The sequence below is a fragment of the Streptomyces sp. NPDC002793 genome (assembly GCF_040295485.1).
Classification (GTDB): Bacteria; Actinomycetota; Actinomycetes; order Streptomycetales; family Streptomycetaceae; genus Streptomyces.
This window is the reverse complement of sequence record NZ_JBEOVL010000044.1, coordinates 1-57,659: the sequence shown is the minus strand read 5'-3', so window position 1 is coordinate 57,659 and position 57,659 is coordinate 1. Positions and strand designations below refer to the sequence as shown.

Sequence of the window (57,659 nt, the reverse complement as noted above, 5' to 3'; positions counted from 1 at the left end):
GCACCCCGCTACGACGTCGGCAAGACCGTCAAACGCGCCGAGACCCTCAAGGCCATCGGCAAGCCTGGAAGATCTTGGTAGATAAAGAACAAGCTAGAGGGGTGGTGACGGGTCAGGCGGCCGGGCTGTCGAGATCGAGCTCGATCAGGGTGAGTGCCTCGGCGACCTCCTCGGACAGGTCGTCCGTGGGTCCGTAGACCAGGCACAGGTCTGCGTGGAGCGGCGCGAGGACCAACTGCGCCTCCGGTGCGTGTCCCTGGGCCAGCAACAGCATGCCGATGTCCCGGCGCAACTCCACCGCCTCGTCGCTCACGTCTCCGTCCACCGCCCGGACGACGTCCAGAACACCGCGCAGCGCGGCCAGCGCGTCGGTGACCTGGCCCAGTTCGCCGCGACAGCGGGCGGCCTGGGCGCGGCAGGCACGGGCCTGCCTGCTGCTCGGGCCGCCGGTACGCGCGTACGCGTCAGCCAAGGCGTCGAACTCGGGCAGCGCCGCCCGGTAGTCCCCACCGAGCAGCCGGATCGCGGCGCGCTGCGTGCGGAGCTCCAGGACCTTCCTGTTCTCGGCGCCGAGAGCACGCGCGGCCGGCTCGATGATCTCGCCCAGCACCTCGGCGGCCTGGGTGAACCGCTCTTCGTCCAGCAGCGCGTCGGAGTGCGCGTACGCGTCCGCGATCTCCTCGCGCAGCTGTTCCGGCACGACCACGGGAGCCGCAGGCACGGCGTTCGGATCGACCGTCGTCGGGATGGGCCGGGCCGCACCGGCGCGGGCGCGCGGTGCGTAAGGCTGACGGAAGATCCCGGTCGGATCCGGCGCCCCACGCGGCCCCGCCTCACCGGGCACGGGCCTCTCGCCGGGTGAAGGCAGGAAGGGCCGAAGGCGCTCGTACACCTCCTGTACGTCGACGGGCCGCGCCTCGGGCGACTTGAGCAGCAGGTGCAGGACGAGCTCCTCCAGGGCCTCGGGCACGTCCGGTCGTAGCAGGCGCAGCGGGGTCGGCGCGGCGTTCACGTGCTGGTACATCACCAGATACTCGCTGTCGGCGGTGAACAGGTGCCGTCCACTGAGCAGTTCGTGCAACACGCAGCCGAGCGCGTACAGATCGGTCTGGGGACTGGTCCGCCCGCCGCGCACCTGCTCCGGTGCCATGTACTGGTACGTGCCGATGGGGCTGCCGGTCGCGGTCAGCTTGGTGACGTCCGTGCGCAGGATCGCCGCGATCCCGAAGTCGAGGACCTTCACCGTGCCGTCCTGGGCGACCAGGATGTTCCCCGGTTTGAGGTCGCGGTGGATCACGGGCACGTCGTGCGCGTACGACAGCACGGTGGCGACCTGCGCCGCGACGGCGACGGCCCAGCTGACGGGTAAAGGGTGATCAGGGTGGATGTACGCGGACAGCGGGACGCCGTCGACCAGCTCCATGACGAGGAACAGCCGCTCGTACGCCTCGTCCAGCACCGCGTCGAACACCTGCGGAACACCGGGGTGTTGGATGCGCGCGGTGATGCGGGCCTCGCGCTTGAACCGCTTGGCGAACTCCTCCGCCAGCTGCGGTGAGCCGGCCACGGCCTGCCGCCGCACCACCTTCACGGCGACGGGCCGGTCCAGTACGGCGTCGTATCCACGCCACACGTCGCCCATGCCACCGCTGTTGAGCTCCTCGATCAGCTCGTACCGCCCGGCGATCGGCTGTTCCGGCACCTTGCCCCCGTGTGTGCGTGCGCTGATGGCCGGCGCGTGGTGGTACGCGGACCCGACATGGTGGGGCCAAGTTTCGCCGGGCGGCGATCTCCAGTCCAGCGGGGTTGCGGGGGCGAGGGATGGAGGCTCACTTTTCGGTCATGGGAGGGGGAGTGTCCGGTGGTGGGGAAGCCTGCGCCGTTGCGGCACGGGTGATTCGGACTTGGAAACCTGATTTACGAAGCTTGCTTGCCATCAATTCCACGTCGACCAGTGTGCCTCGTAGCCCTGACGAACGCAGAGTGTCAGCCATCTGCTTTGCTTCGGTCAGGGTGATGTCGTGAACCTCCCGCAAGGTCTTGAGCAATGCTGCTCCACGGGAATCGTCACCTGAAAGATGAATCTCTGTTTCCCCGTTGGCAGAAATGATTGCTGCGTGTACAAAATTAGGGGATGTGCCTGGGCCGCCCGTGTGCCACAAATTTCCGCATACTGGGCATGAGCATTCCATGTCCCATCGGCGCTTCCCATCTCTTAGGAACTCGGAAACATCGCATTGTGCCTTTGCGTTGCAATTCTCGCAATTTTCTTGAATGGTTGCCGATTCGTATGTCAAATCCAGCCCCTCATTCTCATGTATCGATCGACGGTTCCATAGAATTTTTCTGATGTCCCAGATCCATCCCTGGGGTGGTGGCTGCCAAACTCTCCTCGATTCCACCACCTATGATGTAGCTCCTCGTGAACCAGTGAAGTTCGCAACTCGTTTCTGGATGCAAAAGGACTAGGGCCAATCTGGGTGCCGTTGCCGTGGCTCGCCACAGCATGCCCGACGAAAGGGCTATATTGAGGAGTATAGGTGAATCTGAGACTTTCGAAGTCCTCCGCCACTATGGCGGCCAACGCTCTGTTGCGGCTCTGTGCAGTTTTTCCGGTTACGTGACTGAGGTCATTCGTCCAACGGGCGCCACGCTCCTGCCCTTCAACTCTTGGATCCGGGGGGCGCCCACTGGTGCAGGGTGCCAGGCCTAGTGGATCGGACCATGTGTGCGGGTTCTGGACGTAAGCGGTTGAGTTGGGGGCTGCGAGTATTCCTAGCGGATCCGGCGACAGATATTGGGCGTTTTCCGGATCGTAGTATCGGTGAACGTTGTAGTGGAGGCCTGTTTCTGGGTCGTGATACTGGCCGGGGAATCGAATGGCGGTGTACGTACTCGCATCAGTGTTCCAGCTTGTGGAGCCCCAAATGGTACTGCGAGTGTGCCAAGCGATGTCCCCCCGTTCATCTATAAGTTGCGTAGGGCTACCGATCAGATCGGTGACGATGCTGAAGAAGCGCTGGTTTATTTCGATCTTGGGGAGGTTGGCGGTTGTGATGCGCTCGATCTGAGTGATGGGGTGCAGGCCCAGATAATCCCACGTAAGAGTCACTGGGTTAGGCACTTGGTTTGAACGTGTTTCCTGTTCGCACAAGTCCGTGCCGTCCCACGTGAAAATTGTCCGTTCCAGGACGGATGTGTGGTCCACATCAAGCCGTTGCTTGGCGATTCTGCGGCCCAGTGGGTCGTATTTGTATCGCCAGCGTGTGCCATCGGGCAAGGTAACGGCTGTGATTTGGTCATCCGCATCCCAGTCGTAGCGCCAAGTGGCCCTTTTCCTCGAGAGGCGCCTCTTCAGGCGAAGGATGATGCGGCCGAGTGCGTCCCGATCGTATCGGATGTTTCCCGCACGAATAAGGGTGGTGCCTGCGTATGAGCGGGGTCCTGTTGCTTCTTGGCTGGTGTGCGAGGTTGGCCAGGAGGCCACGATCTGGTTGCCGGACTGGTCGTACGCGTAGCGCTCGGTCCAGCCCGCTGCCTGGACTGTGGTGATGCGGCCGACAGGGTCGAGGTCGAAGCTCTTGGTGCCGGAGAGTTGGTCGATGAGAGCGGTGAGGTGTCCATCAGCGCGGTAGCTGTAGTCGCGCCGTTGGATGCTGCGGCCTTCTCCGGTCACGTGTTGGGTAGTGAGGCGCCCCATGGTGTCGAACTGTGAGGTCAGGCTGACGCTGTCGCCGATATGCCGGGCAATCTCCTGACCCACCGCGTCATGCTCGAAGGTGAGGACCCGGCCCGAGGTGGTGAGTGAGGTGCGCCGTCCCGCGGCATCGTATGTCCAGGTGCTGACCGCGCCGCTGGGTGTGGTGCGGCCGGTGCGGCGTCCGAGCTGGTCGTACTCGTACGTCATCGTCCGACCGTTGACGCTCTCGGACCGGAGGCGTCCGTAGCGGTCCCGGAGGTAGGTGATCGTGGCGTCCGCGTTGACGGCCTCGGCGAGTTGGTCGGAGAGGTCGTAGGCGAAGGTGGTGACGTCCCCTGCGGCGTTCTTGGAGACGATCCGGTCGAGCTCATCCCGCTCGAAGCGGATGGTCTGGCCGAGGGCGTCGGTGCGGGCGGACAAACGGCCTGCCGCATCGCGCTCGTAGTCGAGGGTGCGGTTGTCGAAGTCCGTTTCGGAGATGAGGTGTCCGGCCGCGTCGTAGACGTAGTCCCAGGTCAGCCCCTGAGGATTGCGGACCTGGATGAGGCGGAGTTCGTGGTCGTGGGTGAACTCGTAGCGCACGCCGTCCGGTCCCGTGCGGGCGGTCAGGAGGTCGAAGTGCGTGTACTCGAAGCGGGAGACAGCTCCCATGGCGTCGGTGTGGGTGAGGCAGTTGCCCTCACCGTCGTACGTCCAGGACTGCGTGGCGCCGTCCGCGTCGAGGCGACGGGACAGGTTGCCCTCCACTGTCCATTCGAGGCGGGTGACCGCGCCGAGTGGATCGACGAGGGTGACAGGGCGGCCGAAGCCGTCCCTCGTGACCTGGGTGATCGCGCCCAGTGGATCAGTGATCTCAAGAGGTAGCCCCGCTGCGTTGCTGCGGATGCGGGTCGTGTTGCCGAGTCCGTCCGTTACGGACGTCGCGTGGCCGGACTCGTTGTAGCTGGTACGTGTCACGGCGCCGGACGGGTCGGTGACAGCGAGACGGTTGCCGTGCTCGTCCCACTCCTGGTGGACCACGGTCCGGTCCGGGTTGGTGACGCGTACCGGCAGCCGAAGGCCGTTGTACTGTGCGGAAGTGCCCCGGCCATCGGGGCGCACTGCTGCGGTCAGCTGACCTGACGTGTCGTACTCGAATTGGCTGGTGCGGCCGAGAGGGTCCGTGCGGGACAGCAGACGGTTGTATCGGTCGCGTTCGAAGCGGGTCGTCGCACCTAACGGGTCGATCTCGGCAACTACCTGGTAGCTGTCATTGACGACGTAGCGGTGGACGGCTCCGCTGCCGCTGGTGACGGTGGTCACACGCATCCCGGTCTCGGGATCGGTCTCGTCGTAGTCCAGGCGCACTGCCATGTGACCTGCGGCGCCGCCCTCGGCAATGCACCGGTCCTGGTCGTCGTAGGCGTACTCATACCGGCTGTTGTTGGTGTCGGTCCACGCTGTGACCCGACCACGGTCGTCGTAGGCGAACTGCAGCGGGAGCTTTGAGGAGTTGCTGACATCAGTGAGGTGGCCATCGTTGTAGCCGTAACGGAGGATCTCCTGGTCCGAACCGTCCGGGGCGGCCCCGGCAAGGTGGAGGGCGGTGATCCGGCCCTCGCTCGTGGTTAGCTTCAGGTGATAGCCGGCTCCGTGGACGATCCCGGTCGGGACTCCGGCCTCGTCGTACTCGAACTGGATCCAGTTGCCGTTACGGTCATCGATCTGCACCAGCAGCGCGATGTCCCCGGAGAGCGGGCTGAAATGCCGTACTCGACCGCTGTCCGGATCAGTGACCGTGTAATGGCCTGTGGTGTCCACGTCGAGGGGCCAGCGGGGGCCGTGGCCCGCCATGACGGGCACACCCGGCGCGGGGTGAGGGTAGGACAGCAGCAGGCCGTCCTCGCATACGAAGACGATGCCCTGGGAGTCGATCTCCAGCCGCTGGTCGGCCGTGGAGGACCACGAGGGGCCGAACCACCGCCCCGCACGGTAGTTGGAGGCGACCCGGCGGCGGAAGACCAGCGGGAGTGTTCCCGGCAGAGCGATGTCCGTCTGCGGCAGGTACATCGTTCCGGTGGCCAGATCGACAGGGTCGGTAGGGTCCTTCTCCACGCCGTTGTCAGGCTTCGACGTTTTCGCCGGATCATCGACACCCTTGCGGGCAGCGCCTTCCACGCCGTCCGTCAGCCCGTGGCGGGCCAGGCCCTTGACGAAGCCCCCGCCCTTCGTTCCGAGCACCTCGGGAAGCATCCGCCCGAAAAACTCCGTCGGGTCTCCCTTGGCCGCGTCCCAGGCGTTCTTCAGTGCGCGGTCGGGGTTGGCGGCGGTGGAGACGAGGCCGGCGAGCGTCATGTTGACGCCCTTGTAGTACTCGGCCGGGTGCGTCAGGTTGTACGGGTCCGTCGGGTTGACCGAGCGGACGAAGTTCACCAGTCCCGCGGTGCCCTTGATGACACCGCCACCGAAGTGCGCCAGCTCGATGCCCTGGCCGACGCCGTAGTCGATGAACTCCTGCTTGGCCCGGTCCAGACCGGTCGGTTCCTTCGGGGCGTGCGCCATCGCCGCGGCGACCGCACCCTTGGCGGCTTCGCCCGCTTCGTTACGTGCCTGCCGGGCGCGCTGGAGGATCTCTTGTGCGTGCCGGCGCTTGGCCGCGCCCGGATCGGAGAACTTTCCCGGATGCGGAAGAGCGTGATCGGTGTTGCGGACCGCGTTGTACGCCTCCGCCTTCTTCTTGAAAGCGGCCGCTGCGGTCTCGTAGTCCTGCTTGCCCTCCTTGTAGAGGGCTATCGCCTCACCCGCCCTGGCCTGGGCGCTGGTGACCACCCCGGCGAACGTCTCCAGCGCCTTGGCCGCGTCCTCGAACGCGTCCGCCGCACGCAGCCAGTCGGTGGGCAGAGTCTGGAACTTGGCCCGGAAGGCGTCGGCGGCCTCCCCCTTCCAGTGACCTGAGTCCAGCTTCTTCATCCCGCCACCGACGAGATCGAACGCCTTCTGGAAGTCCCGGAGGCTCTTCACCGCCGCACTGATCTTCTCCGGCCGGCCGTGGATCAGCTCGTTCGCTTCCTCGGTCTGACCGAGTTGCTGCTCCCCGACGTTCGCGCCCAGCGAGGAGGCGGTCTCATCGCCCCAGTCCTCGACCGCGTCCGCCCACTGGTCCGCGCCGACCTTCTCCAGGCCCGAGCCGAGCACATCGGTGCCCTTGTCGATCCCGGTGCCGACGATCTCCTTGCCCTTGTCGACCACATCGCCGGCACCGTCGTAGAGGGCGTCGCCCCACTTCCCCCAGTCCACCATCAGCGACTCTCCCCCCACCGCGGTTGCTCAGCCTGTTCGATCGTCTCCTGCGACGGGTCGAGCTGTTCCTTCAGCCGTTCGTCCGCCGCCGCTCGCACCTCAGGGTCGAGCAGGCCGTTGCGTTCCATCGAGTCGAGGGCGGCGTCCTCCACGTCGTAGGCGGTGTTCTTCCAGTTCTGGTTCACCTCGTCCTGGGCCTGGATCATCGACTCATAGCTGTAGTCCGGGTTGTCGTACGCGGACTGTGTGCTGATCTCGTCCCAGCTCTTCGTCTTGACCTCGTCCTCGGACAGGTGCGGATTCCCGTTCAGGGAGTTCACGCCGATCTTGATCGAGTCCTTGACGTACTGCTCCTGCTCCGCGTACGAACCCGCCGACAGGCCCACTCCGAGGGCGAAGCCGTTCCCCTTCTGTGTCAGGGCCCGTACTCCCCACTCCCAGCGATTGCAGAACGTCTCGAACTCCGATGTCAGCCCGCCGTGCCCCAACTCCAGACCCGACAGAGCGAGATCGGAGAAACCCCGGCCCGTCGACGCCTGGCCGATGAACCCGAGTTCCTTCAGCTCCGCGTGCGCCAGGTCGATCCCCTTCGCGATCTCCGCCAACGCTTCCGGCGGAACCTGTAGATCAACGTTCTCCCCGCTCACCGCGTCCCCCCGACATCCACTGCGACCGCGTCCGGCACGATGCCCGCCACCGGCGGGAACAACATCCCGCCGTCCGTACTGCCCGCGTCCAGGGCCACTCCTGCCGGGCCTGGCAGGAGTGGCACCATCACGTCAAGCAACCGCGCACCCAGAACGCGCTGATACGTCCACTCCTGCCCGGCGTCCCCACGAGCCAGCGCGAACCGGGCCAGCGCCTCCTCGTCTGAGAACGCACAGATCCAGCGCACACCGTTCTGCTCCGCCGACCACAGATCTCCGGCCTCGTCCAGCGGCACCAACACCGCCGTACGCCGGAATTCGCCCAGCAACACGGCGAACTCCCGCCGGGCCGCCCGCAGTCGTTCCTGCTCAGCCTCGATCGACGGCGTCACAGCGGGCGTGGACTCCGGCGGCGGACCCGGCAGGTCCACCAGGTCCGCCAGCCGTGACCGCCTCTGCTGCTGCTCCGGTATCCCATCCCCACCCGTGGTCATGCGTAGGATCATCACACGCACGAATTTTCGAGTGCAACTGACAATGTCTACTGGCCGGAAACCTGCCCGGTCGAGCACGGCAGGACCTCCAGGACCGCCCACACCGTCTTGCCCGGACCGTCCGCGCAGGGGTACCAGCCCCAGCGTTCGGCGAGCGCGGCGACCAGGAGCAGGCCGCGGCCGCCGTCGTGGTCGGTCGGCGCCACCTCGGCAGGGCAGGGGAGGCGGTCGCCCCGGGTGTCGGTGACCTCGATGCGGATGGCGGTGCCTTCGGCGCAGACGCGGAGACGGAAGTCCCGGCCGGATACGTGACCGTGGCGCACGGCGTTGCTGCTGAGCTCCGCGACGGTCAGCGACAGCGCGTCGTGCGCGTCACTCCCGTACGGGATGCCCCAGGCGTCGAGGCGTTCGCCGGCCAGGCGCCGGGCGAGGCGGGCGCCGCGCGGGGTGGAACTGAAACGCATCGTGAAGTCGTGCCAGGCGAAACGGGCACGAGCGGTGTGGGCCGGGCGGGCGGGGCGCACGGGGAGGGGAGGCTGATTGCTGGTCATGCCTCAACGCTGACGCGTCGTGGCTGACCGTGACCAGAGGTGACGCGCTGTCGCGGCGTGGATGTACGCGGCGTGCGCAGGGCCTGTACGCAGGAGGGGCAGGCCGGTGGCGACCCATTCGGGTGCCTCCGCCCCGCCCCTGCTGTCGGTTCGGGTTCTCAGCCCTTCGGCTGGGTGAAGCGAAGGTGGTTGCCGAAGGGGTCGCGCAGGCCGCAGTCGATGCCGTACGGGCGTTCCGTCGGCTCGTCCGTGAACTCCACGCCTTGCGCCAGCAGCGTCTCGTACGTCTTGCGGCAGTCGTCCGTGGTGAGGATGAGCGCGCTGCCCAGTGCGCCCTTCGTCAGCAGGTCGCGGACCTGTTCGGCCGTCTCCTCGGACATCGCAGGGGGACCCGGCTTCTCCAGCAGGACCTGGCGGTCGGGCTGTCCGGGGATGTTGACGGTGAGCCAGCGCATGAAGCCCATGTCGACGTCGGCGTTGACCTCCAGGCCCAGCTTTCCGACGTAGAAGTCGAGGGCCTCGCCCTGGTCGAGGACGTAGATCTGTGAGTGTGTGATCGCGTTGAACATGTGCATCACACTAGGCAGCAGGACCGACGAAAACTTATCCAGAACTGCTCGGTCGTCGAGGGGTTGCGGAGGTGGCTCAGGCACTGGGCCTCGTCCACGCCTTCGTGAAACACGTCGGTACGTCCACGGCAGTCGTCTCCTTGCGGTACGTCCGCGGTGACCGGCCGACGATGCCGCTGAACGTGCGGCTGAAGGTTCCGGTGCTGCCGAAGCCGACTTCGTAGCAGATGTCCGTGACGCTCCTGCCGGTCTCCCGCAGCAGGTACATCGCCCGCTCGACCCGGCGCCGCTGCAGATAGCGGTGCGGTGTCTCGCCGAAGGTGGCGCGGAACGTACGCGCGAAGTGTGCCGGGGAGACGTGGGCGATCCGGGCCAGGGCCGGCACGTCCAGCGGCTGTGCGTACGCACGGTCCATCGCGTCCCGTGCCCGGAGCATGCGGCGGTTGGTCTCTTCCACGGTGCGGCTCACGGCACCATCCCACCACAGGGCGTTCCGTTGCCGGGCGGCTCTGTCACACCCCCTCAGTACGCTCAGGGCATGAGCGTCTCCCTTTACTACAGTGCGAGCCGGGCCACGCCGCTGACGGATGCCGAGATGGCCGCTGTCGAGCGCATCGTTGCCGCCCACAGGGCATCCTTCCCGTACGAGGACCAGGAAAGCCTCTGCCTGTACGACAGCGATGGCGGAAGTCCGGACGAGGTCGTTGCCGGGTCCACCAAGATGCCGTTCGACCCTGGCAAGGTGCTACCGGTGCTCGACCATGTGCTGGGCTCGGTCAGCGAGTTTCGCCGTGCGCTGCCTGGAGCGGAGTGGCGCGTGCACATGGACGACCTCGACGTCCCGTGGGACGAGACCGAGGGATACGCCTTCCCCGGCATGCGCGACCCGGACCTTGCGGCCGAGCTGGGCAGCCTCTGAGGCTGGGCAGATGCTTGGACGGCTCAGCTCCAGAGCCCCGGAAGCTAGGCCTTGTTCTCTTGGGTGGACCTTCGGTGCCAGCTCAGTTCCGTCACGGCATCCGCCGCTTCCCTGCGCACCTCGGGATGGCGGTGGTAGAGGAAGCGCTCGACGATCGGCAGTGCCGCTCGATCGTGCGTGCAGCCGAGAATGGCCAGGACATAGGCGAGGAGCAAGGGTTCGAAGCCATCCGCCCCAGCAGCGAGCGGCTCAACCACGCGGTAGGGGAGTTCGTAGTACGTGGAGGCGGTGCCGACCGCGTGCAGCGCGGACTCTCTCACCGGGTAGCCCTCATCGGAGAGCGCGAATGTGACGAGGCGTTCGACCGCCCGCTCAGCGTCGTTCTGCGTCAGACGGCTCGTTTCCAGGACATCGTTGACAGCATCGAGGCAGTGGTCCCGGCGCCCGGCATCAGAGCTTGCCAGCTCCTCCCAAGCTGATTCGACCATTGCTGTCAGGCTCCGATAACCGTCCGCGGCCAGAGCATAGGAGACGGTCACAGCCCAGAGGTTCGGGGGGCGTCCGCGGTTGCGCGCCGGTCAGGGCATTCGTGTCAGGTCGCGGAGCCGGCCCACCAGCGCGTGTACATCGCGTCCGGCAGGCGGCGCGGTAGGCGCCGCCGGGGTGGTGTCCGACGCGGCGGCGGTGCGGCAGGGGCGGCAGAGGCCGTCCGGGAGTGCTTCGGGCGCGCCGGGGCGGCCGCATTCGGTGCACTCCGCCAGGAGGCGTCGCCCAGGGGCGGCAGCCGTGGCAGGTGCCGGGCTGCCGGCCACGTGCGGTGGCAGCTTGTCGGTGAGGCGGCGGCGTACGAGGCCGACGGGGGAACCCACCTGCGCGGGGAGCCCCGCCGTGAGGGCATGGGTCAGGTAGGCGGCATCCACGCCGCGTGTGAACCAGGCGGCGGCCAGCGGCTCCAGGGCGCGGCAGTCGGCTGCGGAGAGCGCCAGGCGGGTGTCCGTGCGGCCGAGTTGGGCCAACGCGAGGTACGCGGGGGAGGTAGGGGAGGCGGAGACCGGGGGCGTGGCCTGCGTGCGCTGCTCGGGCACGACGGGTGGCGCGGGCGCGGGTGCGGGCGTGAGGGCCGGCGAGGCCGGGGCCTCGGGACCGGCCTCGGCAGGCGGGGGAGCGGGCGTCGCCTCCGGCGTGGGGCGGCTGCCCTCGGTGGTCAGGAACGCATCCCACCACTCGTTGTCCCGGGCGGTACGCGACCAGTAGGTGCGCGAGACCCATCGGACCTGGCTCCCCTCGCCGGCCAGGCAGCGTACGCGCCGCAGATGCCCGGCCACTCCGAGCGCCTTCAGCGCGCTGGAGACGGCCATCTGGCCGTACAGCGGCAGGTGCTTGGCGAGCGACTTGATGTCCATCGCCGCGCCGTCGGGCAGCCGGTCGACGTAACCGGCAATGTGACGCTCGCGCTCCGGCAACAGTGCGAAGTCGGCCGCATGGGGCGCGCGTTGGCCTGAGGCGGTTCGCTTGCCGTAGCCGGGGCGGGCTTTCGGGTACGGGCGGGAGGATGCGGGTGCGCGAAGGGCGGAGCTAAGGTGCTGGGTAGCCACGGGATCGGTCCGTTCGATCTTGGGTGAGACCCCGGCCTGGTGTTTGCTGCACCGCGTCGGGGTCGATTCGTTGGGGGCACCGTAAGCGGGCGTGACGGAGCGCCGCAAGCTGATCACGTTTAGTCATATCAGCTGGCCGTGACGGGGGAGGGAGGGTGGGGAGGTTTTCCCAAACCCCTTCTTTTACCTACCGGGTGAACAACATCGCTCGAACCCCGGCGCTCGCATCCCGGACCCCGAATCCCGAAGCTCAAGCGTCGGGCCCGGCCCCTCGACGCCGTCCCCCTGAGGAGTGAACGACCCGACCCCGGCGCTCGAAGCTCGGCGCCTGAGTCCCGAGCGTCGAGCCTGCCGGTGTCGGGGCCGGCCACTCCTTCGATGGAACGCGGCGGGAAAGTTGCGCGCGCGAACGACGGGCTCGTTACGGTGCCCGAGTGGGACGAGCCAAGGCGGGCGCTGCCCTCCGGTCGGGCCTCGTCGGCACGGCGGCGCCTCGAAGTGCCGCTCTTCGCTGGTTGGTTGTACGCGACAGGTTGAGGCGTGTTGCGCACGTGGGACAGGCGGTGGCGATGACGCAGGACGAGATGAGCGCGGACGCAGGTACGGGGGAGGGCGCGCAACCCTCGCCGGGGACGCAACCGGAGGGCAAGCCGGAGAACGGGGTTGCGGTCGCGTTCGGGAAGCAGCTGAAGCTGCTGCGGTTGCGGGCGGGGCTGGACCGGGTGGAGTTCGGCAAGCGGGTGGGATACGCGGCGCAGTCGGTGGCTTCGTTCGAGCAGGGGCGGCGGATCCCGCAGCCTGAGTTCGTTGACAAGGCGGACGAGGTGACTGGGGCCGGCGGGCTGTTGGTGGCGCTGAAGGATGAGCTGGCGCGGTCGCAGTACCCGGCGTTCTTCCGGGATGCTGCGCGGTTGGAGACGAAGGCGGTGGCCCTCTGTGTGTATGGCCTGTATGCGGTGCCGGGCCTGTTGCAAACGGCAGAGTATGCACGGGCAGGATTCCAGCAGGAACGTCCGCTGCTTGACGACGATTTCATTGAGCAAGGGGTCTCTGCTCGGCTGGCCCGGCAGGAGATCTACGACCGACGTCCGGCGCCGCTGTTGAGCTTCATCGTGGATGAGGCCGTACTCCGCAGGCCGATCGGTGGCCGGTCAACGCTGTACGGCCAGTTGGAGCGCATGCTGCACCTTGGTGGGAAGCGCAATGTCGAAGTGCAGGTGATGCCTCTGGATCGAGAGGATCACGCAGCACTCGGAGGACCGTTCACGTTGATCGACACCGCACAGGGCCAGCGCATCGCCTATGCCGAAGTGCAGGGAGACAGCCGTCTCTACACAGGCCGTGCAGCGGTCCGCGAGCTTGAAGCCCGCTATGGCATCATCCGGTCACAGGCTCTCACTCCTCGTGAGTCCTCGGAGTTCATCGAGAAGCTTCTGGGAGAGACATGACCATTCAACGCAGCGGGCTGGCGACCCTGGATTTGGTGTGGTTCAAGAGCAGCTACAGCACCGGTAACGGTGGCGAGTGCCTGGAAGTGGCTTGGCGGAAGAGTAGCTACAGCAGCGGCGAAGGCCGTGAGTGTGTCGAGTTCGCTACCGCAGCCACCCGCGTGCACATCCGGGACTCGAAGCAGGTCAACGGCCCCGTGCTGACCGTGGAACCCGGCGCGTGGGCCGGGTTCGTCGGGCTTGTCGCTGGCTGAGCAATGTGCCCGGGAGGGCCCGTCGCGCACCGATACGGTGCGCGACGGGCAGGGTGACCGTGACGATCTTGCCCGTGTCCTGGTACGGCTGCGACCGGGCGGCTCGACCTCAGCGGCGGCGTGAAGGACTCCGGCGGCCGGGTCGCCGACGCGATGCTCTACGCGGGCGCCGAGGCGGGGCTGCGCATCCGGGGGCTGTGACAGCCCCCGCGTGGCCTCGGGCCCTCAAGCCCCAGCCCCCAGCGCTCGGGCCGCTGTCACCGCCACTGGCTACGCCGGTGCGGGCCAGGTCCTGCGTAATCCCCTGGCTACGGGCGTGCCCCCGTATCGCCCCTTGCCGAGCCGCACACCTCATACGAGACGGTCACCAGCAGGTTGTCCAACCGGATGCTCGTCGCGACCGGCGGGCAGGCCTCCTGGCAGTTGACGTGCGGGTGGGCTCGAACAGTTCCACGATGATCACGGCGAAGGGGTCTCCGGCAGATGCCGTGCCGGCGTGCCAGGAGCAGTACGGCGAATGCCCGAAATCATGGCAGGCGCCACCTAACAGCCCGCTTCTACGCCACTGTTCACGAACAAGTCGATGTTGATCGAGTAGCCGGCCCCGGCGGTGAGGTCGGGGCGGCTTCCATGGCCGTTCTCCGCGAGGCCCTCGGCCGTGAGGAAGTCGATCCGCAGGGTCATGTCTTCTTTGACGAAGCACAAGTTGTCGGACAAGGCTTCGGGGTCGGGAACCCAGCCGTTCCGTGCCGCTGCCGTCCGGTAGTGCGCGGCGACGTCGTTTCGCGTGCCAGGAAGAGGCGTATGTCCGGTTGGCGTAGACCGAGACGTCGCCGCTGTCCGCCCAGCAGCCGGCATCGACCTTCTCGAAGCCCCGGGCGACGGTGGCCTCGGCGGGGCGCGACTCAAGGATGTCGAGCGCAGCCGTCTCCTTCACCCGGTCGTCGGTCCCCTCGCAGCCCCTGGCGAGTTCCTGCAGCGCACAGCCGGTAAGCGTCCCGACCGCGAGCACGGCCGGCAGGAGCAGGGCGGTCGGACGGAAGATGACTGTCCGCAGACGCATAGTGGTCTCCAGGAGGAGGGCTGGGCGGAGGAGGGCCGCCGGGCAACAGACCCCTCCGTGCTTTTTGCGGCGGCGCCCTCCAGTCTGTCGGACGACAGCCACAGCTAACGATGGTCCTGGGGTGTGCAGTTGGCTACTCGGCCGGGGTCATCCACAGCTCCACGTCGGTGAGGATCAGCCGACCCGGCCGCTGAGCCGCGCTGTCCGGGACGACGGCCCGTACCAAGGGCCGGTCGCCCTTCTCCACGGTCACCTTCGTGCCGTCGAACTTGGGCGACTCGTCGCTGACGACCGACCGCAGCTCGGCTTCCAGGCTCTGGGCCGCCGCATCGTCCTTGACCACGAAGCAGAGGATTTCGGTGTTCTTGGCGGCGGAGGTTGCCTGCTGGCCGAGGGCTGCCAGGCGTACCGGGTCGGAGGGGTCTAGCGGGTTGAAGTCCGCGCGATAGACGTCGCCCAGACAATCGGCCGCGCGCCGGTAGTCCTTGTCGTCGGCCAGGGAGGAGCCGTCCTCGGGGGCGACGGCCGCCATGGGGTCGGAGTCCCGGGTGGAATAGGAGATCTCGCTCTCCGAGACGTGGAGCGTGGCGCCCGGGCCCCCGTGACGCGCCCAGACCTCCTGGCCGTCCTTCTCGCTGCGCGTGTAGCCACCGGACTTGAGCGACTTGATGATCGCCGGTGCGTCGAACGAACCCACCCAGTGCCCGGCCTCGTTGGTGTCGATCGCGGTGTCGATCTGGGACTGCCTGAATTGCTGCCCCAGGGGCTGGTACGGATTCAGCAGGGGACTGGCGGGCTGCGATACGGAGGTGAACCGCTTCGAGTCGTTCTTGCTCAGTTCCCGGACGCGGGCGGCATCGACGAAGGTCACCTGCTTCTTCCCGCTGTCGGCGGAGAGGTTTCCGAGCCATGTGAGCAGTTCGGAGCCGCCGTCACTGTCGTCGGACCCGGACGAGCAACCGGTGGCCGCGGCAAGAAGGACAGTGGCGAGAGCGGCGGCGCCGACGGCTGACCCGCGTGCTGGTATGCGCATGACCAGGGAGCGTATACCGATGCCCGGCGAACGACACGCGTGCGAGCGAAGCCCGCCCGAGGGCCGGGGCAGCTTCTGGCGGATGCTTCGCCGAGCAGAGTGTTGCAGCCGGTGAGCAGCACGTGCTCCCACTGGGGTTCGCGTTCCTCCGGCGTCTGCGAAGCCCCGCACCCGGTTCGCCGCGTCGAGGCGCTGCCGGACGCCTCGCCACGACCGAGGGAGGGGGCGACTTCTGCTCTCTTGTCGTGCTGATGTTGGATAACTGATGTTTGCCGGAATCATCAGGAGTCCGGCGCCGACCACTGAGGAGAGTGCTGGTCATGAGTGCTGAGGACCGGTATGTGCGGGTGTCCGGGCCACGGGAACTGCAGGCGATGGCCGAGAGCGCGGAAGAGCGGCCCGCACCGGACGGCGTGGTCGTGGACATCACCTACTGCGGCGTCTGCGGCACGGATGTCCACGGGTACACCGACGGGCACATGCTGCCGCCGGCCGTCTTCGGTCACGAGTGGACGGGCGTGATCAGCGCCGTCGGTGACGAGGTGACCGGGCTGAGCGTCGGGCAGCGCGTGGTGGGCGGGGTCGGACCCGCCTGCGGCCGGTGCCGCCAGTGCGCGGCCGGTCACGCGCGCCAGTGCGAGCTGGTGTTCGCCGAGGCGAACGGCGTGGACGAGGCGGCTCCGGCTCACGGGGGCTTCGGGACGCGGGTGCGGGTGTCGGCGCGCAGGGTCATCCCCGTGCCGGACGGTGTCACCGACGTCGAGGCGGCTCTGGTGGAGCCCGCGACCGTCACCTTCCACGCGGTGCGCCGGACGGCGATGGAGCTCGGTTCCGTCGCCGTCGTCCAGGGCGCCGGGCCGATCGGCCTGCTGGCCGCCCAGCACGCGCGCAACGCGGGCGCCGGACGGGTCGTCGTGTCCGAGCCGTCGGCCGCCCGTCGATCCACGGCCGAGAAGCTCGGCTTCCGCGACGTGGTGGCTCCGGAGCAACTCGCCACAATGTTGATGGAGATCACCGACGGGCTGGGCGCCGACGTGCTCTTCGAATGCACCGGTGTCCCGTCACTGCTGCAGCCCTCGGCCGAGCTGGTCAGGCGCGGAGGCACGCTCAGCCTCCTCGGCTACCCCATGGCCGAGTCGACCGTCAGCTACGCGGACTGGCAGACCCGGGAACTCACCGTCATCGGATCGCTGGCCTACAACCACGAGGACTTCGTGGGGACGCTGCGCGCCATCGCGGGGAAGCGGCTCGACGTCGCCACACTGCACACGGGCACCATCGGGCTGTCCGACCTCGGTTCCATGCTGGACGAGCTCGACTCGGGCAGCAGCAGCCACACCAAGGTGCTGGTCGACCCCCGGAAGTGACCCGCGCGTACGCCCGGTTCACGCGCAGGGGTGGTGAGCTCTCCCCGCTTCCCGAGATTCGCAATGATCAAGTATCTTGATCATTGAAATAGTTTCTGCGGTGCCTATGGGGAGTCCTGAGTGTTCTCGTTGATGTTCGCCGTGCTCGCGGCCTCACAGCTGTGCCTGGCGGTGGCCGCGGGGCGCCTCTGGCGTGCGACACCGGGTCTACCGGGCGCCGTCCCCACTCTCGTGTGCTCCGCGCTGCTCTGGGACAACGGTGTGATCGCCGTGGGGAGTATGACGGGAGCGGGGCCCCTGCTGGAGGCGGTGAGCGTCCCCCGCTTCGTGGCGCACGCCCTGCTGACACCTCTGCTGGTGCTCTGGTCGCTCTCGGTGGCGGATCACGCGGGGCTGCGACAGGCGCGGCGGACGTGGGTGCGGGGGGCCGCCGTCGGCCTGACGGTCCTTCTGGTCGCGGCGGGCGTGCTCCACGACGTCCTCGGCCTGTCCCTGCGTGCGGAGCGGTGGGCGGACACCCTGCGCTACGTGAACGACGCCACGTCACCGGTGGGGCCCCTGCCCGCGATCATCACCGGGCTGGTGGTTCTCGCCGTCGGCATCGTGCTGTGGCGGTGCATCGGATTCCCCTGGCTCGCGCTCACCTCGGCCGTGATGGTGGTGGTCTCCGGAGCGGCCACACAGATACCCGTGCTCGGCAACGCCGGGGAAGTGGTCCTCGGCGTCGGGTTGTTGCTGACCGTCCGCAGGCTGGTGCCCGGGCGCGCGGAGCGGCGTGCCGAGACCGGACCGGCTGCCGCGCGCCCGTAGCCGCGGACCCTGGGGGCACCGCTGAGCGGCAGTCGACAGCGTCAAGCGGTGCGGGTGTGGTCCTCGACCCCGGTGTGGTCCAGGATCGCGGCGGTGAGCGGGGCGAGGACCTCCCGGGGTAGCGCGTGCCCCATTCCCGGGATCTCGACCGTGCGCGCCCCGCGGATCACCTGCGCGAGATGCTGTGGGTGCGGGGGAGGGAAGACCGGTTCGGCCGGAGCCGAGATCACGAGGGTGGGTACGTCGGTCGTCGCCAGTTCCTCGGTGCGCAGCATGCCAGAACTGTCGGCGCGGCCGTGAGCGGTGCTGGAGTGGTGGTGGCCGGTGTGTTCGATGATCCTCCGCTCCAGCTCGCGGGCGCTCTCCGGGTCGAAGGGGAGCTGGTCGCCGGCCAGTGCCCGCCAGTGGGCGACGCGGTCGTCCAGCTCGCCCTCCGGGCCGCGCTCCTCGGCGGGCCGGGCCCAGATCTCCAGCACATGGGGAGCGATGCCGGGCAGTTCCTCGGGCGGGACGCGTGTGCCGTCCGGTTGGACGTACGGGGTGGTGCTGAGCGCGGACGTCCCGATCAGGGTCGCGCTGAGCAGGCGGTCCGGATGATCGGCGACGAGCAGCTGGGTGAGCATGCCGCCGAGGGACATGCCCACGACGTGGGCGCGATCGACGCCCAGGCCGTCCAGGACCGAGATCGCGTCCTCGGCGAGGTTGGTGACGGCGTAGGGATGCCGATCGAACGCCCAGGTGGACCGGCCGGTGTCGCGGTGGTCGTAGCGGATGACCCGGTGGTGCGAGGTGAGGGTGTCCACCAGCTCGTCCGGCCAGCCGAGGCCGGAGGTCTGCGCTCCCATGACAAGGAGGAGAGGAGGTGCGTCGATGGAGCCCCGGTCTTCCGCCCAGAGGCGCACGCCGGGTGCCGCGTCGATGAAGTGGTCCATGGTGCTCCTCCGGTGAGAGACAGGCAACGAGTAAGCCGAGACGTATCGTCTCGTGTTAAGCGTAGCGCGTCTGCGTGGCCGGAGCAGGTGAACTCGTCGCCGGAGCCCCGCCCTCGCGGCGTTCGAGCCGGACAGCGGCCGCATCCGCTCGGCCATGGGCGACCAGAAGCCCGGTCTCCTGGTGCGCCCCGTCAGTCGAGTCGGTCGAGTCAGTCGATGGGACTGCTGGGGTGGGCCACGGCGCCGCCGGACGGTGTCCAGCTCACATGGCCGTGCTGGAAGCGGTGGGAACGGTTGTCCCCCGTGCCGGTCTCGTCGGTGGTCGGATAGCCCAGTGAGCCGCGCTCCCAGCCCAAGGACGACCACAGGTCCCTGATCGCGCCGTGCACTTCATGGGCGCCGGTCTGCGGCGTCCAGTAGATGGATCCACCTTCGAAGTGGTTGAAGCGGCCTACGCCGTCGGGGCACACCGTCTCGTCGGTGAGCGGGTAGCCCAGGAAGCCTCCCGATCCGCCCGCCTGCGCGTAGCGCACACGGATGTCTCCGTGCACCTCGTGGGCACCGGTCGCCTGGGACCAGTAGATCGACCCGTTCGCATAGTCGCGGGACGACCCCCGGCCGTCGGGATTCGGCCCCTCACCGCTCCCTGCGCCGGCGTCAGCAGGCGGTCCGATCCACTGAATCTGCGCCCATTTCTCGTCGATGGCTGTCATGACACCTCGACCTCCACTGGTTGTCCGTTGTCGTGCTTGCTTCACCACTGAGGTTTCGCGACGCTCCCGTAGGACCAGGCGGGGCCCTTCGACATCTCGAAATGAAGGTGCGGACCGGTGGAATTTCCGGTGTTCCCGACCTTGCCGATCTGCTGACCGGCCGTCACGGTCTGCCCCTCCTCGACCTGCAGCGCGGACAGGTGGCAGTAGGTGTAGACGTGACCGTTGTCTCCGCGCAGGCCGATCCACGAGCCATAGGCACCGCCCTTGGAGTTGGACCAGGCGATGGTGCCGGAACGTACCGCTACGACGGGGGCGCCCGAGGGGGCGGCGAAGTCGTGGCCCGTGTGCCGGCTCACGCCGTCGGGCTTCCACGCATACGGACCACGGGAGTAGAAGGGGAAGGAGACGCCGTGGCCGGGAACGGGTGAGGGGACCTTCCTGCCACCGGCACCAGCCTGTGCCGTCCTGGGCGGTGCGCCGCTGCAATCCACGGGGAATCCGCTCAGCCGGCCCAGTTCGGTGAGCGACGCGCAACCGGGGGTACCGTCCGCGTCCGCTCCCTTGAATCCCTGGGCGGTCTGCTCCGCGGCATAGGCCGTTCTGGTCTGGTCGCCGAAGAGGCCCGTGGCTCCGTCCGGAATGCTCCTGCCCCGCGCGATCAGCGCCTCCTGCACGGTGCGTACGTCGTCGTTGGAAAGGCCGTACTGAACCTTGGTCAACATCACCATGACCGGTACCCCGCATCCCTCGGCAGCACCCGCAAGTGATCTGTGCGGTGAACGATGGTGCGCATTGATCGCGCCATTCCATTTTATGCCCCGGACAGGGTTCGCGGCCAGCGCAGTTGAGGTCTTCGAGGGACAACCGGGCCGGTGGGGCGCGTGGTTAGCACTGCTCAGAAAACCTGGCTGCATGGTCTGTTAGTCGCCGGGGGAGCGGAATCTCCCGAGGACTGGGCACCGTTTGCGGCAATTCTCCGAGGTGCCAGGATGGACTGAGGGGGGCAGGGTGCGGCATGCACCGTGACCTGTCATCCTCCATATCCTCGCAGCGGATGAGGAGTCGAGTGATGGTACTGCTCAGGAACACCCAATTCGGCAAATCCAACGAGGACGTCCGTGCGGTCCAGCAGGCACTTATCCTCCGGGGCCGCGACATCGTGGACGGCGCCACCGGGTACTTCGGTGAACAGACCAAAGCGGCCTATGCCGCGGAACAGCGGGCCCAGGGATACACCGGGGCCGACGCGGACGGTGTTCCGGGCTGTGCCTCGCTCACCGAGCTGGGCAAGGTGGCCGGGTTCGAGGTGGACTGCGGCGTCGTGGCCGCCACCGGTCGGATCGCGTTGGACCAGGTCACTTTCGACGACCCGGACGACAACTCCGGGCAGGCGGCCATGGACACGTACGCCGCGGAGGCCTGTGCCCTGACGGGCATGGACCCCCGCTTCGGTGTGCCCGCCCTGCGCACCATCAGCAAGCGGGAGTCCGCAAGCAACGACCCGCGTCGGCGGGTGAACACGGTGGACTCCAATGCCCGGGGACGGATCGTGTCCGACGGACACCCGCTCAACTGCTCCCGTGGCGCCACCCAGTGCATCCCCACTACGTTCGCGGCCTACCACCAGACGGGGACGGCGCAGACGCCCTACGACGTCGTCGCTTGCATGTGCGCCACCATCAACTACGTACGAGACCGGTACGGCGTGAGCCGTGACGGCTCCGATTTCGCCTTCCGGGTGCAGCAGGCCGACCCCGGAAGGCCGCCGCGCGGCTACTGAGCCGTGCGGCGGCCGGCGCCCCGGTGGAACAGCTACTTGACCGGCACCGGTGGCGCCTGCGGCGGGCCGGGCGGTGCGCCGGCTGGCCCGCGTACCGCGTCGAGGAGTGCCTGGCCCTGGCTGTCGATGTACCGAGTGAACAGCTGCTGGGAGTAGCCGAACACGATCGCCCACGCGATGATCTGAGCGGTGGAGTCCAGCGAGCTCAGCCCGGGGACGAAGCCGCCGCGCATGAGGAGCAGTCCGAGGACCGCCGTCAGGGCTCCGGTCGGCAGTTTGAGGAGAGCCAGCACCACCGGGACGTCGTACGGGAGCGAGGTGCCCCTGATGCGGCGCAGGGCCGCTGCCGCGGCTATGGCTGCAGCCACCATCCCGATCGCCTCGATGACCAGGTAGTCCGCGTCGTTCGCGACGTTTCCGATCACGCTGCTGGGAATCGGTGCCTGGGCATCGATCAGCTCGCTGTTCGTCGGGCAGACGACGTTGACGCCGCCGTCCACGTCCGGCGTGAAGCACATGGGCACCAGTGATTCCCAGACCACGGTGGCGACGGCGATCGCGAGCACGGCGATGGTGAGCCCGATCGTGACACCGGCGACGACATGGACGAAGCTACGCACTCGCAGCTGTTCCTTCCGGAGCATCTGTCGCGCGACACTCACCGTTTCGGCGAGCAATGCGCGTTCGCCTGGGCGCAGGGTGTTCTCCGTGTCGAGTTCCAGCCTGCGCGCGATCTCGGTGACGCGCACCCTTCTCGGGTCGGTGGCCTGGAGGTGGTCGTCGACCAGGGCGACGATCTGGGGAAGCAGCGCCTTGATGTCGTCCACGGACGCCATCCAGACCATCAGGTTCAGCGCGGCGTCCACATGCGACTGCGCGACGCCCAGATGCGCCCCGCGCCTCCTGGAGGGGTGGTCGAGGTGGGCGAGCGAGCCCCTCGCCTCCGTCAACTCCGCGCGGGCGTTGGCGGCGTACGTGGCCGCCACGTCGCGCCGCTCGGGGTCGGCGGCCGCGCTGGTCGCCAGGACCTCCACCACGGCGTCGAGTTCGGTGATCCGTGCCCGCAGCGCCTCCTTCTGCTCCCACGGGCCCATCTCCGCGCGCGCTTTCTGCCGTGCGGAACCGCTCTTCGTGCCCGCTCCGGCCGTCGAACCGGTCGGAGGGCGCGCCGGATGTCCTGGTCCGCCACGGGTTTCGGCTGTCCGGCGCGTGCGGTCGGCATTCCTCCGCGCCGCGCCGAGTGTCCACCTGGTCATGGGATTCTCCTCGCGAATGGTCCGCCGGTGGTGCCTTCGGGCCGAGGGACCCAGGGTGTCTCTCAGGGTGCCCCGTCGGCCGCGAGGCCCTGCGCGGCCAGCGCCTCGACGAGGGCCCTACGGGTGTCGGGGCCGACCACGCCGTCCGCCCGCAGGGCGTGCGCCTGCTGGAACGCCGTGACCGCGGCGCGCGTGCGGGGCCCGTCCTGGCCGTCCGCCGGCCCGGGATCGAATCCGAGTGCGGTCAGGGCCTCCTGGACCCCACCGAGTGAGGCCAGGTGATGGACCTTCGGCCCCGCTTCGGCGCCCGGTGCGGGCGGTGACCCGTCCTGGGTGAAGGTGACCGTGGTGACGCTCGTCGGCGTCGGGCACCGCAGGAACAACTGGTAGAGGTCGACGCCCTGGTACCGGCCGTCGGGTGCTCCGCCGATGATCTCGACGAGTGCCATGTGAAGGTGCGGTGTGATGCCTCCGAAGGACAGCACGCTGCCGAGACGGTCGCCCCGGGAGATGTCGGTCTGGGCCCCGAGTCCCGCCGGCACATCCTTCATATGGGTGTAGAAGGCCCCCATCATGTCGTTGTGGGAACGCACGAAGAACTGCGCCCCGTAGACCTTGCCGTTGTCGGCCGCCGGGTCGTGCGGGCTGTACTTGGTGATCCGGCCGTCGAAGGCGGCATCGATCTCGCTGCCCTCGGCGGCACCCAGATCCATGCCGTACTGGATGTACCACTCCGGTGGCTGGTGCCCGCCCTGCCCCGGCCCCCCGAGCCCTCCCGTGAATCCGGACGCGATGGGGCCCGAGAGTTCGATGTCGAATGTGCTCATGACTCACTCGTTCCTTGTGTCTGTCCGGCGGGGCCGCACGACGTCCGGTGTCACACGACGGTGCGGCCGAGTTCGGTGACGCGCGTTCCCAGCACGCTCACCGTCGCCGGGTCGTTCCAGGCACCGTTCGGATCGAGGCCGTTGTCCCCCTGGAACGCCCGAACCGCGCCCTGGGTGCTTGGCCCCTCCGCGCCGTCCTGGGCGCCCGGGGAGTAGCCGAGGGCGAGCAATGCGCCTTGTACGCCGAAGACGTCGGCCAGCGACACCGCCAGCCGGTCCGCCGGGAGGCCCCGCTCCTCCACCGTGCCTGCCAGGAGGAAGTGGGACCGGTCGAGCTTGTTGCGGATCCGTATCGTCCCCTCGTCCGGGGTGAAGTGGCACTCGTCGGCGGCACCGCTCCAGTTCCGCGCCTGGACGTGACCCTGGAGCGTGGGAAAGCGGAAGGCCGGACCCAGTGCCCAGCACATGCTCAGTGTCGCCAGCTGTGCGTTGGCCGGCCAGGACCCGAAGTCGGCGAACTCCGGGCGTCCGACGAGGAACGACTCCATCTGGTCGAGCTTGGCGAAGACATGGCGATCTATCTCACCGTCCTCCAGGCGGAGCGCGGTGAGGGGCTCGAAGGCGCGGTGCCCCTGGGACGCCAGATCGAGGCGGGACTTGACCGCGTCCCAGTCGGCCGCCACCTGGTCAGGGGTGGCCGGGGTACCGGAGGTGTCCCGCCAGCCCAGCTCGGTGGCCAGCGCCAGTGACGCGGCCCGTTCGCCTTCGGTGGGCGCGGAGTCGGCGCGGACCGTCTCGTCGATCTTGTTGCCGATTCCCGTGCTCACCCAGCCCTTCTGGTCCAGGTACATGAAATTGACGCGCCCTTCGAGCGGGTCGTTGAATGCGATCCATTGGTCCCGAACGGTCTGATGCATGACGCCCGCCTTTCCGCGCCACCTGGTGGGGCGAGGAGCCGTCGTTCGGTGGCCGGCGACGTCCGCCCCGGCGGGAAGGTTCGGCTGACTCGTCCGACGAGATCGCGACCGTGGACGAATTGCTCTGCCCCCAGACTCCCGCTCCACGGACGGTCGCGCAACTCGGCCGGGTAGCACGGAAGTCACGTCCTCGTCTTCCCGAACTCGATTTACCTGCAAGCGATCTGTGCGGCTCTCATTCCTCGGGGTCATGATTCCATGAATGACGTAGAATCGCAGATGATGGACGGTAACATGGCGCCTCTGTCGCGTAATTGAAGTCTGCACAAATTGTTCCGGCGCGGTTTCTGCCTCCTTTCGGTTCGTCTTGACGGATGTGACCCATCCGGTGAAACTGAAGAAGATGACCCTCGAACCTGCCAAGTGAATGCGGATTTCCGGGCCGTCAGCCGGGCGAGGTGAGGAATCCTCGCGCGCCGTGTTCCCGTTTCCACCAGCTGATCGGGAGGCCGTCGTGGCACCCACGCTCCAACAACTCGGCAGTACGTTCCGGAACACCATGTATGACACGCTCTGCGGCGGCGATGGCAGTCTGCCGCCCAGTAAGTCGTCCTTCATCACCTGGTGTATGCCCGGACTCCCCTATCAGGAAGGAGACTTCGACTTCGCGGCCAACGGCCTCGGCACCGCGCCGACGGCTGAGGCGGAGAAGACGATGCTCCAGCACGCCTTCAACTGGGCGATGCAGGTCGACTTCCTGCCCGACCCGAAAGCCGCCTACACCAACGACAAACAGCAGGGGGTCTACCGGAACGAGGCGGGACTGCGTCTGAGTGAGCTCTACGGCCAGATCCTGAAGTTCTCGAAGGTCGCCAACCATGAGCTGACGGAGGAGCAGAAGGCCAAGCTCGAGGAGTTCCGCAACCTGCTGCGGACGAAGCGCAAGGTCAAGGACATCCTCACCAACGAGGAGAAGGAAGTCACCGAGGACTCCCCGCTGATGCAGATCTACCGCCAGAAGATGCGTGACTTCGTCACCGCTCGGCTGGCGTACAACGCCAAGCGTGTCGCGGCAGCGGCCGCGTCCGGCCCCGAGGGAAGGGGAGCGGTGGCCGACTGGGCTTCGAACGCCCAGCTCTACCTGATGCAGGCCAGGGCCGCGGAGGAGGACTGGAGCTCCGTCGGGCACCGGAACGACGTGGACCGTATCCACGCCTACATCAACCAGGTCACGGAGAAGTCGCTGACGCTGTGGAAAGCGCGTCTCCAGTCCTTCTTCGACGACGCCCTCGCCAACGCGACCTCGCCGGGACAGCGCTTCTACTACACGACGCTGGCACCCGGTAACTTCGCGACCGCACCCGGCTGGTCCGGGTACGGCCTGACCCACAGCATGGTCGACACGACCTCGCATTCGGAGACCACGTCGTGGTCGGCCGGCGGTGACGTCGCCTGGGGCTTCTGGCACGCGGGCGGCGACGTCAGCAGCACCGAGACATCCTTCGACTCGACCATGCAGACGGAGGACTTCGCCCTGTCGTACGAGATGACGCAGGCGCAGATCATCCGGCCCTGGTTCTACCCGGAATTCCTCGTCAACAAGGGATGGACCCTGCGGAAGGGCGAGGGGTGGATGTTCGACCAGATGCCGTCGGACGGTGCGCTGCCGCCGACCGGCATGTTCGTCGGCTACCCGATGCAGGCGGTGTTCGTCCGCAACGTGACGATCACCTCCCAAGCGTTCCAGTCGGCGTACCACCAGTACAGCAGTAAGTTCGACGCCTCCGCACAGGTGGGCTGGGGACCGTTCACGCTGAACGGCAGCTACGGCCACGCAGAGAGCGGCCACCACTTCCACACCGAGAGCGACGGGGCCACGCTCCGGGTTCCGGGCATGCAGGTCATCGCGTTCGTCAACCACCTGCTGGGCAAGACCCCGGACCCACTGCCGGACCTGGCCGAGAGCGACTTCGTCTGAGTCCGCGGTGTCACGGCGGTCGCACCGCCCGAGGAGTGCGGCAGCCGTGGGAGGAGGAATCATGCCCCAGATCACGCCGGAAGGCGTGGACGCCACCGCCGTCTCGGCGGTGGCGTCCAGAATCCGCGAGGTCACCGCACAGGAGGGACGGGTGGTCAGCGTTCCCCCACTCACCATCGGGTACCACGCCGACGCGCTGCGCTTCGCGGAGGGGGCCGAGATGAGCCGGGAACAGGCTACGGCCGCCGCCGAGTTCTCCGAGTTGGTGAACAGGGTGCCTGTCACCGGACCGGTCTGGTCATGGGAGGGGGTCGACCACCTGTGGGATGTCTACTTCGACGTCCTCGGTGCCGATCTGGCCGTCCACACCCGCACGGCTGACGAGGACCGGCGCTACCGGGAGGCGCAGCGGATCCTCCATGAGGAGGTCGGCGGAGCGTCCGTGCCTTCCGAGACCTATCTCGCCTATCAGAGCTGCCGGCATGCGGTGCTGACGGCCCGGACCGCGCTGGCGCAGGCCCGAGGGAGCGCGAAGGAGCGGGCGCTGAAGGAGGCGGTCGAGGCGGCGGAGCAGGAGTGGCTCGTGAAGGGCGGGCGCCAGGTCGTCGAGGCCGCCCTGCACGATCTGAGCAGGCTCGGTGACAAGGACCCGGCGCAGACCTGGGCCGCGTACCGCGCTCAGTTCGACCCCAGCCCCGACTCCCTGCACTGGGCCACGGGCCTCGACGGCAGCCGCTACGCGGTGACCGGGTTCGCGCCGTCCGCCATGTTCGACCAGCCGTGGCCCGAACTGCGCATCGACCGGTCTGCGCTGCCGACCACCACAGCGGACATCGACTCCCTATCGTTCGAATACGCGCTGGTCAACGTCGTCCGGCCGTGGCTGGATCCGGCGATGCTGCGGTCCCGGGCCTGGCGGTTCCCCACGGGAGAGACGCCCCTGTCCGACGGGGCCGATCCCCCGGTGGGCAGGTGCACGTCGTACGTGGAGTCGGTCGTGCTCGCCCGGTCCCTGCGTGTGGTCTGCGGACCCCACGCCCACGGAGGCCCGGCCCACGGCGCGGAAGCCGTCGGGCTCGGCTTCCTGGAGCCGGAGGCCGCCACACTCGTCGCGTCGGAGCAGGCCGTGGAGGGGCTGGTGGATGCTCCGCCAGAATTCGTGCCGACCGAGGAGACCGAGCGTGTGATGGGGCACTACGTGTTCCCCGGAAGCGTCGATCCCGCTCCACAGCCCGCCGTCGAGGACCCCGCCGCAGCGGGCCTGACGGTGCGTACGACACCGGCCGACACGGTGCTGCTCGTCGCCTTCCTGCTGCGGCTGCTGCCGAAGTGCCCCGATCCGGACCCGGCCCTGCGCTGGGGAGAGCCCGAGCCGCCCCGCCCGAGGCTGAAGTCGGTGGCACTGGCGAATGTCCGCTACGGTGCGAAGAACGCGGATGTGCGCGTCGTCCAGAGGGCCCTGATCGGTCGCGGCCGCACCATCAAGGCCGGAGCCACGGGCTTCTTCGGAGCCGCCACGAAGGCCGCCTACGCCGCCGAGCAGCGTGCCCAGGGATATCAGGGGAAGGACGCGGACGGAGTCCCCGGATGCCTGTCGCTGACGGCTCTCGGGGAGGCGAGTGGCTTCACGGTCAAGTGCTGATCGGCGGCGGACCTGGTCCGGCCGGGCGCGCACGAACGATGCGCCCAGCCGGACCGCTGCGTCAGGTCACCACGTCACCAGGCCCTGAAGGTGGCCTCGGGCCGGTCGGCGGCGGCGACGTCCTCGACGTACAGCAGCGCGTCGCGGTGCCGCAGGTAGCGGCCGGGCTCGCTGTAGGACTCGAAGGACGACAGGGACCGGTCGGAGAGGCCGGGCACGCGCCGCCATGTGGCGTCCGCGCGGTAGGCGGCGTCGTCGGTGCGTGTGTCGATCCACACCTCGCCGTCGCGCTGCCGCAGGAAGGTCCCGGGGAAGTTGACCGACTCGAGCGACACCGCCGACGGGTCCGCCAGGCCGGGTACCACCTTCCACTGCATGTCGGCGTACGGCGTGACGTTCGCGTCGACCCGGCCACGGCTCCACGCGTGCCGGATGAACCGGTTCGGGGCGTCGGCCGCCTCGAAGCCGAACACGTTGGAACGGATCGAGACGTTGTCGAAACGTGCGAGGGGCCTGCCCGGTGCCGCCGCACCGGCCTTCGGCGACAGCCCGCCGGTGTGCGGCCCATCGATGTGGAGGCCGTTGGCGCCGGAGGTGAAGCCGGCGTCGGTCGTGCGGATCTTCGGCTTCGCCATGTCATCGACGTAGACCTCGATGGACGAGCCGACCGCCTCGATCCTCACCCGGTGGGTCTTGCCGACCGCCCCCGCGAGCCGTGCCTTCGCCAGCGGTGTCCGTATGTCGCCCGTGGCCTTGCCGAGGACCAGGCCGTCCCGGCCGACGGCGGCGTAGTAGCCGTGGAAGCCCTCGGTGCCGGTCCCCGGCCGGGTGACGCGGAAGGCGAGCCCCGCTTCGCCGCGGCCGTGGCGCAGGGTCACATCGGCCTCGTAGACCAGGTCCGAGAAGTTGGTGTCCTGGAGGGTCAGGCCGCTTCCGGTGGCGGTCGACGTGGCGGAGTAGGCGCCCCGCTCGGGGGACCAGCCGGCGTCGCCGTAGGCGCGCCACCCGACGGCGTTGCCGTCGTCGAAGTTGTCGTTGACCTTCATGGTGACCGGCCGGATCGTGCCGTCCTCGTTGAAGTGGATCCGGTCGTAGGCCAGGGCCCGGTGGTTGCCGTCGGTCTCGCTCAGCGGGCGGCGGTGGTAGACGATGTACCAGATGTCGGTGCCGGGGACGTTGAGGATCGAGTTGTGCCCGGAGCCACGGGCGACGGCCGGGTCCTGCGCCAGCACTCTGTCGATCTTCTTGAACGGGCCGGTCGGGGAGTCCGACATGGCGTACGACACCGAGTAGTTGGGGCCGGTCCAGCCGCCCTCGGACCACATCATGTAATAGGTGCCGTCTCGCTTGAACATGAAGGAGCCCTCGACGTAGTTCTCCGGGGTGATCTCCTTGTAGGTCGTCCCGTCGGGGAAGGTGCCGAGGCTGGTCATGTCCGGGTTGAGCTTGACGACGTTCGCGTGGCCCCAACCGCCGTAGTACATGTACGCCTGGCCGTCGTCGTCGATGAAGACGTCCTGGTCGATCGGTTGGGCGCCGTTGTGGAACCGGGAGATCAGCGGGCCGCCGATGGCGTCCTTGTACGGTCCCTCCGGGCGGTCGGCGACGGCGACGCCGATCCCGCCGTGCTCGGAGTTGCTCTGGATGTCGTTGGCGGCGAAGTAGAGGTAGTACTTGCCGTCACGGAAGACCGGCGCGGGGGCCCAGAGCGCATACTTGGCCCAGGTCACATCGGCGACATTCAGCACCTTGGGGTGCTTGGTCCAGTTCACCATGTCCGTCGAGGAGAACGCGTCCATGAAGGTCTGTTCGGAGTAACTCCGGGACGTGGTCGGGTAGATCCAGTAGCGGTCGTCGTAGACCGCGACATCCGGGTCGGCGTACCACCCTTCGACGAGCGGGTTCCCCGCCTCGGCTGTGGTCGGGACCGGGGCGGCAGGGGCCGACCGGGCGGCAGCCGGTCGCTCGGCCCCCGTGACGGAGGGTGCGAAGCCGGCCAGCAGGGCGGCGGCGGTCAGGGCTACGGAGAGCTTGCGGATGGTGCGCACCATGAGGGCGGAAAGCCTTTCTCGTGAGCGACAACAGCGATCGGAAGCAGGGGGAGACAACGTTGTCGGGCGAGGTGCGTGGCAAGACGTCGGGGCGTGTTCAGGGGTTGCGCGGACCGGGCGGTGAAGGACCGTCACTTCGGCGCGGGCCGGTTGTACTACGTTGGAAATCGAAGTGACGTGCAGCATAAGAACATGGGAGCCGGGTAGTGTCCACCCCGCGCGTGCGGGAACCACACCCCGCAGGGGAGTTCGCCGAAGGCGACACGCATCGCCCACTCGCACGGCGTCGGACGTCTGTGTGGGGGCGCGTCATAGAGGGCTGGTACCGCATCACTACCTGTACCGGCTGAAGGCCCTGCTCGTGCTGTCGGCTACAGAACACCCAGCGCTCGGCAGGCACCGAAGTCGAGCCAGCCGAGCTCGGATGCGGGCCACTCCGGCACCCCGTAGAAGTCGGCCTCGCCCGGGCTCACGGAGACCCCGCCGCCTTCCTGCCGGCCGACGTAGCGGGAAACGCCGCCGTCCCCCACCGACTGGAAGACCTGGAGCTCGGCGCGGCCGTCGTGATCGGTGTCGGTGGCCCGCGCCCCGTACACGAAGGTCGAAATCGGCATACGGATGGTGGCGGTCCGCTCACTGCTCAGGTCACGGGCGAGAGGACCGTAGCGCACCTCGTGCACCACCATGCCGTCCCGTGGGCTGTCGCCGACGTCGTCCTGGCTGTAGAAGAGGGCCAGGTCCGCGTATCCGTCGCCGTCGAAGTCCCCGAAGGTCCCCCTCGTCTCCATGTCCTCCTTCAGTGCGCCCCGCAGCTTCTGCCAGAACCCGCGGGCCTCTCCCACGCCGACGGTGGTGCGGTGATCGCCCCTACGGAAGACCACTGAGCCGGTGCCGTCGCGGTCCTGGTCGTGGATCTCGTCCAGGTGACCGTCCGCGTCCACATCGGCGCGCAGGGACGCGCTGTTGACGGCGCATATCGTCATGGGCGCATGGCCGCCCGGCTCCGGTCCGATGCCCAGGAGGAGCCAGGTGCCGAAGGCGATCGCGACGAGCCCGGCACCGGAAGCCGCGGCGAGCCGCCGCCGGCGCGGCTGCGACGAGGTCACGGCCCCTGGGGCGAGTTCTTTCGGATCATCGGAGAAAGGCATGCCGGCACTCTAGGGAGGGCGTGAAGATCCACGCGGGCAGCCGGTCCGATCGGTGCCCAAAGCTTTACTCAACCTCCTTATAGTGAGGCGGCGTTGATCGCATGGCCGCGACGCGCGAAGCCGTCACCCAGGAGTCCGTACGATGACGACCCCCTCGCCTTCCGCTGTCTCCGCCCCCGGCGGCAGCTGCCCCGTGCCGCTCGGCGGACCCGGGTTCCACACCGAACCGCAGGCCCTGTACCGGACCATGCGGCGCGACCACGGTCCGGTCGTCCCCGTCGAGCTCCCCGGCGGCTTTCCGGCCTGGCTCGTCGTCGGCTACCGGGAGCTCCACCAGGTCACCAGCGACGCCGAGCCCCTGCCCGTGCTCGTCCTCGCCCGCCTCGTGGGCTTTCCAGACGAGGAGGGGGCGGAGATCGCCCGGCTCCTGAAGGACCTGGCCGACGGCGGACCCGGCGCCCAGGAGGCGTACGGCCGCTTCGCTGCGCACATGCGGCGGCTGGTGGAGATCAAGCGGGCGGCACCCGGCGACGACATCACCTCCCGGATGCTCGCCGACCCCGAGCCCTTCACGGACGAGGAGTACGCCCTCGACCTGATGGCGATCACGGCGGCCGGGCACCTCACCACCGCCGACTGGATCAGCAACTCCCTGCGGCTGATGCTGACCGAGGACCAGTTCGCCGACTCCCTCTCCGGCGGCATGCGCAGTGTCGGCGACGCGATGAACGAGGGCTCTGGGAGGAGAGCCCCACCCAGATCCTGGCCGGCCGCTGGGCGGTCCGTGACACCCGGCTCGGCGGCCGGAGCATCCGCGCCGGAGACATGGTCCTGCTCGGTCTGGGGGCGGCCAGCACCGACCCGCTGATACGTCAGGAGGTGGTGTCCGGTGGCGTGGGGCAGCCCGTGGGCAACGGGGCGCATCTGGCGTTCAGCCACGGGGAGTACCGCTGTCCCTTCCCGGCGCAGGAGATCGCGGAGACCATCGCCCGTACCGCGATCGAGGTCATCCTCGACCGGTTGCCCGATCTCGAACTCGATGTCCCCGCAGAGGACCTGGTCCGCCGGCCGTCCGCCTTCCTGCGCGGGATGAACGCCCTTCCCGTTCGCTTCGTCCCCGTACACACGACAGGAGACCCGCTGTGAAATGCCCGCACGCGACCGTGGTGATCGACCCCATGGTCCAGGACCTCGACGGTGAGACGGACAAGCTGCGGGCATCCGCCCCGCTCGCGCGCATCGATCTGCTGGGCGTCCCCGCCTGGACCGTCACCCGGCATGCCGAGGCACGCCAACTCCTCGTCGACACGCGGCTGGTGAAGAATCTGGACGCCTGGGGGCTGTGGCGGAGCGGGGAGGTCACCCACGCCTGGCCGCTGATCGGCATGATCGACGCCGGACGCTCCATGTTCACCGTGGACGGCGAGGAGCACCGCCGGCTGCGGACGAAGACGTCGCAGGCCCTCACCCCCCGTCGGCTCGAGGCGATCCGCCCGGAGATCGAGAAGTTCACCGAGGAGCTGCTGGACGCGCTCGCCGAGCAGGGCAAGGACGGTGTCGTCGACCTCAAAGCCGTGTTCGCGCAGCCGCTCCCGATGAAGGTCGTCGGGCTGCTGATGGGAGTGGACGAGGCGTTGCATCCCATGCTGACCCGGCAGTACAAGGCGTTCTTCTCGATGCTCACCCCCCAGGAGGACCGGCTGGCGCTCCTGGCCGAACTCGATGTCTTCTACGCCGAGTTCGTACGGGAGAAGACCGCGCACCCCACGGACGACCTCACCAGCGCGCTGATCCTCGCCGAGGAGGGCGGGAGACCGCTCACGGAGGAGGAGGTCGTCGGCAACCTCAAGGCGATGGTGGCAGCCGGGCACGAGACGACGATCGGGCTCGTCCTCAACGCCGTACGCGCACTGCTCGCCCACCCCGACCAGCTGCGCAAGGTGCTGGACGGGGAGATCCCTTGGGAGACGGTGATCGAGGAGACACTGCGCTGGGACACCCCCACCACCCACCTGCTGATGCGGTTCGCCACCGAGGACATCCAGGTCGGTGACCAGGTGATAGCCGAGGGGGAGGGGGTGGTGATCTCCTACCGGGCCATCGGCCGTGACGCCCTCCAGCACGGGGACGACGCCGATTCCTTCGACATCACCCGGCCGGCGCCGATCCGGCACATGACCTTCGGTCACGGGCCCCACATCTGCCCCGGCGCCGCGCTCTCCCGGGTCGAGGCCGGTATCGCCCTGCCCGCGCTCTTCCGGCGGTTCCCGCGGCTGAAGCTCGCGATCGCCGACGACGAGATCCGTAAGCTGCCGGTCATGACGCAGAACGACATGGAGGCCTTCCCCGTGCTGCTGCACGGCTGACAGCGAGGCCTCCGGACCGGACGCGCCTGCCCCGTGCGCGTGTCCGGTCCCTACCGACGCCCGCGCCCCTGACGATCGTTCGGGATATCGGACGGCGTCCGGTTTTTCGAAGAATGTGGGTGACGCGCGGCAACCGATGCGGTGCGGGCGGCGACTGCGGGATGCACCCCCATCCCCGACCGTGAAGGAGTTTCCTCGTGAGCCGCACTCTGAGGAGAAGCCTCGCCGTGCTCCCCGCCGCGTTCCTGCTGGCCCTCGTGCCGGTCAGCGCGTCCGCCTACCCCAACCCGGGCGTGGTCAACGGAGACGTCGTCGTCCACGACCCCAGCATGATCCGCAGCTCCTCCGGCCAGTACCTGCTCTACTCGACCGGTGAGGGCCTCCAACTCCGCACCTCCACCGACCGCACCGCCTTCGGCCGGTCCGGCAACGCCTTCACCACCAAGCCGAGCTGGTGGAAGAACTACTCCTCGGCGTCCGACCCCTGGGCCCCGGACATCTCGTACCACGGCGGCAAGTACCTGATGTACTACGCCGTCTCGTCCTTCGGCTCCAACACGTCGGCCATCGGACTGGCGGCCTCCACCACCGGCCAGGCCGGCAGCTGGAGCGACTACGGGATCGTCTACACGTCGAGCTCGTCGAGCGACTACAACGCCATCGACCCCAACCTCTTCGTGGACGACGACGGCAAGTGGTGGCTCTCCTTCGGCTCCTGGTGGACCGGGATCAAGATGATCCGGATCGACCCGTCGACCGGCAAGCAGTACGCCGGAGACACCGCCCGCCGCTCGCTCGCCTCCCGCCCCACCGGGACCAAGGCCGTCGAGGCGCCCTCCGTCGTCAAGCGCAACGGCTACTACTACCTCTTCGCCTCGTACGACACGTGCTGCTCCGGCACCAGCTCGACGTACAAGATCAAGGTGGGCAGGGCGACCAGCGTCACCGGGCCCTACAAGGACCGCAACGGCGTCAGCATGCTCAGCAACGGCGGTACGCCCGTCATGGAGTCGCACGGCCGCTACATCGGCCCCGGCGGCCAGTCGATCCTGGCTGACTCCGACGGCGACCTGCTCGTCTACCACTACTACGACGGCCAGGACAACGGCGCCCCCAAGCTCGGAGTCAACCTCCTGAACTGGAGCAGCGGATGGCCCGTCGCCTACTGACCCTGCTGAGCGCCCTCCTGCTGGCGCTCGCCCTGGGCCAGCCGACGTCCGCGTCGGCTGCCGAGGGCCGCCCGTACACCAATCCGGTCAAGACGCAGAAGGGGGCCGACCCCTGGATCTCGTACCACGACGGCAACTACTACCTGGTGTCGACGAGTTGGACCGACGTCATCACCATGCGCAAGTCGCCGACCCTGGCCGGGCTCGCCACCGCGCCGAGCGTGCAGGTCTGGCAGGGTGACGCCGCCTCGCGCTGCTGCAACATCTGGGCGCCCGAACTCCACTACTCGGGCGGCCGTTGGTATCTGTACTACGTCGCCGGTCAGAACATCACCGACTACAACCCCACGCAGCGCGTGCACGTGCTGCAGAGCACGGGTTCGGACCCCATGGGGCCCTACACGTACAGGAACCAGCTGGGCAGCACCTGGATGCTGGACCCGAGCGTGCTCACGCTCAACGGGTCCATGTATCTGCTGGGCAGTGCGAGCGGCGGCGGGACGCAGAACCTCGTGATCGCGCCGATGTCGAACCCGTACACGCTCAGCGGCTCGTTCTCGACGATCTCCAGGCCCACCCATGACTGGGAGAAGTCGGGCGGCACGGTCAACGAGGGGGCCGAGGTGCTCCAGCGGGGCGGGAAGACGTTCATCGTCTACTCCGCCAGCGGCTGCTGGACCCCCGACTACAAGCTGGGGCAGCTCACCCTGACCGGCTCCGACCCGCTCTCCGCGTCCTCCTGGACGAAGAAGTCCACCCCGGTCTTCCAGCGGAACAACGCCGCCGGGGTGTACGGGCCGGGGCACAACGGCTTCTTCACCTCGCCCGACGGCACGGAGAGCTGGATCGTCTACCACGCCAACGACTCCGCGTCCGACGGCTGCGACAACGGACGTACGGCACGGGCGCAGGAAATCGGCTGGAACTCCGACGGCACCCCGAACCTGGGCACACCCGTCGCCCTCGGTACGACACTGGCGGGGCCTTCCGGTGAGACGGCGGCGACCCCGACGGCGTACACCGTGGTCAGCCGGGCAACCGGGAAGTGTCTCGACGTGAGCGGGGCGTCGACCGCCGACGGGGCGAACGTCCAGCAGTGGACGTGCGACGGAAGCGCCAGGCAGCGGTGGCGGATCGACGACAGGGGGGACGACACGAGCAGGCTGGTGAACGTCGCGACGGGCAAGGTGCTCGACACGGCGGACTGCTCGACGGCCGACGGCGCCGACCTGCGCCAGTGGTCGTGGCTCGACAACACCTGCCAGCGCTTCCGCTTCGTCACCACCGAGGCCGGGGGCTGGGTGCGCATCGTCAACCAGGCCACCGGAAAGGTCGCCGACGTGGCGGACTGCTCGACGGCCGACGGCGCGGACGTGAGGCAGTGGACCTGGCTGGACAACCACTGTCAGCAGTGGAAGCTCACCCCCGTGAGCTGAGCGACCACGGGCCCGGACCCCGGTCCGGGCCCGTGACTCCCGGGCCCGGCAACCTTCGCGGTGGCCGCGGCGACCACTCCCCGGAACCCCACCTCTTCCCTCCCCATCGAACGGATCACACCATGGCAGCGCATCGACGACGCACCACCCTCCGGCCCGTATCCCGTAAGGCGACGGCAGCGGCGGCAGCATTCCTGGCCGTCGCCGGCCTCCAGGTGTTCGGCACGGCATCCGGAGCCGCGGCGGCCACCACCCTCACCGTCGCCAAGGACGGCAGCGGGCAGTACACCACCGTGCAGGCAGCGGTGAACGCGATACCGGCGGGCAACACCGCCCGGGTGGTGGTCGCCATCAAGCCCGGGACCTACCGCGAGCTGGTGAAGATCCCGTCCACCAAGCAGAACGTCACCCTGCAGGGCAGCGGTCCCAGCCGCAACGACACCGTCATCGTCTACAACAACGCCTCCGGCACGCAGAAGCCCGACGGTTCCGGCACCTACGGGACCAGCGGCAGTGCCACCGTCGCGGCCGAGGCCAACGGCTTCCAGGCCCGCAACCTCACGATCTCCAACGACTTCGACGAAGGCGCCAACCAGAACATGAGCGGCCTCCAGGCCGTCGCCCTGCGCACCGCAGCGGACAAGGTCTTCCTCGACTCCGTGATCGTCAGCGGAGACCAGGACACCCTGCTGCTCGACACCGCCTCCAAGGCGACGCTCGGCCGCGTCTACGTGGTCAACTCCTACGTCATCGGCAACGTCGACTTCATCTTCGGACGTGCCACCGCCGTGATCGACAGGTCGGTCATCACACTGAAGAAGCGGTGGAACGGCACCTCCGCCGGTTACATCGCCGCTCCCAGCACGGCCGCCGACCGCAAGGGCTTCCTGATCACCGGCTCGACCGTCAACGGCGACGTCTCGGCGTCCTCCTTCCACCTCGGCAGGCCCTGGCACGCGGGCGGCGACGCCTCGCTCGACCCGATGGCGACCTTCCGCGGCACAACCCTCAGCTCGGCGATCAAGTCCGCGCCGTGGACGGACATGAGCGGCTTCTCGTGGAAGGACGACCGCTTCGCGGAGTACCGGAACACCGGGCCCGGATCCGGTTCGGCGAGCGGTGACCGGCCGCAGCTCAGTGACGCGCAGGCTACGCAGCAGGAGACAGCCGACTGGCTGGCAGGCTGGACACCTTCGGCATCCTGAGCCACGGTATGCGGAAGGGGTCGGCATCCGGCGGTCGAAGCGCTTCGACTCCCACTCTGGACACTGCCTGTGAGCGAGTCTAGGCTCCACGGTGTCTGTGCGCGTCAGAGTGCGAAGGGGAGCACAGCAAGGCGCTGTCGAAGCGCTTCACCCGCTCTCCCTTGCGGTCGCCATCTGTAGGGGAGAAGCCGAATGGTCACGCTTGCCGAGGTCGCCCAGCACGCCGGAGTCTCCGCGAGCACGGTGAGCTACGTCCTCAGCGGCAAGCGGTCGATCTCGGCCTCCACCCGGGAGCGGGTGGAGCACAGTATCCAGCAGTTGGGCTATCACCCCAACGCCGGTGCGCGTGCCCTCGCCAGCAGCAGGTCCAACATCATCGCGCTGATGGTTCCGCTGCGCACGGACATGTACGTGCCGGTGATGATGGAGATCGCCATGGCCGTCGCCACGAGCGCCCGGAACCACGGATACGACGTCCTGCTGCTCACCGGCGAGGAGGGCCCCGCGGCCGTCCGCCGGATCGCGGGGAGCTCACTGGCGGACGCCATGATCCTGATGGACGTCGAACTCCACGACGAGCGACTGCCGTTGCTCCGCGACTCCGGGCGGACCGCCGTCCTCATCGGCCTGCCCGCCGACACCTCGGGCCTCACCTGTGTGGATCTCGACTTCGAGGCCACCGGGGCACTCTGCGTCGACCACCTCGCCGGTCTCGGCCACCGCGAGGTGGCGGTCATCGGTGAGGCGGCCGCAGTCTACGAACGGCACACCGGCTTCGCCGAACGCACCGTCGACGGCATACGGGCCAAGGCGCGGGAGGCCGGGGTGCGGATCCTGCACCGGCCCTGCGAAGGCGGGTACGCCGCGATGTCCGGCACCCTGGGCCGGATCTTCGACGAACGGCCGGGGACGACCGGATTCATCGTCCAGAACGAGGCCGCCGTCGAACCGCTGCTCAACCTGCTCCAGCAGCAGGGGCGCGCCGTGCCCGAGGACGTGTCCGTCGTGGCCGTCTGCCCCGAACAGGTCGCCACGGGTGCCTCGGTGCGGCTCACCTCCGTCGCCATCCCGGCACAGGAGATGGGACGCCGGGCGGTGGAACAGGTGGTCGCGAAACTCACCGGCCGGGGTACGGACGAAGTGGAGTTGCTCAAGCCGGTCCTGACGGAACGCGCGAGCACGGGCCCCGCGCCGGTCTGACCGGCGAGGTGGCCGGGGGACACCCCCCGGCCACCGGCCGGATCAGCTCGACGAGACGCCGAATCCGTTGGTCACGAAGTCCAGACCGCCGGACGACGAGGTGATCTCGTAGCCGAACTGGACGTCACCGATGGTCTCTTTGCCCCACCAGCCCTTGGTGTCCTTGATCCACTTCAGGATCGGCAGGATGTCCACGGTGCCGGCGGACGAGTCGGAGGTCCGCAGGAACGAGAAGACCTCGTTGGCTCCGTTGTCACCCTTGTACACGGCCCAGGAGTGGCCGCCGAGGCTGACGGTCCCCTGCGAGGTGCCGAGAGGACCGACGGCGCCGTTGTGGTTGACCCAGAGCATGACCTCGTAGTCGTAGTCCGTGTCCCAGATGTCGTACGACGTGTTGTACGCCCCGGAGGCCGGGACGGTCACGTTGTAGTCGCTGGTCAGCGACGAGATCGACGTGATCGGCTTGTTGACGATCTTCTTCGCGTTCGGGTACGACTTGATGCCGCCGGTGTTCGGGTGGTTCGCCGTCACGCCCCAGTCGCTCGACGAGTCTGCCCATATGGTCTGGGTGCCCGCTCCCGAGCCCCAGATGTTGTTGTAGAGGATGTAGCCGTCGGACGTGGTGTAGTTCCCCCACTGCTCCGAAGAGGTCCAGATGGCGGCATGGGCCGGAGCCGCCGCGAAGCCGATCAGCGCGGCCACGGCCGCCGTCGGGGCCAGGAGCAGCCTGGTCAGGGTGGTTCGTGCCATGGGGTGTGTTCCTTCCACGTGGGGATGGAGGACTGCTACCGCGCCTCCAGGGTGAGGACGCGGTCCACGCCGGCCGTCAGCTCCAGCGGAGCCTTCGGACGTCCGGCGGAGGTCTCGGTGAGGGCGAAACCGTCACCCGTGCGCAGATCGACACGGGCGTCGCGGGTGGGGCGCAGCACGGCCGTGGCGCCGGTCTCCGACCAGCTCAGGTCCAGGTGCGCGCCGAACCGGGTGCGCACGCCCCGGAGTTCACCCTCCCGGCACGCCGCGGGGACGGCCGGCAGGAGTACCAGGCGGCCGGGTGCCGACTGGACGAGCGACTCGATCACGGCGGCGGGCAGGGTGTGCGCCGCGTCCGCGTTGTAGACGTTCCGGGCCGGGTAGTGCGCGCTCATCAGCGAATCGTGGAAGAAGTCGCCGCCCAGCACCGCGCCCAGCGCCGCCGCCACCCGGGACGGGTCCCGCAGCCGGGCGGCGATCAGGGCGTGGTGCAGATGTCCGTGCGCGGAGTCGTTCTCCGAGCCGCGCAGCTCCAGGGCGCGGTGCGCGGCCGTGGCCAGCTCCGGGGTGTCGTACGGATTGATCCCGTCCAGCGGCCACACCGGGTAGAGGTGGCTCAGATGGCGGTGGTCGTACGTCTCCCGCAGGCCGGGCCACGCCCACTCGGCGAGTGCTCCGTCCTCGTTCACCGTGTACGCGGGGAGCCGCGCCGCGAGTGACCGCCAGACGCCGGCCGACGGGTGCCCGGGGGCGTGTTCGGCGGCCGTCGTCAGGGCGTGGCGGGCCGCGGCGATGTCCATCGTGGCGTTCACCGTGCCCCAGCTCGCGTTGGCCGGCCGGTTCTCCGGGGAGTACGAGGGCACGACGGCCACGTTGCCGCTCCCGTCCTCGCGGCTGAGGAAGTCCTCGTAGAACACGGCCACTTCGACCAGCGCGGCGGTCAGGGCGGTGTCCGGGGAGCCCGTCGCCACCTCGGCGTGCTCCAGCAGCGGCTGCAGCAGCCAGTCCGCCCCCGCCGTCCACAGATGCAGCGGATAGGCACGCTGGAAGTGCCGGGTGTGGCCGGACTCGCCGTCCGTGTGGGACGGCGCGACGACGCCCCGGGCGCCGAACAGGGCCCGTGCGTTGTCACGCCAGTCGGCCAACTGGCCGTACACCAAAGACGCATGGGCCTCGGCGACCTCCGGGAGGGCGGCCGCCGCGGCGGACGCGATCTGCAGGTTGAGGTTGGCGTTCGTGGTGAAGGCCCCCGACCACGCGGTGTCCCAGTCGCCGGTCCACAGACCGGTCAGCCGGGGAGGCAACAGCCCGGAGGAGGAGAGCAGATGGTAGCGGCCCGCCGCGAAGAGCCGCTCCAGCAGCGCGGGGGACTCCGGGGCACGCAGCAGATCGCTGCCGGACAGCTCCCGCCCGGGCGCCGCGTCCCGCAGCACGAACGAGGCGCGCCCGTAGGCGGTCCGGTGCGGCGGCAGGTGGCGGGCCAGCAGCGTGGCGTGGTCTTCACGCGGCAGAGCGGCCCACAGCTCCGTGAGGTCCGGGTGGCCCGCCGAGCGGACCACCCGGGTGATGAGCGTGAGGCTCCGCGCCCCCTCGACGCGGATCCCCTCCCCGGACACGGACACCCGGCCGCCGTCCACCCGCGCCACGGTGACACCCGTGTACCCGAGCCCGCCGCCCGGATAGCCGACCCGCAGAGCCAGGTGCGCGCCCTCCGGAGTGAGAACCGTGGAGCGGCCGACCGCCAGCCGCGCGGGGGCACCGGGAAGACAGGGGTCCAGGAACACGTCGGCGGTCAGCCCGGGGTCGGTGACGTGCTGGACGATCACGTCGTCGGCCCGCGACACGAAGACGCTGCTGCGCCACGCCTCGTACGACGCGGTCACCTCGCCCGTCGTGAAGTCGACCTCGCGCCTGTATCCGGCGACGGCGTCGTGCAGCCCCCGGCCGCGGCGCACGCTCGTCCGGAACGCCGGGTGGAAGGGCTGGACCCACATCAGCGGACGTCCCGCGCCGAAGTCCTCGGCCGCCCTCGTGTCCCCCGACAGGAGTGCGTCCTGGAGGCGGCCGAGCCGGTCGGCGAGCTCCGGCGGCCGGAGGTCCTCGCTGCCGTTGGGCCGCACCAGGGTGTGGTGGTTGACGATCACTCGGTCGTCCGCCGGATCGCCGTACACCATTGCCCCGTGGCGGCCGTTGCCGCTGAGGAACGCGTCCTCCCAGCGGGTGGCGGGGCAGGGCTCCCAGGTGCCGTCGTTCATGCGGAGACGCTTCTGAGCACGGCCACGCCGTAACGGCCCAGCTCCACCGCGCTGTCGGCCTCGGAACCCGTGAGCAGGTCCAGATGCCGTCCCGGCAGCTCCACCCGAACGGGCGACCGCCCGTGGTTCAGCAGGAACAGCAGCGCGCCGCGCCGCACCGCCTCGACCCCGGCGGGCAGCCCCTCCAGCACGGGCCGCACCCCCGCCCCGGCCGCCACCCGGCCGAGCAGCTCGCGCAGCGCCCCGGGCTCGGGCAGCGTGGAGACGTACCACGCGCCGCCCTTGCGGAGCACCGCGGGAAGCCCGTCCAGCTCCCCGCCGCGGTACGCGGCCACCGTCTCCGCGGTGCCGTCGGGTTCCAGCTCCTCCGACCACAGGGTGCCGCCGAAACCGTCGCACTCCACCGTCGTGTCCGCGTCCAGCGGCCACCACTCGTGCACCGTGCGGATCCCGAACAGCTCACGCAGTCGAATGTCCATGCCGCCCGGCCTGATCCGGTCGTCGACGTCCGCGACGCCGGTGAAGAAGCCGCACACCAGGGTGCCGCCGCCCCGCACGTACGCGACGAGGTTGTCGGTCGCCGCGTCGGAGAGGAGCTGGAGCTGCGGGACGAGCACCATGCGGTACGTGCTCAGGTCGGCCTCGGGGCGGGCGAAGTCGGTGCCGATCCCGCTCTCCCACAGGGCCCCGTGCCACGCCTGGAGCAGCTCCGGGTAGGAGACGAGGGAGGACGGCCGGCCCTGCTGGGTGCTCGACCACCAGGCGTCCCAGTCGTGCACCACGGCGACCTCGGCGGGAACCCCGGTGCCGCTCACCTCGGGGCCGAGCAGCGCGAGTTCGGCGCCGATCCGCTTGACCTCCTGGAAGGTGCGGCCGTGCTCGCCGGCGTGGCTCAGCATCCCGGAGTGGAACTTCTCCGCTCCCTGCCGGGACTGCCGCCACTGGAAGTAGCACAACGCGTCCGCGCCCCTGGCCACCGACTGCATCGACCAGAGCCGGTTGAGGCCGGCGGGCCTCGGGTGGTTCACAGCACGCCAGTTGACCGCCCCGGCCGCCTGTTCCATCACCATCCACGGTCCGCGGGCCTGCGAGCGGGTCATGTCGGCGAGCATCGCGTTGTACTGCCCGCCTCGCGGGTCCTTCGGGTCCGGGTAGACGTCGACGGAGACGATGTCCTCCTGCTCCGCCCACGCCCAGGCGTCCTGGCCCGACCACAGCGGCATGAAGTTCGTCGTCACCGGGATGTGCGGGGTGTGCCGGGCGACGATGTCCCGCTCGGCGAGGTAGCACTCCATCAGGGCGTCGGAGGTGAACCGCTTGAAGTCCAGCTCCTGCGCCGGGTTACGCATGTACTGGGCGCGGCGCGGCGGCAGGATCTCCGCCCAGGTGTCGTAGCGCTGGCTCCAGAACGCCGTGCCCCAGGCCTCGTTGAGCGCGTCCAGGGTGGAGTAGCGGGAGGCCAGCCAGCGGCGGAAGTGCGCGGCCGTCTCGTCGCACCAGCAGTGCGTGCAGTACTCGTTGTTGATGTGCCACACGGTGAGCGCGGGATGGTGCGCGTACCGGGCGGCGAGGTCCTCCGTGAGCGCCGCCGCATAACGCCGGTACACCGGTGAGCTCGGGCAGAAGTGCTGCCGTGAACCGTAGTTGACGACCGCCCCGTCCTCGGTGCGCGGCAACGTCTCCGGGTGGAGCGCTCCCATCCACGGCGGCGGCGAGGACGTCGGGGTGGCGAGGACCACGCCGACGCCGTGGGTGTGCAGGAGGTCCATGAGCCGGTCCAGCCAGCCGAACTCGCGTGCACCCGGGCGGGGTTCGATCATCGCCCAGGAGAAGACCCCGACGGTGACGGTGGTGACCCCGGCCTCCTTCATCAGCCGTACGTCATCGGCCCACACCTCCTCGGGCCACTGCTCGGGGTTGTAATCGCCTCCGAAGAGGACGCGGCCACGGGTGGCGTCGTGCAGGGACGGCATGGACGTCTCGTTCCTCTATACGGGGAGTCTCCGCGGGGAGCTCTACCGGGGGTCTGCGTACTGGATACCGCGGCCGTTGGTGCCCAGGTAGACACGGCCGTGGACGCGGGGGTCGCCGGTGATGACCTCACCGGTCCACCCCCACCGGTGGGAGTCGTCGTTGATCCGGACCCAGGTCGCCCCCGCGTCGTCCGAGCGCAGCACCGCCACACCGTCGTACGTCGCGGAGGCCCGCCCGGTCTGGAAGACCGCCGGGTATCCGGCCCGGCCCCTCCCCGGGGCGGCCCTGCCGAAGCCGAGGGCGTACGAGGCCTGGCAGCCGGCCACCGGGGTGAACGTCCGGCCGCCGTCCGTGGAGCGCAGCAGCCCGCCCTCCTTGGCGGACAGCCACAGGTCGCCGGAGCGCCCGGGGGCCGCCGCGATGCGGAACTGCACATCACCCGAGGGGAGCCCCTTCGCCCCCTCGGTGAAGGTCGCGCCCTTGTCGGTGGAGAGGAAGACCGCGCCCGTGTCCGTGTCGTAGACGTAGAAGCGTGCCGGGTCGAGCGGGTCGGCGACCGGGGTGCCGCCCTTGGGGAACGTGGCCACCTCGGCCCAGGTCGTCCCGCCGTCAGTGGAGCGGTGCGCGGCGTACTTGGTGCCGTCCCAGTGGACGAACGACCAGAGCAGCGTCGCCCCGTCGGCGGAGACCGCCACCGGGCCGGGAGCCGTGGCCGCGATCGGCGGCTGGGAGGCGAAGGGCCGCCAGCTCGCACCGCTGTCGTGGGAGTACGCCCCGGCCGAGCCGGACCCCGAGGGCCAGCCCGTCCGCACGACGTACGACGGCTTCAGCGTGGCCAGGGCCAGCCCGGTCGCCGTGCCGAAGACCGGGTTCGACGCCATGCCGCGCGACGGGGAGACGGTCAGGGAGTCGTGGCGCATGACCCCGATGTCCCCCAGGCCGCTGAGCAGCCGGGCCCCCGAGGGCGGCGCGATCAGCTGGCGCACCGACGTCTCCTCCAGCCCACGGATCTCGGGAGCCCAGTGGACCAGGTCCCGTGTCCCGTAGACCGTGGCGCCGGTGCCGTACACGATGTGCCGCGAATCGTACGGGTCGACGGCCACGGCCTGGATCCACCAGCCGAACTTGGGCTCCCCGCCCCACTTCAGGTACGGCGTCTCCGAGACGTCCAGCACCGCCGTGTCCTTGAGGGAGGTCCAGCTCGCCCCGCCGTCCGTGGAACGGAACAGGGTGTCCACGGGACCCCAGCGGTTGTTCGTGGAGACCACGACGGTGCCGGTGCGGGACGCGTCCACCGCCACTCCGCCGTACCCGAACGCGTCGCCGGCGCCCGGGGCCACCGGGGTCACGTCGGTCCAGGCCCCGGTCACCGTGTCGAGGCGGTGCACCGAGCCGTCCGTCTGGTTGTTCGGGCCCGGCCCGTCCGCGTAACTCACGTACAGCGCACGGCTGCCCGCGTCGTACGCCGCACGGACCGGCACCCTCGTCGACGCTCCGGCGGACGGCTGCCCGGGGACGGCCTCCCAGCCGCCGGAGGCGTCCCTGCGGTGGAGCGCGGCGCCGCCGTCCCCCCAGCCCGCGTACACCGTCCGGCCGGCCGCCACCAGCAGCGTGACACCCTGACCGTTCGCCGACGGTGTGGCCGGGAAGGAGGTGTCGACGGCCCAGGTGGCACCCCGGTCCGTGGAGCGCAGCAGCCCGTCGTGGCGCGTCCCGAGCCAGAGCGTCGCGCTGTCGCGCGGATCGACGAGGAGTCGCTCGCCGCAGCCCCGGCCGTCCTCGTTGGCTCCGAGGCGCACGGTGAGATCCGTACGCGCCCAGGTCGCGCCCCGGTCCTCGGACCGGAGCACCGCACCCGGGGAGGCGTACGCCTGTGTGTACGTCCCGAGCGCCAGGTACAGCCGGTCGGGGTGCGCAGGGTCGACGGCCATCGCCTCGACACCCATCAGGTTCCAGTCGTCCCACCCGATGTGGTCGATGAGCGCCGTCCACCGGGCCTTCCGGTCGTCCCACCGATAGGCGCCGCCGATGTCGGTGCGGGCGTAGGCGAGACCCCGCACGGCCGGGTGGAACAGGACACCCGTCACGAAGCCCGTGCCGCCGATCGCCGCGGTGCGCCAGCGATGGGGCTGGGTCCTCGCGGGCCGCGGGGAAGCCACGGCGGCCCCCGCCGGAGGCAGCGCGGACGCCGCCGCCGCGGCCACCGCCGCCCCGGCCAGGACGGTACGGCGCCGGGGGCGCGGGGCGGGTTCTGACTGCGGGACGGACGAGGCGCGCATGACGAAGACCCTCCGGTGGGGGAGTGACGGGGTGGATGCGGTGCGGGGTTCAGCCCTTGACGGCGCCGGTGAGCATGCCCTCCTTGAAGTGCTTCTGCACGAACGGCGACAGGACCGCCACCGGGATCAGCGCCAGCACCATGACCGCCATCTGGATGGCGAGCAGGGACAGCTGGCCCGTGTTGATGACCTGCGTCAGACCGGTGGGCCGCTCCTGCTTGAGGACCAACTGGTTCATCACGTTCTGCAGCGGCATCATGTCCGGGTCGCTGAGGTAGATCGACGCGTTGAACCAGGCGCTCCAGTAACCGACCGCGTAGAACAGCGTGATCACCGCGATGACCGCGCGGGACAGCGGCATGACGATCTGCCACAGGATGCGGAAGTCACCGGCCCCGTCGATGCGGGCGCTCTCGATGAGCTCCTGCGCGGTGCTCATGAAGAAGGCCCGCAGGACCAGGATGTTGAAGACGTTCAGGGCGCTCGGCAGGATCAGCGCCAGATAGGAGTCGGTCAGCCCGAGCCCCTGCACCACCAGGTAGGTGGGGATCAGGCCCGCGCCGAAGAACATCGTGGCGAGCATGAACAGCAGCAGCGGGCGGTGCAGCACGGAACCGGTCCGGGACAGGCCGTACGCGCACATGATCGAGACGGCCATGCTGAAGAGCGTCCCGACCACGGTCACACAGATGCTGATCACGGCCGCGCGGGTGACCTGGCCGCCGCCCAGGAGCTCCTGGTAGGCGACGAACGTGATGCCGCGTGGGATCACCACCAGTCCGCCGGCCTCGGTGATGGTCTTCACCGAGGACAGACTGGTGACGATCACGATCCAGAGCGGGAAGAGGACGGCCAGGCAGATCAGGACCAGGACCACACCCTTGGAGGTGAGGCCGGCCTTCGACGGCTCCTCCTCCCACACCGGCCGCAGCCGGCCACGCGTTCCCGGCTTCACACCGGCCAAGCCGGTCATACCGGAGAGCAGGCTGCTCACTTCTTGTACACCCCCTGCTCACCCATGAGATGGGCGACCTTGTTGGCCCCGAGGACCAGCAGCAGACCGAAGATTCCCTTGACGATCCCGACGGCCGCCGCGTAACTGAACCCGCCGTTGGTGATACCGACGTTCCAGACATAGGTGTCCAGCACCTCGGAGGCACCCGGGCCGACCGCCGTGCGCTGGAGCAGGATCTGCTCGAAACCGACGGTCAGTGCGTTGCCCACCTGGAGCACCAGCAGCAGGGCGACCACGGGGCGCAGGGCGGGCAGGGTGATGTGCCACATCCGGCGCCAGCGGTTCGCGCCGTCCATGGCGCTCGCCTCGTAGAGGTCCGGGCTGACGGCCGCCAGGGCGGCCAGGAAGACGATGACGCCCCAGCCGGCGTCCTTCCAGATCATCTCGAAGGTGATCAGGAACTTGAACAGACCGGGATCGGTCATCAGGTCGAAACCCTCGTGACCGTTCTCCCGCAGTGTCTGCGCGACGATCCCCGCGCCCCCGAACATCTGCTGGAACACGGTGACGACCAGGACCCAGGAGAAGAAGTGCGGCAGGTAGAGGATCGCCTGCGCCACCGCCCGTACCCGGGGCCGCACGAAGCTGTTGATGAACAGCGCGAGCAGGATCGGCACCGGGAAGAACAGCGTCAGCTGCAGCAGGAAGATCGCCAGCGTGTTCTTCAGCGCCGACCAGAACAGCCGGTCGTCCACCATCTGCTGGAACCACTCGAACCCGACCCACGGGCTCTGCGCGATCGCCTGGAACGCGTTGTCCGCGACGTACGGGTCGTAGTCCTGGAAGGCGACGACGTTGCCCGCCAGGGGGATGTACGCGAAGACCAGCAACAGCACCATCGCCGGCAGCGTCATCAGGATCATCGTGCGATCCCGGCGCAGCCGGTGCCGGAGCGGCATCTTGCTCGCGACCGGCGGTACGCCGGACGCCTCTGTCTTGACCGGCGGCGTCCGTGACTCCCGCGCGCGCCGGCCCTCTGTGCTCAGTGCCATGTCAGGAAGCCGACTCGCCGGTCTCGTCGAGCAGCTTCTTGTACCAGTCACGCAGCTTGTCGCCGCCCTGGGTCTTCCAGTCCGAGACCTGCTGCTGCATGTCGCCGACCTTCTTGCGGCCGCGCACGATGTCCTTCTCCAGGTCCTCGAACTGCGCGTTGAGCTCGGTGTACCGGGTGGGCTCCTGGATCTGCATCCCGTGGAACAGCGGCTTCCTCAGGTGCGCGCCCTGACGCTGCTGCCACTCGATGACCCCCTTGGCGACGTCCGGGTAGTCCGGGTAGGCGCGGTACGGCTTGGAGGTGGCGACGTACTCGTAGGTGGCGAAGACCTCGTTGTTGCCCTGCTCGTTCTTGACGAGGACGCCGTCCTTGAGCGTGTGGTGCGTGCCCTCGAGACCGTACGCCCGCAGACGCTGTTCCTTGCTCCCGTACGGGGCGGCGGTGAAGTTGGCCAGCGCGAGGAGGTCCTCGACGACCTTCTTGTCGGCCTTCTTGCTGACGAAGCACCAGATGTTCGAGGGAGAGGCCTCGTAGATCACGGGGTCACCGCCGTCGTGGGCGAAGAAGTCCATCGCTCCCATCCGGAAGTCCGGCTTGTCCAGCCGCTGCACGGCGGTCGCTGCGTACCAGTCGGAGATGTCCGCGTTGTACATGAGGACGTTGCCGGAGGAGAAGGTGGTGCGCATGTCGCCCGTCTCCGCCTTGGCGTCCGGGTGCACGAAACCGGCCGAGTACAGCGAGCGCGACCACTCCAGCGCCTCCAGGTACTCCTGGGTCTCGTAGCGGTTCACCAGCTTGCCGTCGACCAGCTGCCAGTAGTAGGGCTTCTCCGGCAGCACTCCGAAGAAGACGAAGGCCGACCACGTCATGTCGCTGCACGCCCACACCTTGCTCCTGGGCGCGTTGATCTCCTTGCAGAGGTCGTAGAACTCCTGCGTGGTGGTCGGTACCTCGTATCCCTTCTCCTCGAAGATGTCGGCACGGTAGAAGGGAGTGATGTTGGGCGTGGCCTCGGCGGGCATCGGGATCCCGCGGAGCTGCCCCGCGAAGATGCCGCGCTGCCAGGCGCCGGTGGGAATGGCCGCCAGGTTGGGGTACGCCTTGACCTTGTCGCCCGACAGATAGGGTCCGAGGTCGGCGAACTTGTTGGCGATGGCACTCGGGATCTTGCCGCCGAGTTCCCAGCCCGGGACGACGACGGCGTCCGGGATGGAGCTGGAGGCGAGCACGGCGCCGAGCTTCTGCCCGTAGACGTTGCCGTCCTGGTTCTGCCACTTGACCTTGACGCCGGCGGCCGTGTCCATCGCGGTCCAGTAGGCGTTGCCCTCACCGGGCGAAGTGCCCCAGAGCGGCGCCATGATGCTGATCTCGCTGCCCTTGCCCAGCTTCTTGGGCACCGACACCGCCAGCTTGTCGGCGGGGAGCGCCGTGGTGAAACCGTCGGCGGAGCCGTTCTTGCTGGGGATGTCAGGGGTGACGGCCTTCGAGGGCACGTAGGCCGGAAGGATGTCCTTCAGCTTCTGACCTGTGGTCGTGCCCTCGTTCTTCGAACCACCGGAACCGCCGCCGCAGGCGGCGAGGAGCGGCATCCCGCCGCCCACGGCTGCCGCGACAACCACGGAAGAGGCCAGGAATCGTCTCCGGCTGGGTGCGGAGGGGGAGTTCGGCGTCATTGCGTCAACCCTTCGTGGTGCAACAGGACGGCCCGCGGCGGCGACTGCCGCTCGGCCCTGTGTCTGAGGTAGGGGCGTTACCGGCCGAGCCGGTCGGTAACGGCACCGGCTGGGCTGAAGCGGTCAACGGGCTGCCTCGTCGAAGCGCTTCGATGTTGCAGCGAGATTAAGTGAAGGGTTACGGCCGCACAAGAGTTCGTTTCGATATTCCTCCGACCTGTTTCCGAACCGTTTCCCGCCATGGCAAGGGTTCGATGTGTCCGGAAGGGTCTCTTTGAGCCTGCCGCACCCTTGACACCCAGCGGGTTGGCCGCAGAGCATCGAAGCGCTTCGAAAGATCTTCTCCCCGCGTCGACGGCCCCTTCGCTGCCCGACGCCCCTGAAAACCTCCCACCTCTCCAAGGGGACCCGCACGTGACGGACCATCCGCTTCCCTTCCGCGACCCGCAGCTGTCCTTCTCCCGGCGCACCGACGATCTGCTCGGACGGCTCACGCTCGACGAGCGGATCGCGATGCTGCACCAGTTCGCCCCGGCGGTGGAGCGGCTGGGCCTCGGCCCGTTCCGGACCGGACAGGAGGCCCTGCACGGGGTCGCCTGGATGGGGCCCGCCACTGTCTTTCCGCAGGCCGTCGGTCTCGGCGCCACCTGGAACGACGACCTGGTCCGCCGCATCGGTGAGGCCGTCGGCAACGAGGTGCGCGCCAAGCGCGCCCAGGACGACCGTGTCGGGCTCAACGTCTGGGCGCCGACCGTGAACCTGCTGCGCCACCCGCTGTGGGGCCGCGGCGAGGAGGGGTATTCCGAGGACCCCGCCCTGACCTCCGCCATCGCCGTCGCCTACACCCGCGGACTGCGTGGCGACGACCCCCACTACTGGCGCACCGCCCCCGTACTCAAGCACTGGCTCGCGCACAACAACGAGACCGACCGCGACACCGCCTCCTCCTCGGTGCGCCCGCGGGTGCTGCACGAGTACGACCTGAGGGCCTTCCGGGACGCCGTGCGGGCCGGAGCGGTGGCCGGGGTCATGCCCGCCTACAACCTGGTCAACGGACGCCCGAACCACGTCTCCCCGCTCCTGGGGCAGCACCTGCGGAGCTGGACCGACCAGCCGCTCGTCGTCTGCTCGGACGCGGGCGCACCCTCCAACCTGGTCGACTCCGAGCACTACTTCGACACCCACGAGGAAGCCACCGCCGCCTCCCTGAAGGCCGGTGTCGACAGCTTCACCGACCACGGCACGGACTCCACGGTCATGACCGGCCGCATCCGCGACGCGCTCGCCCAGGGGCTCATCGACGAGAGCGACATCGACACGGCGGTCCGCCGGCTGCTCGCGATGCGCTTCGCGCTCGGCGAGTTCGATCCGGAGCTCGACCCGTACGCGAAGGTCGACGCCCTGGACACCGAGGAGCACCGGGCGCTCGCTCTGGAAGCCGCGGAACAGGCAGCCGTCCTGCTGAAGAACGACGGGCTGCTGCCGCTGCGGCCGGAGCCGGGCCGGACCGTCGCGGTGGTCGGGCTCCTCGCGGACGCCTGCAAGCTGGACTGGTACAGCGGCACGCTCATGCACCGCTCGACCCCGCTCGACGGCATCCGCGAGCGGTACGGGGCCGAGAACGTCCTCTTCGCGGAAGGCGTGGACCGGATCCGGCTGAAGTGCTCCGACGGCTGGCTCCGGGTACCCGCCGCCGACGGGAGGACGGACGCCGAGGCGCGGGGTGCGGAAGGCGCCCTGGACCCGGCCCTCCTCGCCGGCCGTACCGACCTGCCCCCGCTGACCTGCGGCGAGGAGGCCACCGAACTGGCCCTCGTCGACTGGGGCGACGGCGTCCTCACCCTGCGCACGGACGAAGGGCTGTACCTGTCGGTCGCCGACGACGGATACGTCAGGGCGTCCGCGGACGAGCCGGGCGGCTGGGTCGTCCAGGAGACGTTCCGCCTCGAAGCGGTGGAGGGGCACGACGGCGGGCACCGCCTTCTGCACATCGGGACGGGTGGATACGTCTCGGTCGCCGCCGACGGCGCGAAGGTTGCCGAATCCGGCGAAAAGATTTCCCGGGACGCCGCCACGGTCTTCGAACGCGAGACCGTCGAGCACGGCGCCGACGCCGTGGCCCGGGTCGCCGCGGCCGCCGACACCGTGATCGTCGTCGCGGGCAACGACCCCCACATCAACGGCCGCGAGACCGAGGACCGCACGACCCTCGCCCTCCCCGTTCAGCAGGACCGCCTGTGGCGCGCCGCGCACGCCGCCAACCCGCGCACGGTCCTCGTCCTGGCCTCCGCCTACCCGTACGCCGTCAACGACGCGGCGGACGCGCTGCCTGCCCTGCTCTGGACGGCGCACGGCGGCCAGGCCGCGGGCACGGCGCTCGCCCGGGTCCTCGCCGGCGACGTGTCCCCGGCCGGCAGGCTCCCGCAGACCTGGTACGCGAGCGACAGCGATCTGCCCGGCCTGTTCGACTATGACATCATCGGCTCCCGGCAGACGTACCTCTACTTCCAGGGCACTCCGCTCTTCCCGTTCGGCCACGGTCTCGGTTACGCGGACTTCACCTACTCCGGCCTCCGGGCGGAGGTGGACGGTGACCGGCTCCGGGTATCACTGACCGTCACCAACGTCGGTGGACGCGCGGCCGACGAGGTGGCCCAGGTCTACGTGCGGGCGGCGGATCCCTCGCGGGAGGGCCCGCCCGCCCACAAGGGGCTGGGGCGCGCTCTGGGACGCCTGACGGGACGGGGTGGGCCAGTAGAGCTGCCCCTGCGCAAGCTGGCCGCCCACCGGCGGGTGCACCTCGCGCCGGACGCGTCGGAGCGCGTCGAATTCGACGTACCCGTCGAGGAGTTGGGTCACTGGAGCGTGGCACACGGCCGGTGGGTCGTCGAGTCCGGCACGTACGAGGTCCTCGCGGGCGCGTCGAGCGCCGACATCCGTCTCACCGCCCCGGTGACCGTCGAAGGCGAGACATGGAGCCCTCGCCCGGTGGTGTCACGAGGGCTTGAGGCCGCCGACTACGACTGGCAGCGGGGCACGGAGATCGTCGACCGCGCGAAGACCGACGGAGACGCCGTCACGCCCGCCTCCGCCGACGGGGAGGGGCGCCTCGTCTACGGGGTGTGCGACTTCGGCGAGGGAGTGGCCGGACTGTCGTTCCTGGTCTCGGGGGCGGGGACCGTCTCCGTGAGCGGAGGCGGGCTCGGCACGGTGATCCAGTTCCCGGACACCGGCGGCCCGTACGACTACCGGGCCGTCGAGATCGAGGCCGACCTCCGCGGCGTGGTGCCCGAGCTGTGCATCGACCTCACCGGGACCGTGCGTCTCGCCCGCATCGACGTCATCCACGGCAAGGAGTCCGCATGAGGTTCACCGACGGCTTCTGGCTGATGCGTGAGGGCGTCCGCGCCTCGTACGCCACCGAGATCCGTGACCTCCGGGTCGACACCGACCGGTTCACCGCGTACGCCGCGGTCAAGCGGGTCGCCGCACGAGGCGACACGCTCAACACTCCGCTCATCACCGTCGAATGCTTCTCCCCCGCGGAGGGCATCATCGGCGTACGCGCCACCCATCACGCGGGCAAGGCCCGGCGCGGGCCGGACTTCGAGCTCCTCACTGACGACACCACGGCGCCCGCGGCCCGCACCCGCCGAGACGGTTCCGTCACCGAACTCACCAGCGGACCCCTGACGTTGCGGATGGACGGCGACGGCCCCTGGGGCCTCACCTTCCTCGACGCCGACGGCCGGCGCCTCACCGGGGTGGACCCCAAGGGCACGGCGTTCGCGACCACGCCCGACGGCGCCCACCACATGATCGCCCAACTCGCCCTGGACGTCGGTGAGAACGTCTACGGCCTCGGCGAACGCTTCACCCCCTACGTCAAGAACGGCCAGACCGTCGACATCTGGCAGGCGGACGGGGGCACCAGCAGCGAACTGGCCTACAAGAACATCCCGTTCTACCTCTCCTCGCGCGGCTACGGCGTCTTCGTCAACCACCCCGGCAAGGTCTCCTTCGAGGTCGGCTCGGAGTCGGTCGGGCAGGTGCAGTTCAGCGTCGAGGACCAGTCGATCGAGTACTACGTCGTCGCCGGGCCGACCCCGAAGGACGTACTGTCCCGCTACACCGCCCTGACCGGCCGCCCCGCGCTGCCGCCGGCCTGGTCGTTCGGCCTCTGGCTCACCACGTCCTTCTGCACGTCCTACGACGAGGAGACCGTCACCTCCTTCGTCGACGGGATGGCCGAGCGCGGCATCCCGCTGAGCGTCTTCCACTTCGACTGCTTCTGGATGCGCGAGTACCAGTGGTCGGACTTCCTCTGGGACCCCGAGGTCTTCCCCGACCCCGAGGGGATGCTGGCCCGCCTCAAGGAGCGCGGACTGCGCATCAGCATGTGGATCAACCCCTACATCGCCCAGAAGTCCGCCCTGTTCGCGGAGGGCGCCGAACACGGCTACCTGGTGCGGCGGCCCAACGGTGACATCTGGCAGTGGGACCTCTGGCAGCCGGGCATGGCCCTGGTGGACTTCACCAACCCGGCCGCCCGCGCCTGGTACGACGACAAGCTGCGCCTTCTGCTCGACCAGGGCGTCGACTGCTTCAAGACGGACTTCGGCGAGCGCATCCCCACGGACGTCGTCTGGCACGACGGCTCCGACCCCGAGCGGATGCACAACTACTACGCGCAGATCTACAACCGCACCGTCTTCGAACTCCTGGAGAGGGAGCGCGGCGCGGGTGAGGCGGTGCTCTTCGCCCGGTCCGCCACGGCCGGCGGACAGCAGTTCCCGGTGCACTGGGGCGGCGACTGCTTCGCCTCCTTCACCGCCATGGCGGAGTCCCTGCGAGGCGGTCTCTCGCTGAGCCTGTCCGGCTTCGGATTCTGGAGCCACGACATCGGCGGCTTCGAGGGAACGCCCGACCCGGCGGTCTTCAAACGCTGGCTGGCCTTCGGCCTGCTCTCCTCGCACAGCCGCCTCCACGGCAACGTCTCCTACCGCGTGCCGTGGGAGTTCGGTGAGGAAGCCGTGGACGTGGCACGGCAGTTCACCCTCCTCAAGCACCGGCTCATGCCCTACCTCTACGGGGTGGCCGCCGAGGCGCACCGCACGGGCATCCCGATGATGCGGCCCATGCTGGCGGAGTTCCCCGGCGATCCCGCTTCCCGCACCCTGGACCGGCAGTACATGCTCGGCCCGGACCTGCTGGTCGCCCCGGTCTTCACCGAGGACGGCGCGGTCGAGTACTACGTCCCCGAGGGCACCTGGACCTCGCTGCTCACCGGCGAGCGCGTCACCGGCCCCGCCTGGCGGCACGAGACGCACGGCTTCGACAGCCTGCCCCTGCTGGTCAGGGACGGCGCCGTGCTGCCGTGGGGCGCCGACGACCAGCGCCCGGACGGCGACTGGCTGGACGGCCTGACCCTGCGCGTCTTCGGGGCGGGCCCGGACGAGCGCACGGTCACCGTCCCGGACCTGACCGGCAGCCCGGCCGCGACGTTCCGCGTCGTACGCGACGACTCGGGTACGCGCGTCACGGCGGAGGGCACGGACCGCCCCTACCGCGTGGTCGTCGAGGAGTCCGGATCGGCGGGGGAGGGGACCGGAACCGTGTCCCCCGCCTGACCGCCCGAGCGCGGCGAGGCAGCTCCGCAGAGGTCCGGCGCGAAGGCGCCGGGCCTCTGCGGCACCGTCAGGTCACGGGAACACGGGCCCCACAGGCGAGATCCGGCGCATCCGATGGCAAGATCAATGCAACTCACTGACGAAGTGGGGCCGTTGACCGGACAAACTCTGGAGACGTCGTGTCCGCTCGTTCCGCACTGCCTGTCATATTCACCGCCACCCTCACCGCGGTCGCCGTACTCACGGGCTGCACCAGCACCAAGCCCTCCGCGTCCGGCGGAACAGAACTGGAGCTGGTGACCCCGGGCAAGCTCACCACCTGCACACACCTGCCGTACGAACCCTTCCAGGTGCGCAAGGGCGACGCCGTCGTCGGCTTCGACGTGGACCTCGTCGATCTGGTCGCCAAGAAGCTCGATGTCACCCAGGAGATCGTGGACACGCCCTTCGAGGGCATCCAGACCGGCGAGGACCTCAACGCCCGCAAGTGCGATCTGGCCGCGGCGGGTATGACGATCACGCCGGTGCGCGCGAAGAACCTGGACTTCTCCGTCGGCTACTTCGACGCCACACAGGCCCTGATCGCCAAGAAGGGTTCCTCCCTCACCTCGCTGGCGAGCCTCAAGGGGAAGAAGCTCGGGGTCCAGCAGGGCACCACGGGAGAGACGTACGCACAGAAGAACGCCGAGGGCGTGACGACCGTGCAGTTCGAGGACCTGGCGCTGCTGCTCACCGCCGTGAAGACCGGACAGGTCGACGCCGCCGTGAACGACAACGGCGTGCTCTTCGAGTACGTACGGAAGAACCCGGACACCCAGGTCACCGCCGAGTTCGACACGGGGGAGGAGTACGGCATCGGGGTGCGCACCGGAAACGACGCCCTGCGCAAGGAGATCGACGCGGTGCTCGCCGACGCCAAATCCGACGGCAGTTACGACCGGATCTACAAGAAGTGGTTCCCCGCCGCTCCCAAGAAGTGAGGAAACCGCTACCGATGTCCCTATCCCGCAGACAACGGACCCGCGCCGTCCGGGGCGCTCAGTACGCGGTCCTCGCCGCCGTACTGCTCGTCGTCGCCCTGGCCGCCGACTGGGGTGAGATCCGACGGGCGTTCTTCGACGTCGAGGTCGCCAAGGCACAGTTCCCCGACATCATCACCACGGCCCTGCTCAACACCGTGGTCTACACCCTGCTCGGCTTCGGTTTCGGACTGGCCGCGGGGCTGCTGCTCGCACTGATGAGACTGTCGCGCGTCCCGCCGTACCGCTGGCTGGCCGTGGCGTACATCGAGTTCTTCCGCGGCGTTCCCGCGCTGCTGGTCTTCATCGCCCTCGGCTTCGGCGTACCGCTCGCCTTCCAGGTGGCGCTCAACCAGTACGTGACCGTCATGCTGGCACTCGGCCTCGTCGGCGCCGCCTACATGGCGGAGACGATACGGGCGGGGATCCAGGCGGTCCCGAAGGGGCAGATGGAGGCGGCGCGTTCGCTGGGCATGTCGCAGACCCGGGCCATGGTGTCCATCATCATCCCGCAGGCCCTGCGCATCGTCCTCCCGCCGCTCACCAACGAGCTGATCCTGCTGACCAAGGACTCGTCCCTGGTGTACCTGCTGGGCCTGTCGCTCTCCCAGTACGAACTGGCCAAGTTCGGCCGGGACGCCCTCAACCAGAACCGCAGCCTGACGCCGATCCTCATCGCCGGTCTGTGCTATCTGATCATCACTCTGCCGCTCGGCCACCTGGTCCGGCGGCTCGAAGCGCGTACGGCGAAGGCGAGGTGACCGCGGTGAAGGAGGTCTCGACGGCAGACGGCGCGGCGGCGGGGGGAGGTCCGGCGATCGACGTGCGGGGCCTGCGGAAGTCGTTCGGCACGCTGGAGGTGCTCGCGGGCATCGACTTCTCCGTGGCCCGGGGCGAGGTGGTGTGCGTCATCGGCCCGTCCGGTTCGGGCAAGTCCACGCTGCTTCGGTGCGTGAACCTGCTGGAGGAGCCCACGTCGGGGACGGTCATGGTGGGCGGCGCCGAAGTCACCGACCCGGACGTGGACATCGACAAGGTGCGCCGGCGGATCGGCATGGTCTTCCAGTCGTTCAACCTGTTCCCGCACCTCACCGCGCTGGAGAACCTGACGCTCCCCCAGCGACGCGTACTGGGGCGCGACAAGGCGGAGGCGGCGCGGATCGCACGCGAACGGCTGGCCCGGGTGGGCCTGACCGACAAGGAATCCGCCTACCCGGCACAGTTGTCCGGCGGCCAGCAGCAGCGGGTGGCCATCGCCCGGGCTCTGGCCATGGACCCGGAACTGATGCTCTTCGACGAGCCCACCTCCGCGCTCGACCCGGAGCTGGTGGGAGACGTCCTGGCCGTGATGCGCTCCCTGGCCGACGAAGGGATGACGATGCTCGTCGTCACCCATGAGATGAGCTTCGCCCGGGAGGTCGCGGACCGCGTGGTCTTCATGGACGGAGGGGTCATCGTGGAGGAGGGGACCCCGGAGCAGGTGATCGGCGCGCCCGGTCATGCCCGCACCCGGTCCTTCCTCGCACGTCTGCTGACCCCGGCCACCGCGGACCTGGCGGAGGCCGCCGGGCCCGCCGACGCGGCGGAGAAGGGGCCGGACCCGGTGTAAGGGCTGTCCCGCAATTCCCGGCGGGCGCCCGACGACAGCTACGGCACCTCGCCGCGTTGTCGGAACATCCCCATACATCCAGTATGCGGACGTCCCTCCGCCTTGCGAT

At 69.1% G+C, this 57,659-nt stretch carries 44 protein-coding genes and 1 pseudogene; 19 read left to right on the top strand and 26 right to left on the bottom strand.

The annotated features are described in order from the left end of the window. Positions 1 to 112: 112 nt before the first annotated feature. From ABT001_RS30065 to ABT001_RS30035, 7 genes are all read right to left on the bottom strand, one after another. Positions 113 to 1,702: a serine/threonine-protein kinase gene (locus ABT001_RS30065; RefSeq protein WP_351283944.1), complete on the bottom strand. Its 1,590-nt coding sequence runs from the start codon at positions 1,700 to 1,702 to the stop codon at positions 113 to 115. 591 nt (positions 1,703 to 2,293) lie between these two features. Then, positions 2,294 to 6,979 carry a putative T7SS-secreted protein gene (locus ABT001_RS30060; RefSeq protein ID WP_351283941.1) on the bottom strand — a complete coding sequence of 1,562 codons (4,686 nt, stop codon included), beginning with the start codon at positions 6,977 to 6,979 and terminating at the stop codon, positions 2,294 to 2,296. Continuing rightward, positions 6,979 to 7,626, bottom strand: coding sequence for a hypothetical protein (locus tag ABT001_RS30055; protein WP_351283939.1), 648 nt, complete (start codon positions 7,624 to 7,626; stop codon positions 6,979 to 6,981). The genes ABT001_RS30060 and ABT001_RS30055 overlap by 1 nt, the downstream gene beginning before the upstream one ends. Next, complete coding sequence (locus ABT001_RS30050) at positions 7,623 to 8,120, bottom strand: SseB family protein (RefSeq protein WP_351283936.1); 498 nt, start codon at positions 8,118 to 8,120, stop codon at positions 7,623 to 7,625. The genes ABT001_RS30055 and ABT001_RS30050 overlap by 4 nt, the downstream gene beginning before the upstream one ends. Before the next feature lie 47 nt (positions 8,121 to 8,167). Then, positions 8,168 to 8,671, bottom strand: coding sequence for an ATP-binding protein (locus ABT001_RS30045; RefSeq protein WP_351283933.1), 504 nt, complete (start codon positions 8,669 to 8,671; stop codon positions 8,168 to 8,170). A 158-nt stretch (positions 8,672 to 8,829) separates the two neighbouring features. Beyond that, positions 8,830 to 9,240, bottom strand: a complete 411-nt coding sequence (locus ABT001_RS30040) for a VOC family protein (protein ID WP_351283930.1) — start codon at positions 9,238 to 9,240, stop codon at positions 8,830 to 8,832. Between the two features lie 76 nt (positions 9,241 to 9,316). Continuing rightward, the gene (locus ABT001_RS30035) at positions 9,317 to 9,676 is read right to left on the bottom strand and encodes a helix-turn-helix domain-containing protein (RefSeq protein WP_351283953.1); all 360 of its coding nucleotides are present in this window, start codon (positions 9,674 to 9,676) and stop codon (positions 9,317 to 9,319) included. A 102-nt stretch (positions 9,677 to 9,778) separates the two neighbouring features. Here ABT001_RS30035 and ABT001_RS30030 point away from each other — a divergent pair, with 102 nt between their 5' ends. Next, positions 9,779 to 10,159: a hypothetical protein gene (locus ABT001_RS30030; protein WP_351283928.1), complete on the top strand. Its 381-nt coding sequence runs from the start codon at positions 9,779 to 9,781 to the stop codon at positions 10,157 to 10,159. Positions 10,160 to 10,203: 44 nt separating this feature from the next. On the opposite strand, the gene ABT001_RS30025 is transcribed toward ABT001_RS30030, so the two are convergent. Then, positions 10,204 to 10,698 (bottom strand): HEAT repeat domain-containing protein, encoded by a 495-nt coding sequence (locus ABT001_RS30025; RefSeq protein ID WP_351283925.1) that lies wholly within the window; start codon positions 10,696 to 10,698, stop codon positions 10,204 to 10,206. 39 nt (positions 10,699 to 10,737) lie between these two features. Further along, positions 10,738 to 11,754, bottom strand: a complete 1,017-nt coding sequence (locus ABT001_RS30020; protein ID WP_351283922.1) for a MarR family transcriptional regulator — start codon at positions 11,752 to 11,754, stop codon at positions 10,738 to 10,740. A gap of 569 nt (positions 11,755 to 12,323) precedes the next feature. Here ABT001_RS30020 and ABT001_RS30015 point away from each other — a divergent pair. Beyond that, the gene (locus ABT001_RS30015) at positions 12,324 to 13,202 is read left to right on the top strand and encodes a helix-turn-helix domain-containing protein (RefSeq protein WP_351283920.1); all 879 of its coding nucleotides are present in this window, start codon (positions 12,324 to 12,326) and stop codon (positions 13,200 to 13,202) included. Then, positions 13,199 to 13,456, top strand: a complete 258-nt coding sequence (locus tag ABT001_RS30010; protein ID WP_351283918.1) for a DUF397 domain-containing protein — start codon at positions 13,199 to 13,201, stop codon at positions 13,454 to 13,456. Before ABT001_RS30015 ends, ABT001_RS30010 begins: the two co-directional genes overlap by 4 nt. Positions 13,457 to 13,999: 543 nt before the next feature. Here the strand turns inward: ABT001_RS30010 and ABT001_RS30005 are convergent. Beyond that, a complete protein-coding gene (locus ABT001_RS30005) occupies positions 14,000 to 14,140 on the bottom strand; it encodes a hypothetical protein (RefSeq protein ID WP_351283915.1) in 141 nt (46 codons plus the stop codon). A 512-nt stretch (positions 14,141 to 14,652) separates the two neighbouring features. Beyond that, a complete protein-coding gene (locus ABT001_RS30000) occupies positions 14,653 to 15,552 on the bottom strand; it encodes a hypothetical protein (RefSeq protein WP_351283912.1) in 900 nt (299 codons plus the stop codon). Between the two features lie 320 nt (positions 15,553 to 15,872). Between ABT001_RS30000 and ABT001_RS29995 the strand changes: the two genes are divergently transcribed. After that, the gene (locus tag ABT001_RS29995; RefSeq protein WP_351283909.1) at positions 15,873 to 16,919 is read left to right on the top strand and encodes a zinc-dependent alcohol dehydrogenase; all 1,047 of its coding nucleotides are present in this window, start codon (positions 15,873 to 15,875) and stop codon (positions 16,917 to 16,919) included. A gap of 120 nt (positions 16,920 to 17,039) precedes the next feature. After that, positions 17,040 to 17,729 (top strand): hypothetical protein, encoded by a 690-nt coding sequence (locus tag ABT001_RS29990; RefSeq protein WP_351283906.1) that lies wholly within the window; start codon positions 17,040 to 17,042, stop codon positions 17,727 to 17,729. A gap of 41 nt (positions 17,730 to 17,770) precedes the next feature. Here the strand turns inward: ABT001_RS29990 and ABT001_RS29985 are convergent, their stop codons facing one another. The 3 genes from ABT001_RS29985 to ABT001_RS29975 all read right to left on the bottom strand — a co-directional run bounded on the left by ABT001_RS29985 (position 17,771) and on the right by ABT001_RS29975 (position 20,105). Further along, positions 17,771 to 18,661: an alpha/beta fold hydrolase gene (locus ABT001_RS29985; RefSeq protein WP_351283903.1), complete on the bottom strand. Its 891-nt coding sequence runs from the start codon at positions 18,659 to 18,661 to the stop codon at positions 17,771 to 17,773. A 209-nt stretch (positions 18,662 to 18,870) separates the two neighbouring features. Then, a complete protein-coding gene (locus tag ABT001_RS29980; RefSeq protein WP_351283900.1) occupies positions 18,871 to 19,374 on the bottom strand; it encodes an LGFP repeat-containing protein in 504 nt (167 codons plus the stop codon). A 41-nt stretch (positions 19,375 to 19,415) separates the two neighbouring features. Further along, a complete protein-coding gene (locus tag ABT001_RS29975) occupies positions 19,416 to 20,105 on the bottom strand; it encodes a peptidoglycan DD-metalloendopeptidase family protein (RefSeq protein ID WP_351283898.1) in 690 nt (229 codons plus the stop codon). Positions 20,106 to 20,446: 341 nt separating this feature from the next. On the opposite strand from ABT001_RS29975, the gene ABT001_RS29970 reads away from it, so the two are divergent. After that, entirely contained in the window at positions 20,447 to 21,157 is a 711-nt protein-coding gene (locus ABT001_RS29970) for a peptidoglycan-binding protein (RefSeq protein WP_351283896.1), read from the top strand. Between the two features lie 32 nt (positions 21,158 to 21,189). Here the strand turns inward: ABT001_RS29970 and ABT001_RS29965 are convergent, their stop codons facing one another. From ABT001_RS29965 to ABT001_RS29955, 3 genes are all read right to left on the bottom strand, one after another. Beyond that, on the bottom strand, positions 21,190 to 22,413 hold the full coding sequence (locus ABT001_RS29965; RefSeq protein WP_351283893.1) for a hypothetical protein: 1,224 nt from the start codon (positions 22,411 to 22,413) through the stop codon (positions 21,190 to 21,192). Between the two features lie 62 nt (positions 22,414 to 22,475). Further along, positions 22,476 to 23,240, bottom strand: a complete 765-nt coding sequence (locus tag ABT001_RS29960; RefSeq protein ID WP_351283890.1) for a peptidoglycan-binding protein — start codon at positions 23,238 to 23,240, stop codon at positions 22,476 to 22,478. 50 nt (positions 23,241 to 23,290) lie between these two features. Then, a complete protein-coding gene (locus tag ABT001_RS29955) occupies positions 23,291 to 24,157 on the bottom strand; it encodes a peptidoglycan-binding domain-containing protein (RefSeq protein WP_351283888.1) in 867 nt (288 codons plus the stop codon). Positions 24,158 to 24,671: 514 nt separating this feature from the next. Here ABT001_RS29955 and ABT001_RS29950 point away from each other — a divergent pair. Together ABT001_RS29950 and ABT001_RS29945 are read left to right on the top strand one after the other, a co-directional pair. Next, entirely contained in the window at positions 24,672 to 26,135 is a 1,464-nt protein-coding gene (locus ABT001_RS29950) for a hypothetical protein (RefSeq protein WP_351283885.1), read from the top strand. Between the two features lie 61 nt (positions 26,136 to 26,196). Further along, a complete protein-coding gene (locus ABT001_RS29945) occupies positions 26,197 to 27,777 on the top strand; it encodes a hypothetical protein (RefSeq protein WP_351283883.1) in 1,581 nt (526 codons plus the stop codon). Between the two features lie 74 nt (positions 27,778 to 27,851). On the opposite strand, the gene ABT001_RS29940 is transcribed toward ABT001_RS29945, so the two are convergent. Continuing rightward, positions 27,852 to 29,828, bottom strand: coding sequence for a family 43 glycosylhydrolase (locus tag ABT001_RS29940; protein ID WP_351283880.1), 1,977 nt, complete (start codon positions 29,826 to 29,828; stop codon positions 27,852 to 27,854). Between the two features lie 371 nt (positions 29,829 to 30,199). Further along, the gene (locus ABT001_RS29935; protein WP_351283877.1) at positions 30,200 to 30,976 is read right to left on the bottom strand and encodes a hypothetical protein; all 777 of its coding nucleotides are present in this window, start codon (positions 30,974 to 30,976) and stop codon (positions 30,200 to 30,202) included. A gap of 142 nt (positions 30,977 to 31,118) precedes the next feature. On the opposite strand from ABT001_RS29935, the pseudogene ABT001_RS29930 reads away from it, so the two are divergent. The 6 genes and pseudogenes from ABT001_RS29930 (at position 31,119) to ABT001_RS29905 (ending at position 38,352) form a co-directional block, all read left to right on the top strand. Beyond that, positions 31,119 to 32,122 (top strand): annotated as a pseudogene (locus ABT001_RS29930) (cytochrome P450 family protein). A gap of 32 nt (positions 32,123 to 32,154) precedes the next feature. Further along, complete coding sequence (locus tag ABT001_RS29925; protein ID WP_351283950.1) at positions 32,155 to 33,342, top strand: cytochrome P450 family protein; 1,188 nt, start codon at positions 32,155 to 32,157, stop codon at positions 33,340 to 33,342. Between the two features lie 197 nt (positions 33,343 to 33,539). After that, entirely contained in the window at positions 33,540 to 34,511 is a 972-nt protein-coding gene (locus tag ABT001_RS29920) for an arabinan endo-1,5-alpha-L-arabinosidase (RefSeq protein WP_351283874.1), read from the top strand. Then, positions 34,493 to 35,947 carry a family 43 glycosylhydrolase gene (locus tag ABT001_RS29915; RefSeq protein ID WP_351283872.1) on the top strand — a complete coding sequence of 485 codons (1,455 nt, stop codon included), beginning with the start codon at positions 34,493 to 34,495 and terminating at the stop codon, positions 35,945 to 35,947. The genes ABT001_RS29920 and ABT001_RS29915 overlap by 19 nt, the downstream gene beginning before the upstream one ends. Positions 35,948 to 36,069: 122 nt before the next feature. Then, the gene (locus ABT001_RS29910; RefSeq protein ID WP_351283869.1) at positions 36,070 to 37,152 is read left to right on the top strand and encodes a pectinesterase family protein; all 1,083 of its coding nucleotides are present in this window, start codon (positions 36,070 to 36,072) and stop codon (positions 37,150 to 37,152) included. Between the two features lie 192 nt (positions 37,153 to 37,344). Further along, positions 37,345 to 38,352, top strand: a complete 1,008-nt coding sequence (locus ABT001_RS29905) for a LacI family DNA-binding transcriptional regulator (RefSeq protein WP_351283866.1) — start codon at positions 37,345 to 37,347, stop codon at positions 38,350 to 38,352. A 42-nt stretch (positions 38,353 to 38,394) separates the two neighbouring features. Here the strand turns inward: ABT001_RS29905 and ABT001_RS29900 are convergent, their stop codons facing one another. The 7 genes from ABT001_RS29900 to ABT001_RS29870 are packed head-to-tail and all read right to left on the bottom strand — an operon-like array spanning position 38,395 to position 49,292. Further along, positions 38,395 to 39,102, bottom strand: coding sequence for a glycoside hydrolase family 12 protein (locus tag ABT001_RS29900; protein ID WP_351283864.1), 708 nt, complete (start codon positions 39,100 to 39,102; stop codon positions 38,395 to 38,397). Between the two features lie 35 nt (positions 39,103 to 39,137). Further along, entirely contained in the window at positions 39,138 to 41,357 is a 2,220-nt protein-coding gene (locus ABT001_RS29895) for a glycosyl hydrolase family 95 catalytic domain-containing protein (RefSeq protein ID WP_351283861.1), read from the bottom strand. Further along, positions 41,354 to 43,330: a beta-galactosidase gene (locus ABT001_RS29890; protein ID WP_351283859.1), complete on the bottom strand. Its 1,977-nt coding sequence runs from the start codon at positions 43,328 to 43,330 to the stop codon at positions 41,354 to 41,356. Before ABT001_RS29890 ends, ABT001_RS29895 begins: the two co-directional genes overlap by 4 nt. A 42-nt stretch (positions 43,331 to 43,372) precedes the next feature. Next, positions 43,373 to 45,610: a sialidase family protein gene (locus ABT001_RS29885; protein ID WP_351283856.1), complete on the bottom strand. Its 2,238-nt coding sequence runs from the start codon at positions 45,608 to 45,610 to the stop codon at positions 43,373 to 43,375. Positions 45,611 to 45,659: 49 nt separating this feature from the next. Beyond that, positions 45,660 to 46,583 (bottom strand): carbohydrate ABC transporter permease, encoded by a 924-nt coding sequence (locus ABT001_RS29880; RefSeq protein WP_351283948.1) that lies wholly within the window; start codon positions 46,581 to 46,583, stop codon positions 45,660 to 45,662. 17 nt (positions 46,584 to 46,600) lie between these two features. Next, a complete protein-coding gene (locus ABT001_RS29875) occupies positions 46,601 to 47,617 on the bottom strand; it encodes an ABC transporter permease (protein WP_351283853.1) in 1,017 nt (338 codons plus the stop codon). Between the two features lies 1 nt (position 47,618). Continuing rightward, positions 47,619 to 49,292 (bottom strand): extracellular solute-binding protein, encoded by a 1,674-nt coding sequence (locus tag ABT001_RS29870; RefSeq protein WP_351283850.1) that lies wholly within the window; start codon positions 49,290 to 49,292, stop codon positions 47,619 to 47,621. A gap of 414 nt (positions 49,293 to 49,706) precedes the next feature. Between ABT001_RS29870 and ABT001_RS29865 the strand changes: the two genes are divergently transcribed. From ABT001_RS29865 to ABT001_RS29845, 5 genes are all read left to right on the top strand, one after another. Then, positions 49,707 to 52,658, top strand: coding sequence for a glycoside hydrolase family 3 protein (locus tag ABT001_RS29865; RefSeq protein ID WP_351283848.1), 2,952 nt, complete (start codon positions 49,707 to 49,709; stop codon positions 52,656 to 52,658). Then, complete coding sequence (gene yicI / locus ABT001_RS29860; RefSeq protein WP_351283845.1) at positions 52,655 to 54,922, top strand: alpha-xylosidase; 2,268 nt, start codon at positions 52,655 to 52,657, stop codon at positions 54,920 to 54,922. Before ABT001_RS29865 ends, yicI begins: the two co-directional genes overlap by 4 nt. 179 nt (positions 54,923 to 55,101) lie before the next feature. Continuing rightward, positions 55,102 to 55,902 carry an ABC transporter substrate-binding protein gene (locus tag ABT001_RS29855; protein WP_351283842.1) on the top strand — a complete coding sequence of 267 codons (801 nt, stop codon included), beginning with the start codon at positions 55,102 to 55,104 and terminating at the stop codon, positions 55,900 to 55,902. A 14-nt stretch (positions 55,903 to 55,916) separates the two neighbouring features. After that, on the top strand, positions 55,917 to 56,702 hold the full coding sequence (locus ABT001_RS29850) for an amino acid ABC transporter permease (RefSeq protein ID WP_277330879.1): 786 nt from the start codon (positions 55,917 to 55,919) through the stop codon (positions 56,700 to 56,702). Then, positions 56,699 to 57,550, top strand: coding sequence for an amino acid ABC transporter ATP-binding protein (locus ABT001_RS29845; protein ID WP_502967546.1), 852 nt, complete (start codon positions 56,699 to 56,701; stop codon positions 57,548 to 57,550). The genes ABT001_RS29850 and ABT001_RS29845 overlap by 4 nt, the downstream gene beginning before the upstream one ends. The last annotated feature ends 109 nt before the right edge of the window (positions 57,551 to 57,659 follow it).

Coding starts and splice junctions, on each gene's coding strand:
- ABT001_RS30060 (WP_351283941.1), bottom strand. CDS start 6,979: ATGGTGGACTGGGGGAAGTGGGGCGACGCCCTCTACGACGGTGCCGGC.
- ABT001_RS30050 (WP_351283936.1), bottom strand. CDS start 8,120: ATGACCACGGGTGGGGATGGGATACCGGAGCAGCAGCAGAGGCGGTCA.
- ABT001_RS30045 (WP_351283933.1), bottom strand. CDS start 8,671: ATGACCAGCAATCAGCCTCCCCTCCCCGTGCGCCCCGCCCGCCCGGCC.
- ABT001_RS30040 (WP_351283930.1), bottom strand. CDS start 9,240: ATGTTCAACGCGATCACACACTCACAGATCTACGTCCTCGACCAGGGC.
- ABT001_RS30035 (WP_351283953.1), bottom strand. CDS start 9,676: ATGCTCCGGGCACGGGACGCGATGGACCGTGCGTACGCACAGCCGCTG.
- ABT001_RS30030 (WP_351283928.1), top strand. CDS start 9,779: ATGAGCGTCTCCCTTTACTACAGTGCGAGCCGGGCCACGCCGCTGACG.
- ABT001_RS30015 (WP_351283920.1), top strand. CDS start 12,324: ATGACGCAGGACGAGATGAGCGCGGACGCAGGTACGGGGGAGGGCGCG.
- ABT001_RS30010 (WP_351283918.1), top strand. CDS start 13,199: ATGACCATTCAACGCAGCGGGCTGGCGACCCTGGATTTGGTGTGGTTC.
- ABT001_RS30005 (WP_351283915.1), bottom strand. CDS start 14,140: ATGACCCTGCGGATCGACTTCCTCACGGCCGAGGGCCTCGCGGAGAAC.
- ABT001_RS30000 (WP_351283912.1), bottom strand. CDS start 15,552: ATGCGCATACCAGCACGCGGGTCAGCCGTCGGCGCCGCCGCTCTCGCC.
- ABT001_RS29995 (WP_351283909.1), top strand. CDS start 15,873: ATGAGTGCTGAGGACCGGTATGTGCGGGTGTCCGGGCCACGGGAACTG.
- ABT001_RS29985 (WP_351283903.1), bottom strand. CDS start 18,661: ATGGACCACTTCATCGACGCGGCACCCGGCGTGCGCCTCTGGGCGGAA.
- ABT001_RS29980 (WP_351283900.1), bottom strand. CDS start 19,374: ATGACAGCCATCGACGAGAAATGGGCGCAGATTCAGTGGATCGGACCG.
- ABT001_RS29975 (WP_351283898.1), bottom strand. CDS start 20,105: ATGGTGATGTTGACCAAGGTTCAGTACGGCCTTTCCAACGACGACGTA.
- ABT001_RS29970 (WP_351283896.1), top strand. CDS start 20,447: ATGGTACTGCTCAGGAACACCCAATTCGGCAAATCCAACGAGGACGTC.
- ABT001_RS29965 (WP_351283893.1), bottom strand. CDS start 22,413: ATGACCAGGTGGACACTCGGCGCGGCGCGGAGGAATGCCGACCGCACG.
- ABT001_RS29960 (WP_351283890.1), bottom strand. CDS start 23,240: ATGAGCACATTCGACATCGAACTCTCGGGCCCCATCGCGTCCGGATTC.
- ABT001_RS29955 (WP_351283888.1), bottom strand. CDS start 24,157: ATGCATCAGACCGTTCGGGACCAATGGATCGCATTCAACGACCCGCTC.
- ABT001_RS29945 (WP_351283883.1), top strand. CDS start 26,197: ATGCCCCAGATCACGCCGGAAGGCGTGGACGCCACCGCCGTCTCGGCG.
- ABT001_RS29940 (WP_351283880.1), bottom strand. CDS start 29,828: ATGGTGCGCACCATCCGCAAGCTCTCCGTAGCCCTGACCGCCGCCGCC.
- ABT001_RS29935 (WP_351283877.1), bottom strand. CDS start 30,976: ATGCCTTTCTCCGATGATCCGAAAGAACTCGCCCCAGGGGCCGTGACC.
- ABT001_RS29925 (WP_351283950.1), top strand. CDS start 32,155: ATGGTCCAGGACCTCGACGGTGAGACGGACAAGCTGCGGGCATCCGCC.
- ABT001_RS29915 (WP_351283872.1), top strand. CDS start 34,493: ATGGCCCGTCGCCTACTGACCCTGCTGAGCGCCCTCCTGCTGGCGCTC.
- ABT001_RS29910 (WP_351283869.1), top strand. CDS start 36,070: ATGGCAGCGCATCGACGACGCACCACCCTCCGGCCCGTATCCCGTAAG.
- ABT001_RS29905 (WP_351283866.1), top strand. CDS start 37,345: ATGGTCACGCTTGCCGAGGTCGCCCAGCACGCCGGAGTCTCCGCGAGC.
- ABT001_RS29900 (WP_351283864.1), bottom strand. CDS start 39,102: ATGGCACGAACCACCCTGACCAGGCTGCTCCTGGCCCCGACGGCGGCC.
- ABT001_RS29895 (WP_351283861.1), bottom strand. CDS start 41,357: ATGAACGACGGCACCTGGGAGCCCTGCCCCGCCACCCGCTGGGAGGAC.
- ABT001_RS29890 (WP_351283859.1), bottom strand. CDS start 43,330: ATGCCGTCCCTGCACGACGCCACCCGTGGCCGCGTCCTCTTCGGAGGC.
- ABT001_RS29885 (WP_351283856.1), bottom strand. CDS start 45,610: ATGCGCGCCTCGTCCGTCCCGCAGTCAGAACCCGCCCCGCGCCCCCGG.
- ABT001_RS29880 (WP_351283948.1), bottom strand. CDS start 46,583: ATGACCGGCTTGGCCGGTGTGAAGCCGGGAACGCGTGGCCGGCTGCGG.
- ABT001_RS29875 (WP_351283853.1), bottom strand. CDS start 47,617: ATGGCACTGAGCACAGAGGGCCGGCGCGCGCGGGAGTCACGGACGCCG.
- ABT001_RS29870 (WP_351283850.1), bottom strand. CDS start 49,292: ATGACGCCGAACTCCCCCTCCGCACCCAGCCGGAGACGATTCCTGGCC.
- yicI (WP_351283845.1), top strand. CDS start 52,655: ATGAGGTTCACCGACGGCTTCTGGCTGATGCGTGAGGGCGTCCGCGCC.
- ABT001_RS29850 (WP_277330879.1), top strand. CDS start 55,917: ATGTCCCTATCCCGCAGACAACGGACCCGCGCCGTCCGGGGCGCTCAG.